This is a genomic window from Thermoanaerobacter sp. RKWS2 (assembly GCF_026240795.1).
GTDB classification, from domain to species: Bacteria; Bacillota; Thermoanaerobacteria; order Thermoanaerobacterales; family Thermoanaerobacteraceae; genus Thermoanaerobacter; species Thermoanaerobacter ethanolicus.
Window position 1 is genome coordinate 2,073,015 of the sequence record NZ_CP110888.1, and the last position, 57,671, is coordinate 2,130,685.

At 33.8% G+C, this 57,671-nt stretch carries 38 protein-coding genes and 10 pseudogenes (2 of these 48 cut by a window edge); 4 read left to right on the top strand and 44 right to left on the bottom strand.

From position 1 onward, the window contains the following. The 9 genes and pseudogenes from OEI98_RS11025 to OEI98_RS11080 form a co-directional block, all read right to left on the bottom strand. Positions 1 to 252, bottom strand: the beginning of a protein-coding gene (locus tag OEI98_RS11025) for an ABC transporter permease (protein ID WP_266037912.1). The gene continues 873 nt to the left of window position 1, outside the view; only the first 252 of its 1,125 coding nucleotides appear in the window; it begins with the start codon at positions 250 to 252; its stop codon lies beyond the left edge, outside the window. Beyond that, complete coding sequence (locus tag OEI98_RS11030; RefSeq protein ID WP_004403492.1) at positions 245 to 979, bottom strand: ABC transporter ATP-binding protein; 735 nt, start codon at positions 977 to 979, stop codon at positions 245 to 247. The genes OEI98_RS11025 and OEI98_RS11030 overlap by 8 nt, the downstream gene beginning before the upstream one ends. An 11-nt stretch (positions 980 to 990) precedes the next feature. Next, positions 991 to 1,740, bottom strand: coding sequence for an HlyD family secretion protein (locus tag OEI98_RS11035; protein ID WP_266037916.1), 750 nt, complete (start codon positions 1,738 to 1,740; stop codon positions 991 to 993). Positions 1,741 to 1,900: 160 nt separating this feature from the next. Then, a pseudogene (locus tag OEI98_RS11040) lies at positions 1,901 to 4,132 on the bottom strand (glycoside hydrolase family 2 TIM barrel-domain containing protein). Further along, positions 4,125 to 6,326 carry an alpha-galactosidase gene (locus OEI98_RS11055; protein ID WP_266037920.1) on the bottom strand — a complete coding sequence of 734 codons (2,202 nt, stop codon included), beginning with the start codon at positions 6,324 to 6,326 and terminating at the stop codon, positions 4,125 to 4,127. The pseudogene OEI98_RS11040 and the gene OEI98_RS11055 overlap by 8 nt, the downstream one beginning before the upstream one ends. A gap of 457 nt (positions 6,327 to 6,783) precedes the next feature. Continuing rightward, positions 6,784 to 7,778, bottom strand: a pseudogene (gene mglC / locus OEI98_RS15370) (galactose/methyl galactoside ABC transporter permease MglC). A 13-nt stretch (positions 7,779 to 7,791) separates the two neighbouring features. Beyond that, positions 7,792 to 9,309: a sugar ABC transporter ATP-binding protein gene (locus OEI98_RS11070; protein WP_074592586.1), complete on the bottom strand. Its 1,518-nt coding sequence runs from the start codon at positions 9,307 to 9,309 to the stop codon at positions 7,792 to 7,794. 84 nt (positions 9,310 to 9,393) lie between these two features. Beyond that, entirely contained in the window at positions 9,394 to 10,464 is a 1,071-nt protein-coding gene (locus OEI98_RS11075) for a galactose ABC transporter substrate-binding protein (RefSeq protein WP_074592585.1), read from the bottom strand. 794 nt (positions 10,465 to 11,258) lie between these two features. Then, positions 11,259 to 17,300, bottom strand: a complete 6,042-nt coding sequence (locus OEI98_RS11080) for a glycoside hydrolase family 2 TIM barrel-domain containing protein (protein WP_266037929.1) — start codon at positions 17,298 to 17,300, stop codon at positions 11,259 to 11,261. Between the two features lie 313 nt (positions 17,301 to 17,613). On the opposite strand from OEI98_RS11080, the gene OEI98_RS11085 reads away from it, so the two are divergent. Further along, the gene (locus OEI98_RS11085; RefSeq protein ID WP_266037931.1) at positions 17,614 to 18,819 is read left to right on the top strand and encodes a transposase; all 1,206 of its coding nucleotides are present in this window, start codon (positions 17,614 to 17,616) and stop codon (positions 18,817 to 18,819) included. An 815-nt stretch (positions 18,820 to 19,634) separates the two neighbouring features. On the opposite strand, the gene OEI98_RS11090 is transcribed toward OEI98_RS11085, so the two are convergent. The 5 genes from OEI98_RS11090 to OEI98_RS11110 form a co-directional block, all read right to left on the bottom strand. Further along, positions 19,635 to 20,540 (bottom strand): hypothetical protein, encoded by a 906-nt coding sequence (locus tag OEI98_RS11090; protein WP_266040672.1) that lies wholly within the window; start codon positions 20,538 to 20,540, stop codon positions 19,635 to 19,637. A 91-nt stretch (positions 20,541 to 20,631) separates the two neighbouring features. Then, on the bottom strand, positions 20,632 to 21,822 hold the full coding sequence (locus tag OEI98_RS11095) for an ROK family transcriptional regulator (protein WP_004405731.1): 1,191 nt from the start codon (positions 21,820 to 21,822) through the stop codon (positions 20,632 to 20,634). 14 nt (positions 21,823 to 21,836) lie between these two features. Beyond that, positions 21,837 to 22,826: a UDP-glucose 4-epimerase GalE gene (gene galE, locus OEI98_RS11100; protein ID WP_004405732.1), complete on the bottom strand. Its 990-nt coding sequence runs from the start codon at positions 22,824 to 22,826 to the stop codon at positions 21,837 to 21,839. 13 nt (positions 22,827 to 22,839) lie between these two features. Next, the gene (locus OEI98_RS11105) at positions 22,840 to 24,003 is read right to left on the bottom strand and encodes a galactokinase (protein WP_004405734.1); all 1,164 of its coding nucleotides are present in this window, start codon (positions 24,001 to 24,003) and stop codon (positions 22,840 to 22,842) included. After that, entirely contained in the window at positions 24,000 to 25,577 is a 1,578-nt protein-coding gene (locus OEI98_RS11110) for a UDP-glucose--hexose-1-phosphate uridylyltransferase (RefSeq protein WP_266037938.1), read from the bottom strand. Before OEI98_RS11110 ends, OEI98_RS11105 begins: the two co-directional genes overlap by 4 nt. Positions 25,578 to 25,887: 310 nt before the next feature. Here OEI98_RS11110 and OEI98_RS11115 point away from each other — a divergent pair, with 310 nt between their 5' ends. Next, complete coding sequence (locus OEI98_RS11115; RefSeq protein ID WP_003866643.1) at positions 25,888 to 26,445, top strand: Uma2 family endonuclease; 558 nt, start codon at positions 25,888 to 25,890, stop codon at positions 26,443 to 26,445. A gap of 234 nt (positions 26,446 to 26,679) precedes the next feature. On the opposite strand, the gene OEI98_RS11120 is transcribed toward OEI98_RS11115, so the two are convergent. From OEI98_RS11120 to OEI98_RS11165, 10 genes and pseudogenes are all read right to left on the bottom strand, one after another. Beyond that, complete coding sequence (locus OEI98_RS11120; RefSeq protein WP_266037941.1) at positions 26,680 to 27,312, bottom strand: bifunctional 4-hydroxy-2-oxoglutarate aldolase/2-dehydro-3-deoxy-phosphogluconate aldolase; 633 nt, start codon at positions 27,310 to 27,312, stop codon at positions 26,680 to 26,682. Positions 27,313 to 27,333: 21 nt separating this feature from the next. After that, complete coding sequence (locus tag OEI98_RS11125) at positions 27,334 to 28,290, bottom strand: phosphoglycerate dehydrogenase (RefSeq protein ID WP_266037943.1); 957 nt, start codon at positions 28,288 to 28,290, stop codon at positions 27,334 to 27,336. Positions 28,291 to 28,450: 160 nt separating this feature from the next. After that, positions 28,451 to 29,500 (bottom strand): Ldh family oxidoreductase, encoded by a 1,050-nt coding sequence (locus OEI98_RS11130; RefSeq protein WP_004405742.1) that lies wholly within the window; start codon positions 29,498 to 29,500, stop codon positions 28,451 to 28,453. A 32-nt stretch (positions 29,501 to 29,532) separates the two neighbouring features. Further along, positions 29,533 to 30,036, bottom strand: a complete 504-nt coding sequence (locus OEI98_RS11135; protein WP_003866639.1) for a PTS system mannose/fructose/N-acetylgalactosamine-transporter subunit IIB — start codon at positions 30,034 to 30,036, stop codon at positions 29,533 to 29,535. Between the two features lie 2 nt (positions 30,037 to 30,038). After that, entirely contained in the window at positions 30,039 to 30,461 is a 423-nt protein-coding gene (locus tag OEI98_RS11140; protein WP_004405746.1) for a PTS sugar transporter subunit IIA, read from the bottom strand. A 315-nt stretch (positions 30,462 to 30,776) separates the two neighbouring features. Continuing rightward, positions 30,777 to 31,661 carry a PTS system mannose/fructose/sorbose family transporter subunit IID gene (locus OEI98_RS11145; RefSeq protein WP_003866637.1) on the bottom strand — a complete coding sequence of 295 codons (885 nt, stop codon included), beginning with the start codon at positions 31,659 to 31,661 and terminating at the stop codon, positions 30,777 to 30,779. Positions 31,662 to 31,686: 25 nt separating this feature from the next. Then, complete coding sequence (locus OEI98_RS11150) at positions 31,687 to 32,466, bottom strand: PTS mannose/fructose/sorbose/N-acetylgalactosamine transporter subunit IIC (RefSeq protein ID WP_003869391.1); 780 nt, start codon at positions 32,464 to 32,466, stop codon at positions 31,687 to 31,689. A gap of 248 nt (positions 32,467 to 32,714) precedes the next feature. Further along, complete coding sequence (locus tag OEI98_RS11155) at positions 32,715 to 33,191, bottom strand: PTS system mannose/fructose/N-acetylgalactosamine-transporter subunit IIB (RefSeq protein WP_003866635.1); 477 nt, start codon at positions 33,189 to 33,191, stop codon at positions 32,715 to 32,717. Positions 33,192 to 33,223: 32 nt separating this feature from the next. After that, positions 33,224 to 33,631 carry a PTS sugar transporter subunit IIA gene (locus OEI98_RS11160; protein WP_003866634.1) on the bottom strand — a complete coding sequence of 136 codons (408 nt, stop codon included), beginning with the start codon at positions 33,629 to 33,631 and terminating at the stop codon, positions 33,224 to 33,226. A gap of 240 nt (positions 33,632 to 33,871) precedes the next feature. Continuing rightward, a pseudogene (locus tag OEI98_RS11165) lies at positions 33,872 to 35,538 on the bottom strand (PRD domain-containing protein); the annotation flags it as partial. Positions 35,539 to 35,667: 129 nt separating this feature from the next. On the opposite strand from OEI98_RS11165, the gene OEI98_RS11175 reads away from it, so the two are divergent. After that, positions 35,668 to 37,086 (top strand): transposase, encoded by a 1,419-nt coding sequence (locus tag OEI98_RS11175; RefSeq protein WP_266037959.1) that lies wholly within the window; start codon positions 35,668 to 35,670, stop codon positions 37,084 to 37,086. 200 nt (positions 37,087 to 37,286) lie between these two features. Here OEI98_RS11175 and OEI98_RS11180 read toward each other — a convergent pair. From OEI98_RS11180 to OEI98_RS11250, 14 genes and pseudogenes are all read right to left on the bottom strand, one after another. Then, positions 37,287 to 38,270: pseudogene (locus tag OEI98_RS11180) on the bottom strand (sigma 54-interacting transcriptional regulator); the annotation flags it as partial. An 810-nt stretch (positions 38,271 to 39,080) separates the two neighbouring features. Then, positions 39,081 to 40,487 (bottom strand): NADP-dependent phosphogluconate dehydrogenase, encoded by a 1,407-nt coding sequence (gene gndA, locus OEI98_RS11185; RefSeq protein WP_004404778.1) that lies wholly within the window; start codon positions 40,485 to 40,487, stop codon positions 39,081 to 39,083. 18 nt (positions 40,488 to 40,505) lie between these two features. Further along, positions 40,506 to 41,308 (bottom strand): annotated as a pseudogene (locus OEI98_RS15375) (FGGY-family carbohydrate kinase). Beyond that, positions 41,296 to 42,302: pseudogene (locus OEI98_RS11200) on the bottom strand (D-isomer specific 2-hydroxyacid dehydrogenase family protein). The pseudogenes OEI98_RS15375 and OEI98_RS11200 overlap by 13 nt, the downstream one beginning before the upstream one ends. Positions 42,303 to 42,427: 125 nt before the next feature. Then, on the bottom strand, positions 42,428 to 43,183 hold the full coding sequence (locus OEI98_RS11205) for a DeoR/GlpR family DNA-binding transcription regulator (RefSeq protein ID WP_004404792.1): 756 nt from the start codon (positions 43,181 to 43,183) through the stop codon (positions 42,428 to 42,430). 248 nt (positions 43,184 to 43,431) lie between these two features. Beyond that, on the bottom strand, positions 43,432 to 44,403 hold the full coding sequence (gyaR, locus tag OEI98_RS11210) for a glyoxylate reductase (protein ID WP_019907902.1): 972 nt from the start codon (positions 44,401 to 44,403) through the stop codon (positions 43,432 to 43,434). A 17-nt stretch (positions 44,404 to 44,420) separates the two neighbouring features. Beyond that, positions 44,421 to 45,341 carry an AEC family transporter gene (locus tag OEI98_RS11215; protein WP_019907903.1) on the bottom strand — a complete coding sequence of 307 codons (921 nt, stop codon included), beginning with the start codon at positions 45,339 to 45,341 and terminating at the stop codon, positions 44,421 to 44,423. Positions 45,342 to 45,596: 255 nt separating this feature from the next. Beyond that, a complete protein-coding gene (locus tag OEI98_RS11220; RefSeq protein WP_003869399.1) occupies positions 45,597 to 46,526 on the bottom strand; it encodes a sugar phosphate isomerase/epimerase family protein in 930 nt (309 codons plus the stop codon). Between the two features lie 14 nt (positions 46,527 to 46,540). After that, positions 46,541 to 47,275: a sugar phosphate isomerase/epimerase family protein gene (locus tag OEI98_RS11225; RefSeq protein WP_266037966.1), complete on the bottom strand. Its 735-nt coding sequence runs from the start codon at positions 47,273 to 47,275 to the stop codon at positions 46,541 to 46,543. 17 nt (positions 47,276 to 47,292) lie between these two features. Continuing rightward, positions 47,293 to 48,342 carry a Gfo/Idh/MocA family protein gene (locus OEI98_RS11230; RefSeq protein WP_003869401.1) on the bottom strand — a complete coding sequence of 350 codons (1,050 nt, stop codon included), beginning with the start codon at positions 48,340 to 48,342 and terminating at the stop codon, positions 47,293 to 47,295. A 14-nt stretch (positions 48,343 to 48,356) separates the two neighbouring features. Beyond that, positions 48,357 to 49,445, bottom strand: a complete 1,089-nt coding sequence (locus OEI98_RS11235) for a Gfo/Idh/MocA family protein (protein WP_003869402.1) — start codon at positions 49,443 to 49,445, stop codon at positions 48,357 to 48,359. 57 nt (positions 49,446 to 49,502) lie between these two features. Then, positions 49,503 to 50,495 (bottom strand): LacI family DNA-binding transcriptional regulator, encoded by a 993-nt coding sequence (locus OEI98_RS11240; protein ID WP_003869403.1) that lies wholly within the window; start codon positions 50,493 to 50,495, stop codon positions 49,503 to 49,505. A 232-nt stretch (positions 50,496 to 50,727) separates the two neighbouring features. Continuing rightward, complete coding sequence (locus OEI98_RS11245) at positions 50,728 to 50,946, bottom strand: type II toxin-antitoxin system HicA family toxin (protein ID WP_003869404.1); 219 nt, start codon at positions 50,944 to 50,946, stop codon at positions 50,728 to 50,730. Continuing rightward, a complete protein-coding gene (locus OEI98_RS11250) occupies positions 50,925 to 51,350 on the bottom strand; it encodes a hypothetical protein (protein WP_003869405.1) in 426 nt (141 codons plus the stop codon). The genes OEI98_RS11245 and OEI98_RS11250 overlap by 22 nt, the downstream gene beginning before the upstream one ends. 207 nt (positions 51,351 to 51,557) lie before the next feature. Here OEI98_RS11250 and OEI98_RS11255 point away from each other — a divergent pair, with 207 nt between their 5' ends. After that, entirely contained in the window at positions 51,558 to 52,835 is a 1,278-nt protein-coding gene (locus OEI98_RS11255) for a transposase (protein WP_266037972.1), read from the top strand. A 423-nt stretch (positions 52,836 to 53,258) separates the two neighbouring features. Here the strand turns inward: OEI98_RS11255 and OEI98_RS11260 are convergent, their stop codons facing one another. The 6 genes and pseudogenes from OEI98_RS11260 to amrA form a co-directional block, all read right to left on the bottom strand. Then, a complete protein-coding gene (locus OEI98_RS11260; RefSeq protein ID WP_003869406.1) occupies positions 53,259 to 53,597 on the bottom strand; it encodes a hypothetical protein in 339 nt (112 codons plus the stop codon). Between the two features lie 68 nt (positions 53,598 to 53,665). Beyond that, positions 53,666 to 53,891: pseudogene (locus tag OEI98_RS11265) on the bottom strand (hypothetical protein). 149 nt (positions 53,892 to 54,040) lie between these two features. Next, positions 54,041 to 55,477 carry an IS200/IS605 family accessory protein TnpB-related protein gene (locus OEI98_RS11270; protein ID WP_266037976.1) on the bottom strand — a complete coding sequence of 479 codons (1,437 nt, stop codon included), beginning with the start codon at positions 55,475 to 55,477 and terminating at the stop codon, positions 54,041 to 54,043. Further along, positions 55,458 to 55,844, bottom strand: a pseudogene (locus OEI98_RS11275) (recombinase family protein). Before OEI98_RS11275 ends, OEI98_RS11270 begins: the two are co-directional and overlap by 20 nt. Positions 55,845 to 56,059: 215 nt before the next feature. Next, a pseudogene (amrS, locus tag OEI98_RS11280) lies at positions 56,060 to 57,060 on the bottom strand (AmmeMemoRadiSam system radical SAM enzyme). Positions 57,061 to 57,110: 50 nt separating this feature from the next. After that, a pseudogene (amrA, locus tag OEI98_RS11285) lies at positions 57,111 to 57,671 on the bottom strand (AmmeMemoRadiSam system protein A) (it continues 843 nt past the right edge of the window).

Genomic DNA, 57,671 nt, shown 5'->3' on the forward strand with positions numbered 1-57,671 from the left:
TATACTGCTTACATAAAAATCCGGATTAAAATACAGTGAATTTTTGTATGCTTCAATATAGCTTCTGCTTTCATAGGTCTTGCTTTGGTCAAAAACTGCCATTGGTATATGGTCAACTTCTGTTGCAACAGCATAGCCAAAGAGCAAAAGCATTGTAATAGGCATAATAAATGAAATAACTAAACTTATCCTGTCTCTTTTTATATGTATAATTTCTTTTTTAATGATTGCAAAAAGCCTCGTCTTATTCATTATTCATCATCCTTACGTATTTAATAAAGACATCTTCAAGCGAATCAAGATTATTTTCTCTTTTTATCTCATAGGGGGTACCAAAAGCCATCAACTTTCCATTAAACATAAAAGCTGTGAGGTCACATATTTCTGCTTCTTCCATATAATGAGTAGTCAATAAAATTGACATACCATCATTAGCAAGACTTTTTATGATATCCCAAAACATTCTTCTTGATAAAGGGTCTACTCCTGATGTAGGTTCATCAAGTATAAGCAATTTAGGATTATGTAATATGGCACAGCCTAAAGCAAGCCTCTGCTTCAATCCTCCTGATAATGTACCAGCAATTTGCTTTCCTCTCTCCCCTAATCCAACAATATCAAGAACTTCTTTGATTCTTAGTTTCATCTCTTTTTTACTTATCCCATACACACTCGCATAAAAATTTAAATTTTCTCTCACAGTTAAATCTTCGTAAAGGCTAAACTTTTGAGACATATACCCTATAGATTTTTTTATCTTTTCACTTTCTTTTTCTATATCATAGCCTAGAACAGTTCCCTCTCCTGATGTGGGTTTTAAAATGCCACAAATCATCCGTATAGTGGTGGATTTTCCTGAACCGTTAGGCCCTAATAGGCCGAATATTTTATGAGTCGGAACTTGTAACGTAAGCTTGTCTACAGCAGTTATATTGCCAAATCGTTTTGTCAATTCTCTTAAATTTATAACATATTCCATAGCTCCACCTTCTATTCATTGATAATCACATCTGCTAACATTCCAGGTTTTAAATTTTTTATGTGATCAAGGATTTGAACTTTTACTTGGTATACTACATCTTCTTTTGATGACTTTGTCACAGTGTTTTTGGGAGTGAATTCGCCGTTTGGTGAAATATAAGTAATCTTTCCTTTAATTGAATCTTTTATAGAATCTACTTTTATACTTACTTCTTGGTTTAAAGAAACTTTATGCAAATTCTTTTCTGGTATGTATATTTTTATAAAAAGATTCTTTAAATCAGATATTTGAGCAATATTTCCTCCCGCCATAGCTATTTCGCCAGCATTAATGTAAATATTAGTTATAGTACCATCAATCGGAGAATTTATTGTTCCCTTTTTAATCATAAGGTTAGTTAAATCATAATTTGCTTGCGCTTGGTCTACGTTTAATCTCGCCATATCAGCCTGATTCTTAGGTCCATTTTTAACTTGGTCATACTTTAACTTCGCTATTTCCAAATTGGCTTTAGCTATTTTTGCTTGTTCTTCATATTGACTTACATCAAGCAAAGCTATCTTATCTCCTTTTCTAATTTCATCTCCTTCTTTTACATATAAATCAGTGATACGACCAGATATCTCTGATTGTACATACAAAGTTTCGGCTTCTATTGTTCCCGTATAAAGATTTTCTTGTGAATTTGAATTAGAACAACCTGAAGAAATGATGCTAAATGCAATTAACATAATAAATGCCAAATATAGTCTCTTCATACTTAATGCTCCTCTCCTATATCTTCTATATCTCTTAACAGTCTTTTCATTATTTTGTTTTCATTATAGTTTATTTAAGAAAAATCTGTCAATATTATAATCTCTCAGATTATATTTGCATGATAGCACAAAACAAAACCCACCCCAAAGGGTGGGTTTATTAATATCCTATTGACTTAGTTTTTATAGACACATTGCTTTCTTCTAATACATAATGAGATTTAGCTTTTAAAATTATTTCTCCCGGTTTTCGTGTTGATTTTATATAAACTGCTCCTCTGCCAGCCTCTAATACCAATGGATTTTCTCCAATCAGTTTTCCTTCTCCTTCTATTTCAAATGATACAGGTATATTAGCATATGGGAGAATAGAGCCGTTTTCATCCACAACACTTATAACAACCCTTGTACAATCGGAGCCATCTGCCATAATCTCTTCATCGTCACAAGAAAGAACTAATTTATGTGGTTTCCCATATGGCCTTAATGTATGTCTTGCTACTTCCTTACCGTCTATCAAACCTACTGCAGTAATAGAAGCATTATTAACTCTTACCTCCATATAGTTGATTCCGCATTCCTTCATTGAAAATTCAAAAGGCGGATGTGGTAAACTAGGAAAATCAACTCTATTGGGCATTTGTCTTTTCACAAATTTATCATTTATATAAAGTTCTACTTCTTCGCAATTGCTAAATACAAGCAATTTATCGCCGTTCTCTTCCTCAAATGATGGTATTAAGTACGAAGCTATAAACACATAGGGTCCATATAAGTGCGGGTCAGCTTGGCTCCTGTAAAAATGAGCTGCAAACTTTGGAAGTCTAAATATATCACAGACTCCATGATAGCATATATTATCTCCTGAACCAAAAGCACTTGTGGTATTATAATCAAATGCACACCAGCCTGATGCACCAGCCATGTTTGGCATCCCATATTGTTTATCTTGGATAAGAGCATGCAACCTTGCATGAGTAATAAGACGATTGAGATTATCATATGATTTTGTTGGATACATGTGTCCCATATATTCTGTTACCATATACTTTCTGTGATTTGGAAGTTGTATTTTGCCTTCTAAATTGTATATAAAGTCGTTATATGTAAATACATCCTCAAGTTTTTCACTATCTCTTAAATATCTAACACCACCTGTTGGTCTACTCCTGTCTAATTTATGAGCTATTTCATTCATTTCTTTATAAAAATCGTGGTCATCTAAAGACTCATTTATTCGCACACCCCACATAAATATACAAGGATGATTTCTATCTCTTAAAATCATTTCTTTTAAATTCTCTTTTGCAATGTTCTTCCAATTTTCATCGCCTATATGCTGCCATCCAGGTATTTCTTCAAAAACTAACAAGCCTATTTCATCACATCTATCCAAAAATGAAACAGCCTGTGGATAATGTGACGTTCTAACATAATTTAATCCCAATTCATACTTTAATATATCTGCATCTTTTCTTTGTACCCTATCCGGCATAGCACCGCCAACATAAGGAAAAGTCTGATGCCTGTTTAACCCTCTTAATTTTAAAGGTTCACCATTAATATAAAATTTGCCATCATCTCCAAAATGCACAGTCCTTATTCCTGTTCTAAAAGTATAATTATCTAAAATTTCATTCTCTGCAATAAGTTTTACAGACACATTATATAAATACGGATGATCTGGATGCCAAGTTAATGGATTCTCCATCTTTATTCGCTGTACAATCTCCTTTTGCATGTCTTTAACATCAGTAACAGAAGATGAACACACAGCACCTTCTTTATTTATAACCTCTGTCAATATTTTTGCATTTCTTACCTCTTTACCTTCGATGGTTGTAGTAATTGAAATTTCCGCAACAGAATCTTGCAATTTATCAACAACAAAATAAACATCTTGTATATAAGTTTCATTTAAAATTTTCAACCATACATTTCTGTATATTCCACCAAACAACATATAATCTACAAGAAAACCTTCTGGGGGAATATCTTTATGTTCTCTTGAATCCACTTGTACAGCAATTAAATTTTCAAAAACGCCATATTTGACATATTCTGTAATGTTAAATTCAAAAGGGGTATATCCTCCTTTATGCTCACCTACGAATTCGCCATTTACATAAACCTTCGCAACAGTCATAACACCTTCAAAATGAATATAAACCTTTTTACCCTCATATTTGCTATCTAGTTTAAAGTGCTTTCTATACCACTAAACAAACCTATAATCTTCCTCTTTAAAATAGTGATGAGGAAATATCTTGTTTGCATGAGGAAGACTAACAAATTCAAAATTGCTTTCATCAAAATCAAGTTTATATGCATCATTTAAGTCTTCAGGAATATATAACCAATCTACATTAAAATTCAATACTTCTCTACCCATTCTTAATACTCTCCTCCTTAAAATGCATCATAATACTCTGAAAGTCCCCTTTAAGTTCTGGAATTACTATCCCTGCATACATAAGTTCTTCACCACAATATACACTATCATCATCTTCTAAAACATAATTGAAAACTGGATTTATTCCCTTTAGACGAAGTCTTTTAATAGGTTCATTTGCTCCTCCCAAAATTCTAAAATAATAGAGCAAAAATTCTCTTTTATCCTCAGAAACAATCAACCAAGCAGTTTCATTCCCTTCAAAAGGACTTAGCAATCTATAAAAGTCTCCAAACTGTACAAGTTTCCTAATTTCTTTATATTTCACCACATATTTTTTAATTTCCTCTTTTTCTTCACTGCTCAATTTTGTTAAATCAAGTTCAAAGCCAAAATTGGCTGACATTGCCACATGTGCACGCATCTTTAACGGTGTAACCCTATGAACTTGGTGATTTGGTACAGCAGATATATGACTTCCCATTGAAATAAGAGGATAAACTATACTTGTACCATGCTGTATTTTAAGTCTTTCCACAGCATCTGTATCATCACTAGTCCAAGTCTGGGACATGTAATAAAGCATTCCAGGGTCAAAACGACCGCCACCACCAGCACAACTTTCAAACAAAACATCAGGAAACCTTGTCGTTATTTCTTCTAATATTCTGTAAAGTCCAAGAACATATCTGTGAGCAGTCTCTCTTTGCCTCTCTGGCGGCAAAAGTGCAGACCCTATCTCTGTCATATTTCTGTTCATATCCCATTTTACATAACTTATGTCGGCGCTTTCCAAAATATCTGACACTACTTTTATAATATAATCTTGTACATCTTTTCGCGACAAGTCTAACACAAGTTGATTTCTGCTTTCACTTCTCGGCCTATCAGGTACATGTATACACCAATCAGGATGCTTTCTATATAGATCACTATCAGGAGACACCTTTTCTGGTTCCATCCATAATCCAAATTTTAAACCTAAAGAATTTATGTCTTTTGCAAGGCCATCCAAACCACTTGGAATCTTTTCTTTATTTACAAACCAATCTCCCAGTGAAGAATTGTCAGAATTTCTTTTTCCAAACCATCCATCGTCAAGAACAAACAATTCAATCTCCAAATCTTTAGCTTCTTTAGCAAGTTCTTTAAGTTTTTCTTCTGTAAAATCAAAATAAGTAGCTTCCCAGTTGTTTATAAGAATTGGTCTTTCTCTGTCCTTAAATTTACTTCTCATAAGTCTATTTCTGTACAGTTTGTGATAGGTATTTGACATTTTATTTAAGCCACCATCCGAATAAACCATAACGACTTCTGGTGTTTGAAATGTTTCACCTGGCTTTAAAAGCCATGAATAATCAAATGGATTGATTCCCATAGAAACTCTTGCCATATTATATTGATCCACTTCTACTTGTGCCAAGAAATTGCCACTGTAAACAAGGCTAAATCCATAAACATCTCCATGCCATTCGTCAGCGTCTTTCCTTAAAAGTGCTATAAAAGGATTTTGCTGATGGCTGCTTGCACCTCTTCTGCTTTCAATAGACTGAACTCCAAGAGTAAGTGGTTTTCTTATGACATGTCTTTCTCTCGCCCAAGCCCCTGACAATTGAAGCATGTCAAACTTATCATCACTAAAATCAACATTCATAGACAAAGCTCTTAACAATTTTATGTCTTCTTTTCCCATGTTTTCAAATCTCACTGACCTTGTGATAACATCATAATCTCTAAATGCCGTGTAAATTAAAGTTACTTTTAAATTCGCTACTTTATCATATAACTCTATTTCAAGAGTATCAGCTTCATCTTTACTTTCAACAAAAGTAGCTGGAAGCCCTTCTAATTTAGGTTTACCTTTATAGATTTTGTGAGAGAGGTATCTTAAATCAGAAATAGTAGAACCATTTTCAAGCTGAATTTGATACGCAGGACTTCTAAAATCAGTATTGCCATACGCAGGATACTCTTGTGGCAAAAAATCTAACATTAGATAATTTCCAAAGTTAATATTATCAGTATCTATACTTACATGAGGCAATTTTAACAAGTGATATATATTTGCGTTCTTTATCTTTTTACCAAAATATGCATGCAAAACAGCGTCGTTTTTTAAAACATGAATTATATAACTTGTATCTTTTGCTGTTAAATGAAAGGTTCTTGTTTTATCATTAAAATGAATAGGCATAGTAAGTCCTCCTATCGAATTAGTTACTAAATTTTTTTACAACTCAAATTTTTTCATAAATTATGGTACTTTTTACTTGGATATTACTTCATTTTATAATTGGGCAATGAGTTCAAGGAAGATAAATTTTTATAATTATTTTATGATTTCTATTTTTATTTTTACATATTAAACAACTCATTCAATTATTTTATTCTTATTATGGATTATTTAGAAAAACTGGTAATAATGAAAAGGTTAAAAGATTTGATATTTACTCAATAGAATTAAAAACCCCACCGCAGGGTGGGATTAAAATGTCTCTATTAATTTCTCCGCATTCATTTTCTGTCTTATACTACATTTTGTTAAATTAACTCTAAAAAAGTTGATATTAATTGTGTCATATAATGCACATACAATCCCCCTCTAAACTATCCTGATTAAATTAAAGAACTTATTATAGTATACCAAAACCTTATTTTTTAGCTAAATATTTCCTAATATCTACAGCAACTGCAGATACAATAATTATACCTTTAATTATCAATTGCCAATATGGATCAATACCAATAAATGTTAATCCATAGTTAATTACACTAAATATCAGCACACCTACTACAACCCCAGGTACAGTACCTACACCACCAGAAACAGACCATCCACCAACTACACACGCAGCTATCGCGTCAAGTTCATACATATTACCATAGTTATTTGTAGCACCTCCTGTCCTTGCTGCTTCCAAGATACCAGCAATGGTATATAAAGTTCCAGCTAGAGCAAATAACCATAAAATATGACGTTTTACATCAACACCTGATACAACTGCCGCTTCCCTATTTCCACCAATTGCATACAAATTTTTGCCAAAACTTGTTTTGTTTAAAACTATCCACATGATTATAGTAATAATAACTGCAATAATTATAACATAAGGAATCCCAAAAATCCCCCTGTACCAAGTTCAGAAAAATCTTTCCTTAGTCCTGCAATAGGTTGAGAATTGTTAGGAGGTAAATTAAAATAAATAGAATTTGCCCCATAAACAATGACCATTGTACCCAAAGTAGCAATAAATGGAGGTACACTAAATCTAGAAACTACAAATCCATTTAAAAGTCCAAAACCAAATCCTATAAGAATGGTTATTAAAATGGGGATCCATAAAGGAAGTTGTGGTAAATCAGGGAAAAATCTCCTTGGATAATCGGGCATTTGAAGTAGCGAAGCAGACACCACAGCAGCCAACCCTACTAATCGCCCTGCTGAAAGGTCTGCACCTCCTATTAAAATAACAAGTGCAGCCCCTAAAGCAATAATAATTCTTGTAGAACTTTGAACTAGGATATCTCTAAAAACTCTTAGTGATATAAAAGTAGGATCTTTTATGGCAATTCCTATAATTAGTAATATTAATACAACATATATGGCATATTGTGTCAAATAATTTTTAATTCTGTTGTTCATCATTATCTCCTCCGTATTAATTTGTATATTTACTAGCAAGGCGCATTATTTTTTCTTCCGTTGCTTCTTCTTTATCAAGGATTCCAGATAAATAACCTTCACACATCACCATAATTCTATCTGCCATCCCTAAAAGTTCGGGCATTTCAGATGATATCATTATAATACTTTTCCCTTGCATTGTAAGTTCATTCATAATTGTATATATCTCATACTTTGCACCAACATCAATACCTCGTGTTGGCTCATCAAGTATTAATATTTCAGGAGAAGTAAGAAGCCATCTAGCCAAAAGCACCTTTTGTTGATTTCCACCAGACAAATCTTTAATTAAAGTTTTTAATGAGGGAGTTTTGACTTTTAACGCGTTTACCATCTGTTTAGTATCATCTTTTCGTTCCCTGTCATTAAGCAATAAAAAGTGGTTTACATATTTTTTTATATTGGCAATTGTAGTATTTTCTAGTATATTTAGGTCTGGAAAAATTCCTGTCGAACGTCTTTCTTCAGTAAGTAAAGCCATCCCATGTTTTTTAGCATCAATAGGGGATCTAATGATAACCTCTTTTCCTTTTATAAAAATTCTCCCTGATGCTATCGATCTTAATCCAAACAAAGCTTCCACAAGTTCAGTACGTTGAGAACCTACTAACCCACCTATACCCAATATTTCGCCTTTTCTAAGTTCAAAAGAAACATTTTTAAACGATTTTGGCAAGGGTGATGTTAAATTTTCAACTTTGAGTATAACTTCACCTGGCTTACTATTCCTTATTGGAAATCTGTTAGTCATTTCACGTCCAACCATTTTTGATATTATCTTATCTTCAGTTAATTCTTTAGTATCCCATGTTCCAACCACTTTTCCATCACGCATAATAGTTACTTCATCCGCAATTTCAAAAATTTCATCTATCTTATGAGATATATAAATTATTGACACACCTTCTTTTTTTAAAGTTCGAATAAGATCAAACAAATGAGTAACTTCATTCTCTGTCAAAGAAGATGTTGGTTCATCCATAATTATAATTTTTGCATTATATGAAATTGCTTTAGCTATTTCTATATATTGAATTTTTGATGCTGATAAATTTTTTACCAATTCAGTTGGTTTAATATCTATTTTCAACCCTGCTAAAAGTTCTTCAGTATCTTGATACATTTTCTTTTCGTCAACTAATTTAAATAAACTATACTTTTTCATAGGAAAACGTCCAAGCCATATGTTTTCCATCACATTGCGATACCTTACAGGATGTAATTCCTGATGTATCATAGAAATTCCATAATCTAACGCCTCTTTTGAATTTTTTATACTAATTTTTTTACCATTTAGTATAATTTCACCTGAATCAGGTTCATAAATTCCAAACAGGCACTTCATTAAAGTTGACTTTCCTGCTCCATTTTCACCCATAATCGCGTGCACAGTACCCGCACGCACTTTTAAAGTTACGTTATCAAGTGCTTTTACTCCTGGGAACTCTTTTGAAATGTTGTTCATTTCCAGTATAAATTCATTATTCGTCATCTTAATGCCTCCTGATTCTGCCTTTAAAAAATTTATTATAAAGCAAGGAAAAATCCTTGCTTTATAATCTTTTACAATACATTTCTATTGAGTAGCATCGTTAATATTATCTAACGTAATTTTTACATATGGAATCCACACATATTTACCATCTGTTATATCATAGCCAATATTTTCTTTAGTTGGTGTCTGACCTTGCGCAAGAACATAAGCCAACATAAATGCTGCTTTACCTTGATTTTTAGCATCGTTTAAAACAGTGCCAAGAAGAGTTCCCTCTTTGAGAGCTTGAACACCTGGAACAGTTGCATCGACCCCCACAACAGGAATATATTTATTATTTTTGAAATAGCCTGCTGCCTTTAGTGCTTCAATTGCGCCCAAAGCCATATCGTCATTATTAGCAAATACTGCTTCAATTTTATCACCATAAGCTGCTAAAAAAGCTGCCATTTTATCTTGAGCTTTTACACGGTCCCACATTGCGGTATCTTTAGCAAGTTCTTGCACTTTAATTCCAGCTTCTTTAACAGCTTCAATAGAATATTTGGTACGAAGTTCAGCATCTTGGTGGCCTGGTTCTCCCATTAACATAACATATTGCATAACACCATCATGATTTTTATCAGCTTCAGGATGTGATTTCCAATAATCTACCATTATTTCACCTTGCAATGTGCCAGATTGTTCTGCTTTTGCTCCTACATAATAAACTTTGTCCCATTTTTTCATATCATCTGGTAGCGGTTCTCTATTAATAAATACAACAGGAATATTTGCTTGTTTTACTTTATCAATAATTGTACCTGCAGCAGTGCGATCCACTGGATTAATTATAAGGGCGTCTACCTTCTTTGTTATAAAAAGATCCACTTTATCATTTTGTACTGGTTGTGAATTTTGGCTATCTACAATATCAACTTTAGCTTTGCCTTCTGCCGCTTTAGCAATATTATCACGCACGCTTGTCATAAAAGTATCATCAAATTTGTAAATCGCCACGCCTATAAAAGGCAATTTTTCATTACTGGTATTGGCAGCCGCATTTTGTTGAGAATTACTAGTTGATGTTGTATTACTGGAACTGCCACATCCAGTAAATAGTACTGAAAAAACAAACATGAGTAAGACAACATAAGTCAATAATTTTTTCATAAATTAGCTCCTCCTTTTTTTAATAATTGAATACTTTCATTAAGGTTTCTCATGATTTTTAAATTTTTTAATTATCGAGTCGCAGCATATCACCTTCTTTCACAATAAATTTTTTCTGTGCAAAAGAAATTAATTTCCGTGAACGTTATCATTTAACTTAAACCGTATCTTTTATGTAAATATTTCTCAAATATTTTATACTTTATTTTTTATTTTAACTAACTCCTATATTATATATTCGACATGAATTTAAAAATTCCTTCTTCTAAACCGTAATTTATTAAAAATTTTTATAAACTTTTTTTGTAATCCAAAGTTTCCCCCAACTATTAAATAGCTGAATTTGATAAACCTCATCTTTTATCTCTATATTATAACAAAACATTTTCACTTTTCTTATAGATATACCCCGTGTTCATTAGATTTTTGTCCTTAATTTTTTCGTTTTACCTCCCATAAGGTAAATGTCATCTACACCCTTATACAAGATTTTTTTAAAAGTCATTTAAATGTATAAGAATCTATTGCGTATATCTTAAAATTTCTTATTTCTTTATTTAAATTGTTTGAGAAGTAATGCTTTACTGCTTTCGCTCTAACTTTTAAACCATTCCAGAATTAACAAAAGTTAGTCTCTTATATTTTCTAAATTGCGGTTGACAATTATTATAATTTAATACTATTTTGCATGTTTTAACTAGCTTTTTCTGGTATAGGGGATGCTTTTCTGTAATTTAAAAGCATCCCCTTTCAAATTTTTATATTGTTCACCAGTTAGATCAATATCTCCATCATTATATATTTCCCGTTTTCTCCAAGATTCTGTAAAGCATAGCCGCTGCCTCTGCTCTTGTAGCGTTGTCTTTTGGCTTGAAAGTGTTATCTTCATATCCTCTTACTATCCCAAGTTTCACTGCATTGGCTACTACATTCCTTGCCCATTCGCTTATCTTGTCGTTATCACTGAAAGTGGTATCCCCTATGTTGTCTTCTTTGTAATCTGTCAATTTTCCGTATACCCTCATTATTACTGCCGTCATCTCTTCTCTTGTTATTGGGTCATCTGGCCTCATATTCTTGCCGTCTCCTAACATTATCCCTGCTTTGTATGCTGCTTCTATCGCGTTTGCATACCATGCTCCTTCTTTTACGTCATTGAATTCTCCTTGGTACGGCTCTTCTTCTATTCCTAATGCCCTTATCATTAATGCTGCAAATTCTGCTCTTGTTATTTTTTCGTTTGGTAAAAAGGTGTTTTCATCTATCCCTTTTATTATGTGTCTTGATGCAAGTACACTTACTACGTCATATGCCCAGAAGTCTTTTGATACGTCTTTGAATTCTTTGTTGTATTCAAAGGCTGCATAGGTTGAGAAGTGTTTTGCTTCGAAGGTTATTGTGTTTTCTACTTTGTCAACTTTTCCTCCTACATATTCCCATTGATTTGTTGTCTCATTGTAATAATATACTGCCACCTTCCTTATGTCTTTTGCGCCTTTTATGTTAAATGTCATTTTTACTGGTGACCCTATTTTTACGTCTTTATCTCCTGCTTTTATTGTTATGTCATAAGCGCTTGTTATGGGCTCGAAAGATGCTCCTGTTACTTTACCTTTATTGTGTATGATAACTCTTACTGTTCCTGCTTTGTTTATGAGGTCAATTGCTTCTTGTGATACTGCTAAAGTTTTTGCATCAAATTGGAGAGCTACTTCGTCTGATTTTACTACTACGTTTTTGTTGTTCTCTGCTATTAAATTAAGTACAATTACAGGTATTTCTAAAGCTTTTTGAGGTGTAGTTCCTATATTCGTTAAGTCAAATTGTATTTCTTTCTTTGAAGTGTCTTTTATGTCCTTTGCCACTTTGTTTTCGTCTACTGTAAGGGTTGTTATGTTATTTTCTACAACTACTTTCCCTTGTGATACTTCTGTTGCCTGTTTTGTTGTCTTTGTAGGTGTTGGTGCTGGTTGCGGCTGTGGTGTTGGTCCTTCTTCCTCGGGTTTCCCTTCTTCACCTGATGCGGGAGTACCCTGCAAAACTACGCCATTTGATACATTCCATGAGGTATCAACACTTTTTATTGTTATTGTATAATTTACTCCAGGTGTCAATCCATCAATTACTACTGATGTATCATATGCCGATGCATATACAGATTTCGCAAAGTCTTGCCCATCGGTTACTTTAATCCATATCATGTTCAAATCGATATCCTGCGGACTTACCCATGATACTGTCAGCTTACCATTCCCCTCTTCAACTGTTGCATTGCTTACATCATTTGGTGGTGTTATGTCATCAGCGAGTAAGAACTTCGCATCTGCCCAGTCTGCATGATCCCAACTGTTGCCATCACCGGCATCAGTAACTACTAGTTTTAATTGGCTAACACCTGTTAAATCAATATTCACAAATTGTGCTTGCGTGCTACCCGTCATAGTGCCACTGTCAAAGACCTTGTTACCATCAGTGTATACCTGGAATACTACACTTCCATTGCTGCCAACTTCCCTATCAACTCCTACGTATGCCTGGAATGCTACATAACCTTTATTCGAAACATCATATACTATCTCTGAATTTGCATGTGTTCCAATACCTTTACTAAACGTTACATTACCAGATGGTCCTAATAAGGTTAGGGTGTTGCCATCAATACTTTTATCTTTCTTTATAGTGCTCCAACCAACTGTTCCACTTACCCAGTCAATATCACTTGCATAAATTACCGGTGATAAGTCAAAGTTTATTGTATATACTGTTGTTTCACCAAACATATTAGTAGCTGTTATTTTAGCACTACCAGGTAATACCTCTGCTTGTTCTACTTTCACCACAACTGCATCGCTTGTCGGTATTGCCTCAACTTTTGGTAGTTCGGTAACCATTCCCTTTGGATATGTTATTCGATAATCGTAAACATCTATGCTGAATGTGTCCAATGGTTTTCCATTTATCTTTATCCCACTCAATGCAGCAGATGTTGTTGTAAACTTACTAATTGCCATCGGTTGTGCTTCCTTTGTATCTATTGGCTTTAACAGATAGCTGTATGAATAAGTCTTGTTAGCATATAGTGTAAACTCAGGGTGTGGTCTTGCTCCCCAACTGTTGTCTCCTCCAACACCCATCTGATGATAATTTAACCTCAACGTTATGTCCTCATTTCTTTTAAGCTTGTATGGATGGTCTACACTGTCAAGATCCCACGGTGTATAGTGTAGTGCATTTACTTCAAGTACCGGCATACCAATTGCCATAAGCCCTATCCCATCATTGTCTGTCAATGTAACCCATCTTACATCTGTCTTGTTACCTGTCTCCTGTGGCTCTATATACGGGAAGAATTGCTCATCTACTGTGCTCTTATATACTCCAACATGCGCACCTGTGTTCCTGTCCCAGTAGTTCTCTTGTGGCCCTCGACCATACCACGTTATGTTCTCATAACCACCCGGTATCGTAAGTATTGTACCTACCTCAGGTATCTCAGGTAAATTGCTTGCACCAGGAATTAAAGTGCTATCTACGATGACACTCCCATCACCTAATATCGTATAATTCATCTTGTACTGGGATGGAGTTGTTGTAGGCAACGTGCCACTTACCTCTATTCTTAATACATTATCTTTGAGCTTATTGATAGTTACATTGCTTACCTGTCTATTTTGCCCTGCTAATCTCCATGTTGCACATCTTCCTGGCATGCCATTACCCTTGTCGTTGTCATTCGGTGCCCTCCAATAATTCGGTATCGGCCCTTCTTTTATCAATTGCTTACCTTTATATGTGTACGATGTTATCGTCCCTCTCTGCTTGTCAAATGTTATACTGAAATCTTGCCCGCTTATATTAATTTGATATACATCCTCTGTAACATCTAAATTCGGTAAATTGCTAATATTAATCGCCGGTGCCCTCGGTGTCGCAAATGGTACATTGAATTGCTCCTTCGCAACTTCATACCCAGCTTCCGCCCATGACTTGTCTTTCTTCAGTGTAAAGCTTAAATCTAACCAATACTCCGCTCCTGCCTTTAAACTGCTCGGCTTATTAAACGGTATTGTTACCTGCTTGCTGCTCTGCGGCGCTATGTCAAGGTCACTATCGCTTAAACTGCCTTGATCTATTATCTTATCATCTTCCTTTAATACCCAGCTGCAGTTGTACTCATCCTTTAAGTTTGTAAATAAATGCTCATTTATTATGTTCACTACTCCATTCACTACATCAACAGGTTTGACTAATATGTTCTGGTATACCTTCTTAACCTCATATATCTCAGGCTGTAATGTCCTATCAGCTGAAACTAACCCATTTGCACAGAAATTGCCATCGTTCGGTCTATCTCCCCAATCTCCACCATATGCATAATATGTGTCAGCTTCATATACCTTCTCTTCCTTCATGTTCTCAAAATCAAACCATGCAACAACTCCTTGGTCATTCGGTGTCCTTCCTTCTGAATTTAATTCATCTAACGTCAATGCCCTATTGTATATCCTTACCTTGTCTATAAGACCATTGAAATACCTTCCCTTTTCCTTATCTACTCCTATCCCTACTTGGTAACTATTACCCGGCGTTATGCTATTTGCTGATACATCTCTGGTATTAGCAATATTACCATCTATATATATTTGTAAGTTGTTACCATCAAATATGCCTGCTACATGATGCCAATTGTTTACCCAGTTACTAGGTAAAGGAGTATTTACTCCAACCCATTGCGTCCATTGCCCTTCAACATTACCATCATAGATAAAGAACTCAAGTCTTCCACCACTACCGTCTGTTTTTAATGCATATTGAGTATCACCTTTTGCAATTATAACCTGATGTGCCGTAGTTGATGTCGGATATACCCATGCTTCAAGTGTAAATGGTTGTTTATCTTTGAAATTTAACTTCTCATCCTGTGGTAATAATGCAGAACCCTGTAATGCCTTACCATATACTGCGTCACCTGTATCATATACACTACCCGTTACCTCAGCTACAAATTGATTTGCACTTGAGTCGCTAACTTTCTTCACCAGTGGTACCGGCCATAAAAGGGCTTGGTCTACAAAGTCCCATATAAATCCGCCATGTAGTATCGGATATGTTCTGTATACATCCCAATATTGATATAAATTCCCTACACTGTTGCCCATCGCATGTGCATATTCACATTGTAAATACGGTTTCGTGTTCGCAGGATTCTTTGCATAACTTTCAACAGTTTCAACAGAAGCGTACATGTTACTATAAATATCAGCTACCGAATTCATTCCCTCATAATGCACAGGTCTTTTTTGCATATCATTCTGATGTATCCAATCTGCTGCAACCTGGAAATTAGATCCACTTCCTGCTTCATTGCCAAGACTCCATATAATAACAGAGGGGTGATTTTTGTCTCTTTCTACCATGCTTTGTGCTCTGTCTATAGATGCGGCTGTCCAATTTGGATCACTTGCAGGAACCTTATCCCGTACACCATGTGTCTCAAGGTTTGCTTCGTCCATAACATACAAACCATACTCATCGCATAAGTCATACCACAACGGGTCATTTGGATAGTGACTTGTCCTTACTGCATTTATGTTAAACTTCTTCATTATAAGTATGTCCTGTATCATCCTCTCCTTCGTCATCGTCTTCCCAAGTACTGGATCTATCTCATGTCGATTTACACCCTTTATCATTATCTTCTTCCCGTTTATAAGTATCTGGCTGTTCTTTATCTCTACTTCCCTAAATCCTATTCTGTTGCTTGCTACCTCAATTACATTCCCATTCGGATCCTTTAACGTTAATACCAATGTGTAAAGATTTGGATACTCTGCCGACCACTTCTTCGGATTCTCTACTACCTTATCCGTATTAACTACTACCTCATCCTTACCACTTACATCTACATCCATCACTACCGGCTCTGTAAATACCGCCTGCTGCCCATCATATAACTGCGCTTCTACTTTATAGGTCCCCGTCGCTGAAGCTAAATTCCTTACCTTCACTTTCAAACTTAATGTAGCATTTACATATTGGTCGTCTAAATCTGTTGCTACTCCAAAATCCCATATGTTTACCTTCGGCTTGGAATAAAGAAATACATCCCTCATTATACCGCTTAACCTTATCATATCTTGGTCCTCTAAATAATACCCGTCAGACCATCGATATACCTCTACCGCTAATACATTCTCTCCCAGCTGAATATATGGTGTAATATCAAAGTCCTTCGGTGTCATACTGTCCTCACTATACCCAACCTGATGCCCGTTTACCCATACATAAAACGCCGACTGCACTCCCTGAAATGATAAGTATATCTCCCTACCGTTCCACTCCTGCGGTACCGTAAATGTGGTTCGATACGAACCTACCGGATTGTATACCGTAGGTGCATTCGGTGGATTTACCGATTCGTATCCAGCCCACGGATAGGTAATATTAGTATATATCGGATAATCATAACCTTGTGTCTCCCAGTTTCCTGGTACCTTTATCTCTCCCCAACCGCTTACATCATAATCTGGTTTGTAAAAATCAACTGGTCTTGAGGCAGGATTCTCTGACCATTTAAACTTCCATGTCCCATTTAATGATTTTACATACGGTGAGCTAAAAATGTCGTGCGATGTCGCATATTGCAATGCTTGTTCTGTAGTATCAAAAGGAACAAAATGTGCATGTGCCGGTTCTACGTTAATCTTGAATACCGTCGGTTGGTTGTACCATTCATTACCAGTCCATGTTGCATCAGCAAATGCACTCATCCCTCCATTCACCAGAATAAAAATCACTAATACAAGTAATGCAATAAGCTTCCTTTTGTTCTTCATTTTCTCATCCTCCTTCACACTCAACTTATTTTTTAGGTTTTTGCAGGACCTCAAAATCTTCTTCATAAATTAAGGGGTTCGCTATATATTTCCCAAGTAATCCTTTAGCTGTGCTTTTCATAGGATTCCCTCCGTTTTTGTGTATATTTAGACTTGTGCAAAATTCAAAAGCCTTCATTTAAGCCATTCCACAGACATGCTTTTTTTCTATCACTCTTGAATTTTTTATCTTTTATGTAGGATTTCCCTTCCCATTTGTCGAATTATTATATATACCGCATGAAAATATTTTTTAAGGAGGGGGAAATCCTACATGTACCAGCTTCAATTACTTTTAAATATACCTAAACTCTTTACTTCTCTGTCTAAAATTGATTTCTATTCTTCTATGTTTAAAAATCTAGACTTGTCTTCAATACCTGAATTCCCTTCTTCTAGTCCTGGCCGTAAGGGTTATTCTCATCATGCAATGTTTAGAGCTTTTATTGTTATGAAAGCTGAAAGATTCGGTACAATTTCTGACCTTTTAGATTATCTCCGCAATAATCTTATCATTGCTCATCTTTGTGGCTTTAACATCCTTAAACCTCTTCCTTCTTATTGGACTTTCCGCCGTTTTATTAATGAGTTCTCTCATGATTATTTGACCTCTATCTTTCAAAATCAAGTCAATATCCTCAAAAATATGGGCATTATCTCTGGTGAGTTTATTTCCATGGACTCTACCCCTATTAAAGCTAACACTAAGTTAAATAACCCTAAGTCTTTTTCTAAAAATAAATTCTCTAAAGATAATCAGCCTAAGTCTGATAAGGATTGTAAATTAGGCGTTTATTCTGCTTCTAATGATTCTTCTAATAAACGTTATAAGTTTTATTGGGGCTATAAAAATCATATTATTGTTGATGCTATCTCTGGATTGCCTATCGCTGAAACTACTACTCCCGCTGATGTCCCCGATTTTGAAGTTGCTTTGTCTTTACTTGAAAAGACTAATAAGTGGTTTAACCTTAAGTATGTTAATTTTATTGCCGATAAGGGGTATGATGTTAAGAGAGTTTATAATTTTGTTAGAGATACTCTCCATGGTCATTGTTTTATTCCTCTTAACAAGCGTAATTCTAAAAATCCCCCACTGACTGATGATGGTTATATGGTTTGTGAAGCAGGTATTAAAATGCTTGACTCTGCCTGCCCTATAAAGCATCCTAAATATTTTAATGGCAAAAAGCATAGAGGCTGTACTAAGTATGCTATTATATCTTCTGATTATAGGTCTTCTATTAATAGAGACTCCCTATATTTTAAGGCTGTCTATAGACTAAGAGTAGAATCAGAAAGATATAATTCTCGATTTAAAGCTCTAGATTTTGAAAAAGCTTATGTTAGAAATATTAATTCTGTCAGCAACCTTAATACTTTTGGCCATATTACTTTGCTTACTGTCGCTATTGTAGCTATTAAACTGGGTAAATTTGATGAGTTTAAGTCTCTTAGTGCTCTGATGCAATCGGCTTAACTTTTGCTGAATTTAGTTCATGCCATTTTTTAACATTTGACTTCTACAGGATATTTATGCCCTTTTTTAGCTCCTCTTTTTGTCTTTTCTTTTCCCTTACCACTTCCTTTATGTTTGATTGTCAGTGTTGATTACTATATATTGTATGTCATACATATTTTGGTTTTTGATTATGATTATTTTAATTAATTTTGCACATCCCTAGTGTATATTTGGTAAGTTGTTATTTATTAAGGATTTTGAGCATGAGTATTTTGCCTCTTATATTGCGATTTGATATTAAAAGCGTCTCTAATTTTGTGAAAGATATTCTAAAGAGTCATTGTTCTATTTGTCTTTATAAGAAAGGCTTTAATGAAAGGCTCTGTTGTTAGTAAGACCGTACTAAAAAGTTTAAATTATTTTGATAAATTTGTTAAGTAAAAATTATTTGTAAATTAAAGATTGCAATTATAAAACTTTTTTGCTTTAACGCAAAACTCGGCAACGTTATCATTTTTTATAATAAACATCTTTAAATATTCTAATTAAATATTGTATCTTGCACCTCCTTTAATTTTTAAATTATTCTTCTCTCAGCTTCTAACAGTTGATACTTTATTAAAATATTTTCCTTACATTAAACTATCTACTATTATCTTAAACATGATTTATTTTAAGTAAACGCTTAATTTATATGTCTAGATATAACTTTTTCATACTTTATTTTTTATTTTAACTAACTCCTATATTAGATATTCGACATGAATTCAAAAATTCCTTCTTCGAAAGCGTAATTTATTAAAAATTTTTATAAACTTTTTGTAACCAAAAATTTACTTCCTGCAATATTTTTCTACAACCTCATCAAATGCACCTTCATCTATATCTTTTATATTTACATTATTGTAAAGCTCCCATTCTTCAACATGCTCAACAGTTTCACCGGGTTGTAATTTTGTAAATGGACTTAATGTTTCTATTTCAAGCATCCAATCATTTGTATAGGTTTCAAAAGATACTCCAAAGTCAGGATATGTTGCATCTTGTTGTGGATAATATCTTTTTACAAAGAGATGTCCTCCTCTTGCGTAAGCAGCCCAACCTTCTTGGTTATTAATTCCTAACTTAAAAGGTTCTCTGTTATTAGGATCTTGTTTCAGTGCAATATATTTTTCTCCCCAATACACCCTTTTATCATTCATTTTAGAATAAGGCCAGAGTACAATTTGCCTATTTGGAAGTAAATCTGTGTCTTTATTTGGTTGAGGAATTATTTCTATACCTTCTGTGTTTAATACTGTTATTGTCCATGCTGAAAGCTCAATAGGCCATGCTCCAAGATTAGTTATCCTGTGTACAAGCCTTACTCTACTCTCATCAGGACTTAAGATTATATCGATTTGCTTTTGTGTGTTAACCCATTTTTCTGGCTTTTGAATAAGTCTCACACCGTTTTCTATTTCATGCCAATCAACTTCATCATTGTCTGGTACATATGTCCTCTTTCTGTCTTCAGGGCTATGCCACAGTCTATGGCCGCCATAATATCTGTATTCGTCACCTCCTTTTAAGCCAATAGTTTTAGGGTCCAAATTAAATTCGTTTACATCATTTTCAAATCCAAACTTCACAATTCTTGGGCCTATATCAGTTGTAACCACAACATCAATAATGCCATTAGACAGTTTTATACTATTTTCCCATCCTAAAAAGCTTATTTTGTCAATTTTTATCGCCATACTATTCTCATTCCTTTCTGCATAATTTTTTATTTTTTTCATTACCTCAGTAGGTAAGATTCTTCGCTGCGCTCAGAATGACAGAGAGGTGTTACAATACTTCATCCATGACCATATTGGCAGCACCGATGAGTGTAGCATCATCACCTAATTCAGCAAAAGCTATTCTGCAGGAAGAAAATGAATTCTCAAAAGTGCGCTTTTTAGCAGTTTCTATGATGATATCTTCAATAAGCTCACGTGCCTGCACAATCCCTCCCCCTATCAAAATGAGCTCTGGATTAAATGTATTTATTGTATTGGCTATACCTATTCCTAAATATCTTCCTATAGTTTTTAAAGCATTGACTGCTAATTTATCGTTTAGTTTTGCTGCCTCGTATATCATCTCAGGAGTAACACTGTCTAACATCCCTTCTGCCATTTGATACACAATAGAATCCATACCCTCTTTAATAGATTTAACAACTAAATTCACTAAGGCTTTTTCTGAAGCCAACGCTTCAAAGCAACCGTAATTGCCGCAACTACATTGTGGCCCTGCTACATCAATAGTTGTATGCCCTATTTCACCCGCACCGTCACTGGCTCCAGTATATATCCTGCCATTTATAAGTATTGCTGAACCTATCCCATAGCCAACCTTTAAAAATATCATATTTTCCACATCTTTTGCTTTGCCCATATGAAATTCTCCTAAAGCCATAGCTCGCACGTCATTTATAACATAGGTAGATACACCAAATTTTTCTTCTACAATTGATTTTAAAGGCACATTTCTCCACCCTATATTGGGAGCAAATACAGATATACCTTCTTTCATTTTTACAGGTCCTCTAACCACAATTCCTATCCCCGATACATTTTGTGGAGATTCTTTTATTGCTTTATCAAGAACAGATGTCAACAACTCTAAAACTTCTTCTTGCTTTAAACCTCTAATAGAATTTTTCTCTTTCTTTTTTGTTTTAAGTTCTGCATCAAGAGTATATTGATGTAAGTTGTAGGTGCTTATATGAATGACAATAATACTCATAAAATCAGGATTTAATTTGATAAGTACAGGAGGCCTTCCACCATTTGATTCGCCAACTTTGTACTCCATCACAATATTTTCAGCAATGAGTTTGTTTACAATGTTAGTCACCGTCGGCGGCGTTAAATTTGTCTCTTTGGCAATATCCGCTCTTGAAATAGGTCCCATTTTTCTTATGATATTTAATATAACTGATTCGTTCATTCCTTTTAACAATTTGTAGCTGACTGGTATTAAGTTTTCCATTTATACCCCTTCCTTTACCCTCTCTTAAAGCCATTTGGATGATTTTTGTGCCACATCCAAGCACTTTCAATTATTTTTTCTAAAGATGGATGTTTTGGCACCCAACCTAACTCTTCTATTGCCTTTTTGGAAGATGCCACAAGTACTGCAGGGTCTCCCGGACGGCGCCCAGCAACTTCTGCTGGAATAGGATGTCCTGTCACTTTTCTTGCAACTTCTATCACTTCCTTTACACTAAAACCTTCTCCATTTCCCAGGTTATAAACTGCACTTTCATTGTCTTTTCTCAATTTGTCTAACGCCAGAAGGTGTGCATCAGCTAAGTCCATCACGTGAATATAATCTCTTATACATGTCCCATCTTTAGTAGGATAATCATCACCATAAATCATTATCTTTTCTCTTTTCCCAAGTGCAACCTGAAGTATAATCGGTATAAGGTGCGTCTCAGGCGAATGGTCCTCTCCAATCTCGCCTGTTTCAATAGCCCCTGCAACGTTAAAATATCGCAAAGCGACGTATTTGATTCCATAAGCATTGTCTGCCCATTTTAACATCTTTTCAACGGCAAGCTTTGTCTCACCATAAGGGCTTGTGGGATTAGTTCTATCTTCCTCTTTTATTGGAATTCTCTCTGGTTCTCCATATGTTGCAGCTGTTGAAGAAAACACGATTTTGTTGACATTGTGTTTCTTCATCGCTTTTAAAAGGCTCAATGTCCCGCATACGTTGTTTTCATAATATTTAAATGGCTCCTCTACACTTTCTCCCACAAGTGAAAAAGCTGCAAAATCAATTACCGCTTCAATTTCATTTTCTGTAAATACCCTCTCTAAAAAAGCTTCATCCCTTAAATCGCCTATATACAGTTTTCCTCCCAAAACAGATTCCTTATGTCCTGTGACAAGGTTATCTACAACGACAACTTCTTCATTTCTCCTTAAAAGTGCTGCAACTGTGTGGCTTCCAATATAACCTGCACCACCGCATACTAAAACCGCCATATTTTTACCTCCTTCAGTATTTAATTTCTCCTGCTCCTTCACCTATTCCCGTTATATAGACTGTTGGCCTGTAGCCTATTTTTTGAGTGTAATTGTGAGTAACCACTTCTATAAATTCCTCTACTGCATCTTCTTTTACAATGCTTACAGTGCAGCCACCAAAGCCTGCTCCAGTCATACGGGAACCTATTACTCCCTTTAATTTTAACGCTTCTTCTACCAAAGTGTCCAGTTCTTTCCCTGTAACTTCATAATCATCTCTCAAAGAATTATGAGATTCAATCATTAATTCTCCAAATCGGATTAAGTTTTTATCATTAAGTGCTTTTACTGCATCTAAAACTCTTTTATTTTCTGTTATAACATGTCTTGCCCTTTTTACAAGCACTTCCTCCGGTATTAAATGTTTATATTCTTCAAACTGTTCAATTGAAACCTCCGAAAGATTGTGTATTGGTAAAGCCCTCTGAAGATATGAAAGGGCCTTTTCACATTCACTTCTTCTTTCATTATATTTCGAATCCAAGAGCCCTCTCCTTTTATTTGTATTTGTTATCAAAATTTTATAACCTTCTAACTTCAAAGGCACGTATGAATACTCTAATGTATCGCTTTTTAATAAAATTGCATGGTCTTTTTTACCCATTCCAACAGCAAATTGGTCCATTATGCCACAATTTACCCCAACAAAAGTATTTTCTGCTTTTTGACACAATTTCACCAATTTTATTCTGTCAATATTTAAATTGAAAACTTCATTCACTGCAACAGCAGTAACCAGCTCTATTGAAGCAGATGAGGAAAGTCCAGCACCATTTGGAATGTTCCCTTCAAACACAATTTCAAATCCAGAAAAGTCATACCCCTCATCCTGTAGTACTTTTAAAACCCCTTTCGGGTAGTTGGCCCAATCATGGCTTTTATCATAAATAAATGCATCAAGGTCTACTTCCACCTTTAAATCGAAATTTAAAGAAGCCATGAAGACTTTTTTGTCATTTCTTTTTCTAATCGCAGCATATGTTCCAAAGTCAAGGGCACAAGGAAATACATAACCTCCATTGTAATCTGTATGCTCCCCTATTAGATTTACTCGTCCCGGAGAATAGAAAAGCCTTATTTCAGCATCATTTTTACCGTAGAATTTTTCAAGTGCCTCAATTACAGCCGTTTTCATTTAAGGTCTCCTTTCATATCTATTTTTTCAAAACCTACTGTTTTCATAAATCTTTCAAAGCCTTTTTTCCCTTTTTCATCTCTTTTAAAAACTCCTGCATCTAAAAGAACCTTCAAAAATTTGTTTCCAACCTCCTGTTTTATATAATTTTCGGCTTCTTCTCGAGTGCAGTTAGTACCATATTTTAAAAGTAATTCTTCAATCCATTGAATATGTTTGTATAAAGGACTGCTTTCACCATACAAGTATGGGCTAAATTTTTCTTCCCCTATTAAAAACTTAATAATTTCCTCCAACTCAAATTTCAGCCTTCCTGGCAAAACTGCTAATCCCATAACTTCTATAAGTCCAATGTTTTCTTTTTTTATATGGTGAAGTTCTTCATGAGGATGAAAAATTCCATAGGGGTTTTCATCTGTTGTCCTGTTATTCCGAAGAACAAGGTCAATTTCAAATTCCCCATCTTTATTAATCCTCGCAATTGGTGTGATAGTATTGTGAGGGATGAGTTCCCCATTCTTTTTAGTATATGCCAATATGTTACAGGATTCATCACTGTAGTCCTTCCAGGTATTCAATATATGTGAAGAAAGCTCTGTTAATTTATCCCTGTCTTTACTTGAAAGGCGAATGGCAGACATAGGCCATTTGACTATTCCTGCTTTAATGTTACGATATTGAGGATATATAAAGTATTCTTCTATAGGAGCCTCTTCCATTGGAAAAACGTGCCTTCCCCCTTGAAAATGTTCATGGGATAAAATCGAGCCTCCCACAATTGGCAAATCCCCATTGGAGCCCATAAAATAATGGGGGAATTGCTCAATAAAATCAAAAAGCCTCACAAAAGTTTTTTCTGATATTTTCATTGGAATATGGGATTCATGGAGCAAAATGCAGTGCTCATTGTAATATACATAAGGTGAATACTGGAAATACCATTGCTCTCCCGCAACTTTTACTGGGATTATTCTTAAGTTTTGCCTTGCTGGATGATTTAAATTTCCCGCAAAACCTACATTTTCAATGCATAAAAGGCACTTTGGATATCCTGGCTGAGGAATTTTCTTTGCCGCCTCAATTTCTTTTGGATCTTTTTCTGGCTTAGAAAGATTTATAGTGATTTCTAAAGAACCGTATTCTGTGGGAGTACGCCAATATAAATTTTGCGAAGTTCTATCCATCCTGATGTAATTGGAGGCTTGAGATAATTTGTAAAAATACTCTGTGGCTTTTTTAATCCCCTTTCCAGAGGCAATGGTATTAAACTTTTTTACAACTTCTGATTCTCTTGGCATTAAAAGCCCCATAATTCTTGCATCCATTAAATCTCTATAGGTAATAGTATTCTCAATAAGGCCTATCTGCACCGCATAGTCCAATAATTTGTTTAAAATAGGAGAAGGGCTTTCTAATTCTTCCTCAGGAACCTCACCTTCATAAGGTTTTTCTATTTTAAATAAATCCATAAGTGCATTGCGGCTTGGAATCACATCTAATTCCTCTATCAAGTCTTTTTGAAGTGCAAACTTTATAAGTCGCTCAATGTGTAATGCTACCTCTCTGGAATCCATAATATATCCTCCAGTGACTTTATTATATTTTTTAATTAAGTCTGTAATAAAAAAGAAATCTACAGTATACAATGGCTTTGTTAAAACAAGAGATTATTAAAACATGACATTCACATGCAATGAAAAACATTTAAAAGAGTTTGTTTATTATTTTAATTAACCTCTTTTTATTTTATATTCGACACATATTTAAAAATTCCTTCTAGTTTATAAAAAGTTTTTTAGATATTTTTATAAAGGTAATGAATAATTGTTAATATTGAAAAATGTGCTAAAATATATTTAGAACGTAGTAAATGGGGATGATATAATGGAAAATATAATACCTAAAAACAAAAAAATTACTTATGAAGAATTCGAAGAAATAGACTCTAAAACTGATGAAATGCTCGAATTCATAAACGGCGAAATATATTTGTTATCCGCCCCTTCAGTGGCACACCAAAGAATTTTAACGAACTTATCGACAGAATTTGGAATATATTTTAGAGATAAAAAGTGCAAACATTTTGTTGCCCCTTTAGATGTTATACTACAAAATGACCAAGAAAAGCACAAAGTACAGCCAGATATAACTGTTATTTGTGATGAAAAAGGACTCACTGAAAATAACTATACTGGAGTACCTGAACTTGTAGTGGAGATACTATCTCCTTCCACAGCATCAAAAGATTATATCATAAAAATGGATTTATATATGAGGTTTGGAATAAAAGAATACTGGATAGTATCACCAAAAAACCAAGAAATTCAGATATTTAGTTTGCAAGACGGCGTATACGGTGAACCAATTAATTTTTCAAAAGATGAGGTATTAAAATCGGTGATATTCGATGACTTAAAAATTGATTTGAAAAATATATTTTAAAAGTGCAGAGGAAATTCTCTGCACTTCAGTTTTAAGACAAACTCCATTTTTAACTCATACAAAAAGTGGGGTCTTCGTTGTTTTTGAATAAATTTGATAAATATTGGATAAAATCTTGCAAATGCTCTTTCTATCGTTTCTTTCCCCTCTCCATTTTAAATCCCCCATTTATTAAATTAAATATGGTAAGTAAAATTAAGCATTGTATACCTAATTTTATTTACCAACGTAAATTTAAACTTGATTTACTAAATTTACAAACTCCATGGCTCTTTCGGTTATTTTGTCAAACATGCCTTTTGCTATAAGATCTTTATCTACTAATGCTCCACCTAATGATACACCTGTTGCACCTGCTAAAATGAAATCTTTAATATTATTTTTATTAATTCCTCCCGTTACAAAAATAGGTATATGTTTAAGTGGCCCTAAAATTTCTTTTAAATATTGAGGTCCAAATACACCCGCAGGGAAAACTTTAATGAAATCTGCTCCTGCCTCATAACCTGTTAAAATTTCTGTGGGTGTTGTAGCACCGGGAATTACAGGTATACCATACCTATTGCACAATTTTATTACATCAAGTCTCATAACTGGTGTAAATATAAACTTCGCACCAGCTATAATAGCAGCCCTCGCTGTTTCTGCATCTAATACTGTTCCAGCTCCCACAAAATATTTATTTTCTTTATTTAATTCTTTAATTACATCTAAAGCACCAGGAGTTTCAACAGTTATTTCTAATGCTTCAATACCACCTTTTTTTAAGGCATCAGCTAAAGAAAACATTGTGTTTATATCGCTATTTCTAATTACAGCTGTTATTTTAAGTTGTTTAAGTTTTTCAATTATTTCCTGCTTTTTCATTTCGCATCCTCCTCTTAATTTTTATTTCTTATAAAGATATTTAGGTTCCATACCTTCTAACACACTGATAAGCCCTTCTACCGCCATAATTCCCATCCTGTCTGTAGCTTCTTTAGTAGACGCTCCACAATGAGGTGATAAAATTACATTATCTAATTCAAACAATTTGCTATTTAGTGGTGGCTCTTCTTCAAAAGCATCTAATGCTGCCCCTGCTATTTTTTTGTCTTTTAAAGCGTTATATAATGCATTCTCGTTTATAATTCCACCCCGAGAAGTATTAATTATATATGCCGTATTTTTCATAATATTAAATTCTTCTTCATCTATAAAGTGATATGTTTCATCACTTAACGGTATATGCAATGTTATAAAATCTGATTCTTCCAATAACGTTTTTTTATCAACATATTTCATACCTATTTTATCTGCAAAATCATAATCAGGGTATTTATCATAAGCTAATATTTTCATGTCAAAACCTGTAGCTCTTTTGGCAACGCCCTTGCCAATACTTCCCGTACCAACGATTCCTAAAGTTTTACCATACACCTCATAACCAACTATCTTTTCCCATTTATTGCTCCTCACTATATTATCTAACTTAATAATATTCCTGCTTAAGCACAGCATCAGAGAAAAGGCTAAATCTGCTACAGATTCTTTGTTCGCACCAGGAGTAAAAGTGATTTTTATTCCTAACTTCTCAGCTTCTTCAATATCTATATTATCCATTCCAACTCCATACTTTGTTATAACTTTTAGCTTTTTTGCGTTTTTTAATACATTACTTGTAATTTTGTCTAAACCTACAATAATACCATCTATATCTTTTATAATATTAATCAATTCAGATTCTTCATATGGTTTCCCTGATTCATTTCTTATAATTTCATAATCGTATTTTTTTAGCATTTCAAATGGAACATTACTTGTCTTGCCAAAAGATCTTGGTGTTATTAATATCTTTTTTCTCATCTCGAACCACCCATGTTATAGTTTTTTTATAATACCAAGACACATAATTTACGTTAAAAATATAACATATTTTGTTTTATTTTAATTGTAATTCCTATAAGATTGCCCTTTGTTAACCCACCATGATTTAGTCAACTTTACATTTGCTACTCACGTTACCTTACACTTCAAAATTTATATTATACTCTTTTGCCAACTCTATTACTTCTTCATACGTTTTGTCGTTTATCGGAATTCCGTTTTTCAAACGCTCTTCCATCTTTCTTAGTTCTGGTTCACCTGGAAACATAATTTCAACATTATCATCTGACCTTGGAACAGATTTCATTTTTTCAATATAACAATTAATTTTCTCATTATATTCTTTTATTGGCATTAGATCAGTAATATTAATTGTTATAAATACTATTCCTACATCCTGACCACGATCTAATGTGTTATGAAGTGATCCTACCTCCGGTCCCCATGACGAACCTGTTAGTAAACCGGATATAATATCAATCAACATTGCTAGTCCAAATCCTTTATATCCCCCTAACGGATATAGTGTTCCTTTTAAAGCTTCTTGAGGGTCAGTTGTGGGCTTCCCATTTGCATCAAAAGCCCAATTATCTGGTATTTTGTCACCTTTAGACAATGCAACATAAATTTTTCCTTTTGCTACAGTAGAAGTTGCCATATCTAAATTTATTACTTGGCCGTTATACGGAATTGTAATACATAAAGGATTTGTCCCAACAAATTTGACTTTCCCACCCCATGGTGCCATTGATGCAGGAGCATTTGTCATACCTATAAAGATGCAGTCATTATTTGCTATCATATTTCCATAATACCCTAATGAACCACAATGGTTTGTATTCCCTATAAATGCTGCTGCAATCCCACTTTTCTTTGCTTTATTTACTAAAGGTTCCACCGCTTTATATGCAGCAACCTGTCCCATGTTATTTTTACCATCTATCAATAATAATGGTATATCTTTATCTAAATTCAAGATATCTATATCACCTGATAAATTATACAAGCCTAATTTTGCTCTTTTTACATAAATAGGTAAGTTAGATATTCCATGAGATTCTATTCCTCTTAAATCTGAATATATAAGGTTCTCCGCTATTATTTTGGCATCTGACTCTTTAAAACCCGTTTTTTTAAAAATTTCTACTTCTAATTCTTTTAGTTTTTTTGCATCTATAATCTTTGGCATTAACATCACCCTTTCTATCACTGTATCTAAACTTACATATTTATTCCAAATAGCTTTAGAGCAGCGTCTAAGTTAACTCTTTTGCTCTCTGGAAGTGTTTGAAAAAATACCTCGACATCAAAATTATTTGCCAATTCCCACAGCATCTCCGCTTCTTCCTTTTTTAAACTAACACTCGGAATCACAAATTTTTTCTCTGGACTTTTAGCAAGTCCTCCTACATTCAACTTTTTTATAGGCAAGCCTTTAGTAATAGATTCTTTCACTGTAGCAATATCTTTGTAAAGCAAAATAACTCTGTAATTCCCAAACTTATCATTATTCCATAACGAGATTGCTTCGTCCACGCCAAGTATTTTTACCGCTAAATTAGATGTCGCAGCTGACATTAAATAAATACTTTTCATATATTCATCCTTCGCAAGATTATTATCAATTACAAAAACAGCATTACAACCAAATCCTTTTGACCATTTAGTCATAACCTGGCCATGAATTAATCTATCATCCACTCTAGCAAAAAGTATTTCTCCCATTTCTAGTTATTTTCCTCCTTTTTACTAATTTTGTATCCTAATTTTTTAATTCCATCAACACTTGATTTATAGCTTATTTCAACCAAATCTTCTGTATCATAATTATCCCTAGATGATAACATTTCTATCAACATTGGCAAATTAACCCCTGTCAAAATTTTTACATCATATTGCTTTGAAACAGATAAAGCACTATTTGATGGGCTTCCACCAAACAGATCTACAAGAATAATTGTTTCTTTATTCGCTTTTTGGTTGTCTTTAACAATTTTTTCGACGTCCATCCGTAATGATTCAACATCATCCCCTAAATTAAGTCCAAGTGCAACTACATCTTTTTGGTCTCCCATAATCAATTCAGCGCTCTTTAATAACTCTTTACCAAAATTTCCGTGCGTAATAATCAAAATAGCCTTCTCTTTCATTGTTCCCCCTCTTTCTATTTTTAATGGCGTTAAATGTTAAAATGTTTCATTCATACATAGCATATTCACTCTTTAATTAAATAGCTTGTCTTTCATTCAAGTTTTTTAGTATATATGTTTATCCCTAAACAAGGTAAGAGGGAGAAACAAAGCATCCCTCCTCCCTTATAATTTCAGAGAATTACAAGTTTATCAATTTGCGATTTTATCATAGTCAACTTTTAAAATTTTATCTTTCATTATTCTACTAATGTATTACAAAATATATCAATTAAGTCTATATTTTTAACTCTTAAAAACCATTAATATTTAATATTAGAGTATACCTATAAACCCTAACACAGCAAAGATAACTATTAACCACATAAGCACTTGTATAATTTTCAATCCTTTTCTAGAGAAATATAAATAAACTGACATTACCACAAGTAAAGGTAGCATACCAGGTAATATTTTATCCAGTATCTGTTGAAGCACAAATTCTTTCCCTGAAATAGTCCACTTAAGTGGAGTACTTACATTCACATATGAAGCTGCTAAAACGCCCATCATAAAGGTACCCAAAACCGATAATCCATCTATGATGCTTCTTATGCGTTTACCACTAACTATCTCCGCCACTGCAGCTCGTCCCAAACTATACCCTGCCCTAACAAAGTAAAATCCGTAAAGATATGTTATTGTAACGAATGCAACCCACGGAATCAAAGCACCCAAAGGATTGCCTGCTTGTGCCCAAGGAAGAGCAAGAGCTATTAAAATATATTGAACAGTCCCAGAATCTATCGCATCTCCTATACCCGCAAGCGGCCCCATCAAACCAACTTTTGTATTATTAATAACTTCAGGAGTGACGGCTTCTTCTTTTCTTCCTTCAGCTATTGCTTTAGCTCTCTCTTCTTCTAAAGAAATCGTAATTCCAAGTATAGTACCTCCTCCCCAGATACATTGGGTATTAAAAAATAGGAGGTGTCTTTTATATGCTTCTTTTAAGTCTTCTGCCTTTTTATATAATTTCTTTAAAATAGGCATCATAGCCCACAAAAATGAAGGAGCTATCATTGTTTCATAATTATGAGGAATCTCATTTACATACCACCATCGAAACCAAGCACGGTGTAAATCTTTCTTAGTAATCTTCTCTGGAAAACCATTAGCCTGGTCAGTACTTAAATCTTTACTCTTTTCGTTTGTCCCCATTTCTCATCTACCTCCTTAATCATTTTTATTCTTCGACTTGTTGCGGGCTAGCTAACATAACATACAAATAAGCTATTATTCCCCCTAAGACTGCATATGTTACAGTATTTACATTAAGAGGTTTCAAAATTACTGTCATAAAATAAGCCAGAAGGAAAAATACAACGAATTTTCTTTTCCCTATAACAGTTAATGTCAAAGCAATTCCTAACGCAGGCAACCCTCCTCCTATAACCGACAACATATGAAAAACTTTGCCAGCAGAAACTGTTTTCACTAATGCAGCTATTAAAGGTGTCCCTTTATAAAGTGCAATGAAAATTGTTGGAAAAAAGATAACTAAACTCACAATGATGGGGAGAACGACAATAGAGAAAGTTATACCTCTCTCATTTAGCTGATCTGCAAATTTATTAGCTAAACGAACGACAAAGGTATTAATAAAAAACCTAAAAGTATAAAGATAACTACCTAAAAGCCCTATAGGAACAGCTACAGCAATTGCTGCTTCTGGACTTAGCTTTGCCAAAATCGCGACCGGTACTGCTATAGCAGTTGCCACAGCCGGTTCGCTTGGCATTGTACCACCTGGAGCAATTAAACCCATGTAAATTAGTTGAATAGCAGCAGTAACAGTCATAGCAGTAGGAATATTATGCAGAACTATGCCAACTATCAAACCTGTCATCATAGGAGTAAAGCGAAGCATTAACGTAGAGTATCCAAGAGCACGTGCTTCTACTATTGCTACCCATAGAGCTATTAAAGCTGCCTGTCCAGCACTAAGAGTAATTTGTTGATCCATCTTTACATCCTCCTTCATTTTAATTATTTTTTAGGCTTTTGCAGTTCCTATTGTGAACAAAAACCCCCGCCACCTCCTTCAGTTTTAAATTATTTTTAAACTTTTGCAAATCCCCAAAATCCTTAAATTAAGGGGTTCAGTTATATACTTTCAAAGGAATTCCCCCTCTTTTGTTAAATATTATATAAACACAACTTACAAAAAGAGGGAATACCTTATTCTGCTTTTAATCACTAATATTGCAAATATCATAGATATTTGTCTATCTTAAGCTTAGGGTCATCAGGCAAAGTCTGTAAATAAACAGGTATACCTTTTGTTAAGATATTTTTTAATATTTCTTTTTCTTCAAGTGAGACAAAAATATTTTTAACTAATATTTTCTTTCCTGGTCCTGCACTCATACCACCTATATTTATTTCTTTTAATTTAACTCCTCCTTCTATCAGAGAATACATTGTAGAAGGGCTCTTCACTAATAATATTACTTTCTCCTTATCAACAAACTTCTCTTTTAAGACATGAATCGCCCCTTTAATGCTATAAATCTCTACTTTTATACCTGGAGGAGCTGCCATTTTTATTACTTTGCTAAGAAACACATCATTGGAAACTTCATCATCAACAATAATAATTTTTTGAGCTTGGGTATGCAGTACCCAAGAAGCCATGATTTGCCCATGGATTAATCTATCATCAATTCTTGCCAAAACAATATCTACCATAACATCAGCTTCCTTCACAAACTATTTTGTGGTTAGAAATACAACTTTCGCAAATCTTTTATTCCGCAGACTCCTCTCTCAATACAATGTTCTTTTAAACTACTTAAATTATAAATTTTTCGCATTGTCAATGCTTCTATAATCATAGGCATATTAACACCCGTTATATATTCGACTTTTACATTTTCCCCTAGATCTTTACTACTAATAATAGTAGCATTTGCTGGACTCCCACCATAAAAATCTATAAATATTAAAACCCCATCACCTTCATCGAGTATTTCAATTGTTTTTAATATATTGTCTTTTAATTCCTCAATATTATCACCTGGAAAAAGTCCTAAAGCCATTGTTCGTTCTTGCTTTCCCACAATAAGTTCTGCGCTTTTTAAAAGTTCCTTGCCCAAATTTCCATGTGTAACTACTAAAATTCCTATCATGAAATTACCCCTTTATTATGATAATTGTTGGTTCTTTAAAATCTCTATTAATTTTTTTTAGCAAATTTCATGCCAAGTATTTTGTCATATGAATGCTAATTAAAAATTCCTCAAGAAAGTCTTTGCTTAGTATATACAATAGAAAAAAATTAGTGCTATTATTTTAAAGCATTAGCACTAATGTATGTTAAAAAACTTTATTTGTGTAGCTGTCTTTAAATATTTATCTCAATATGTGTGTCAGTTCTTAGTCAAAAGCGTGCCATAATATGTGCTGATCATTTCTACTATATACGCAATTTCTGTGTCAGGAATTAAAATTCCAAAAACTTCTTCTACTATTTCAAAATGTTTTTTTATAAGTTCAAACATAACACTTTGATTATTTTTAATAAAATTCAAATTATTATAAGGCAAACTATCACCTTTTATAATTCTTTCTACCATACATGAACAATGAAATAAGAACTTTATCAATATTTCTTCGTCCACATCAGAACCAATATCCGATAATATATTTTTTAATACATTCTCTAGAATGTTATATGCCTTATTGGGATTTAAGAAAGTTAACGTTTTATCAAGTATATTAATCAAGTTTTTCTTTAAAAAAGGTATATTATTTTCAAAATCTATTTGCGTATATTCTATTACTTTATTATTACAACTACTATATATGGCAGAACCCAAACTTATAACTTCTTGCACCAGTTCGTCAAGAGTCATATCAGGCATTAAAGCTTTTCTCGTAGCTTCAATAACAATGGGCGTGCTTACCATTTCTATCGTTTTTGTTATAATCCCCGTTCTTTCTGAAATTATATCAGAAAAAGTTGTAAGTGATCCCATATCTACCAATATAAGTACGCCTTTCCCTCTATCTATTTGCCTAACAATGTTAATAGCTTTATTTAAGGTAACTTCAACTTTTTCATTAAGAGGCATGTCCAAAGCCTTTGCATGATCTACCCCAAGAAGGGCATTTGCCACACTCGCCATTGTGCTTGCCGCATAATCTCCATGCATTATGACTAATACACCAATGCTTTCATCTCTTCTACCTATTCTTAACGCATGCAAAAACATAGCTATAAACGCTATTTCATCTTCTGGTATTTTTATATATAGCTTCTCTTCTAATTTCGCCTTTATTTCTTCTGCAGCAGTATATTCAAATTGGTAATCTTTTGCTATATTTTCTCTATCCGGATGAGATATTACTGTACCCATTTTTAATCTTTCTAAAAGTGTTGCAATATGAAGTGCAATAGTATAGGTTACTCGTTGATCAATAAGCCCTTTAAATTTATCTTTTACACTATTTAAAGCAAATTCAACAGCTTCTAGTATATTGGGACTTACAAATTTTAATACTACATCTCGATTAATAATGTTAAGTTCTGACTCACTGGGAAATAAATACTTATCAAAATATTCTTTAATCTGGTTTTCTATTTTTTTCTAATTTCCCCAGAAGATAATCCCTCTTCATTATATTTTTTCCAATTATTTATTATTATCTCATAAAAATTATCTTCTGTTTTATAATCACCTATAAAAAGTTTATCATTAAATTCATTCATAAGTTCCGTATTATATCCATCAAATACTATATCTTTATCTTTATAATTATTAATTTCTGCTATTATTCTTTCGTTTCTTTTATTATCTCTTATTTTAAATAACCCTTCTTGAATATGACGCGAAAGTATTGAAAGTTTCACCTCAACTACTGTATTTGGAGACATCATATATTCAAGAAAGGCTCTTGCACATATAAGCCGAATATCATTCTTTAATTGACCTATATTCCCTGGACAATCGTATAATAGTAAGGCTTTTATAACTTCTTTGGATACTTTTATAGGCACTTTAATACGACGAGATTCCTCCCAAAAAAATTGATATTAGGTCTTTGCAGAATCCCAAAATCCTTATGGATTAAGGGATTCTGCTATATATTTTCAAAGGAATTCCTCCACTTTCGTCGAATTTATATAAAAGACCAAATCACGAAAAGAAAGGGAGGAAATCCTATGAAAATCAAAGCTAAACAACTTTCTCTCTCCGATATTTACGATGATGTTCAATCCTTCTTTGAAGAAGATAAACCCAAGTTTATTAAACTCTTTGATTCCTTTATTGATTTATCTGAACTTATTCCACCTTCTTTTTACGCCCATTATTATTCTCACTTCGGGCGTCATAGGGATTTTTCTCTTGAATCTATGCTCACTGCTTTGATTATCCAAAAAATTCTCTCTATCCCTACTGTTCAACTCCTTGTCCATGTTCTTAAGCTATCTAAAGAATTAAGAGAGCTTTGTGGCTTTAAAAGAGTCCCTCATCCTTCTCAATTCTCTAGATTTAAATCCATTTTCCTCAAAGATTTGGAGAATTTCTTCAATAATCTTGTTAATTTAACTGAGCCTATTTGTCAGGCTATTAATCCTTCCATTTCTAATATCCTCATCGCTGATACTACTGGCTTTGAACCTTATGTCAGAGAAAATAATCCTAAGTTCTTTGATTCCCTTTATAGAAATATTAAAAAGTTCTCAAAATCTAATCCTGATTTTGATGCCCACTCTTATGCTTGTTCTAAAATGCCTAAGTTCGCTCACTCTAATCCTGATGCTAAATTCTCTTATATTAATGGCCATTATTGTTACTCTATCAAAGCTACCATCCTCACTAATGGCTTAGGCATTATTCAGCATATTAGTTTCTATGACGATGATTCTTTAGATGTCAATACTGCTAAATCTGCTGCCGAGTCTAAAGATTTGTACGATTCTAAAACTTTAATCCCTTCTCTTAAGGAATTCTTTAATTTACATCCTAATTTCTCTTATAGATACTTCTTAGGTGACGCTGGGTTTGATTCTTTTGATAATTACAAATACTTGTTCTCAGAGCATGGCATAATCCCTATTATCCCTATTAACCCTCGAAATTCTAAAAACTTACCTCAGCCTACTTTTAACTCTGATGGTATCCCTACCTGCCCCCGTGACCCTTCTCTTAAAATGTCCTATGATGGCATCGTCCGGGAAAAAGGTAGAACTACCAGAATTAAATGGCTTTGCCCTATGTCCAAAAAAGTTAGACTAAACGGTAAAACTACTTATATCCTTCAATGTGATAACCCCTGTACCTCTTCTAAATGCGGCAGAATATTCTATACTACCCTTGATATTGATTTTAGAAAAAACACTGTTGTCCCTCGTAACTCTAAAAAGTGGTCCAAACTTTATGAAAAACGCCCTATTATTGAAAAATCTATTTCTCTTTTAAAAAGTTCTATCGCTGTTGATAGCTTTAAACTCATAAATACCAGGTCAATCAAAGCTGATGTTTTTCTTGGGGCTATCACTCAACATATTGGTTTAATTATTACTGCAAAACTTGGTACTTTTGAACATCCTTTATCTTTGAAAAAACTTTTGGCTTGATAACTTGTTCTTATGGTTTGATTCGTTTGTCACCTTTTTACATTAAAAAGGTGTGTTAGGTATTGTCTTTTTTGAATTTGTATCTTTATTCCATTTCTCTTTTCCCCTCTTGAGCGTACCTTTAAAATGTAATTTCTTTATTTTGTTCCTTGTAATGTAACTTTTTTACTCTAATATTTATCTCATTTTGCAATCACCTAAAATTGATATATAAACATCAGTCGTTCTTTCAATGTTCGCATTTCCAAACTTGGAAGTTGAATTATAACAGGAACCCTTCTTAAAAAAGTATGCAATAAGACTGATTGCGGTTCTTCGGTTGTAGCTGCAATTATCCTTACCTTTGCTTTTCTTGTATTTTCTGACTCACCCATTCTTCTGTACATTCCTTTATCCATTAATGTGAAAAGCATTTCTTGACCTTCTGGAGGTAAACGATGTACTTCATCTAAAAATAAAATTCCTCCATCAGCTTCATCAACAAGACCTCTTTTTTCTTTATCTGCACCAGTAAAAGCTCCTTTTACATATCCAAACAGCTGAGACAATAATAATTGAGGGTTTTCAGCATAATCCGCACAATTGAAAACAACAAATGGAGACTTCTCATGTAATATCCCTATCTGAACTGCATACTTGTACATTGCTTCCGCAAAGGTAGTTTTACCAACACCTGTTGGTCCAACAATTAATGTATGGAGTCCATCTGGAGGATATAATATTGCAGCTTTAGCTTTTGTTATTTGGTCTTTTAAACTATCTTGAGCTCCTATAAGGTTGTCAAAACTATTTTCTAAAAACTCAAAATTGAGATTAACCTTATTTGTGGTTATATTATTTTTTGCGGTCTCTTTTTTTATGCTTTTTAATACCCCCTTTTCTTTAAGCATCAAAGTAAATTCTTCTTGACTTTCTATAACTGGATTAGCAAAGCTTATATTCCACTTTTCTTGTAAGTACATTCTATCTAAGTATAAAACAGGTTTACCTTTAATTTTTAGAACTTTCCCTTCTTTTAATAAATTATTAAGTTCTCTGCTTGTATTAGCCCGATCGATTCCAATTAATTCGCCTATGTAACCAGCTTCAAATCCTAATTTGCTATTGTCAACACTTAGTGGTAATGAAGCAGTAAGTTCTCTTAATTTTCTGTAAATCTTATCTTTCCTTTTTAAAATTGACATGCTATTCGGCCCCCATTTCATCAGTCAGTTTCTAAGTTGTTGTGAAACTCTATTTCTAAAATTAATTTAGCTCAAAGCCTATAGAATTTCTCAAATTAAACAATTAACTATAGATGAGAAGATTTGATAACATAAATTTCCATAATAAATTTATATGCAATAAATTTATAAAAAAGTAGAGACAAATGCCCGTTTCCATTGTATAAATATTGCTATACATTGTTAGACATTACCATAACAATATTTATGTCGGGAGTGGAGCAAATGTCTCATAATAAAAGAATAGCAGAAAATTCATCAATAATCCAGTACCTTTTTAAATTAACTTCAAGAGGCAAGGTTTTCCCTGTATATTTTTTACTTGACAAATACAGAAGGCGGAATAATTTCAGACAAATTGTTTAGCTTTATTTTTCATAGGTTTTCCTACGTTTTGTGGATTTTGTATTTCTATTTACAAAATTCGACAAAATCAGGGGAATTTCTTTGAAAATATATAGCAGAACCCCTTAATTTATGAGGATTTTGGGGTTCTGCCAAAACCTAAGTAAACTACTTTTAAGTATGAAAACCCTACATGTATAAGCTTCAACAAATTTTAAACGTTTCAGGCAATTTTGATAAGATCAAATCTTTTGATTGTTTAAAGCGTTCAGCTTAATTCTCAGTTATTTACTTTGTGGATTATCTTGTGTTTATCATATATATTCTACACAAATCCAAAAAATTATTCGTGTTCTTTTAGTTTTTTTATTGAATTTTTGTTGAAAGGAAAAGGGAGAGCAAAAATTTCTATTAATTCAATGTTGATTATTCTGCCTCCCATTCAGTGTGGAAAATTCCCTCTTTGTCTATTCTTCTGTAAGTGTGAGCCCCAAAGAAATCTCTTTGAGCTTGGATTAGATTAGCAGGCAAGTTTTCTTCTATCATGCTCAAAAAATAATCTAATGAAGAATTAAGTACAAGCATTGGAAGGTAAAAATCTTTTGCTAAATTAGTGATATATTTTATTGAATCAATTTTATCCATTAGAAAAGATAACGCCTTTTCACTGTTAAGAAGATTTACATTTTCTTTATTTTCTTTAATAATGTCTCTTAAGAAATCTAAAATCTTTGCTCTTATGATGCAGCCACCTTTCCAAATACGCAATACTTCTGAAAGGTCAATATTATACTCAAAAACTTTTGAAGCTTCAGATATAACCCATAATCCCTGAGAAAAAGATGCAAAAACACTAAAAAGTAATGCATTTTCTAAATCCTTTATTATTTTTTCTTTATCTATATCAATTTCAGGATATATTTTTGTAACTCTTTTAGCTAATTGTACTCTTTCCTCTTTAAAGAAAGATAAACTTCTCGCTTCTACTGCAAGATTCAAAGAGGGAGTTGGTATTCCTAAATCCAAAGAAGTTTGGGAAGTCCACTTGCCTGTGCCTTTTTGTTCTGCTTCGTCTAATATGAGGTCAACGAGGTATTTTCCTGTTTCTTTGTCTTTGCACTTCATTATTTTATAAGAAATCTCCATCAGGAAGGAGTTTAACTCCCCATTATTCCATTTTTCAAATATCTCTCCTATCTCTTCGGGAGAAAGTTTTAACACCTTTCGAAGTACATCGTAAACCTCAGTTATTGCTTGCATTATGGCATATTCTATTCCATTGTGGACCATTTTGACAAAATGTCCAGCTGAATCATTTCCAACGTATGTACAGCATGGCCCTGCTTCTGTTTGAGCTGCAATTTTTAAAAGAACGTCTTTAACCATTTCATATGCATCCTGTGTTCCTCCTGGCATTAACGAAGGGCCGTGTAAAGCTCCAGCTTCACCACCTGATACTCCCATTCCCAAATAGAGTATGCCTTTTTCTTCTAGTTCTTTAATTCTCCTTGAAGTATCTTTAAAATAAGAATTTCCTCCATCAATGATTAGGTCTCCCTTGTCAAGATAAGGCAAAAACTCTTGAATTACATCATCTACGGGTTTTCCTGCTTTAACCATGAGAATGATTTTTCTAGGCCTCTTTAAAGACTCTACAAAAGATTTGATGTCATAATAAGGCTTAATTTGTTCATCTTTTACTTTGTTTTGCATGAATTCTTGTGTTTTTTCAGATGTTCTATTAAATACAGATACGCTATAGCCCTTTCTAGCAATGTTTAAAGCCAAATTTTGTCCCATTACTGCTAAGCCGATTAAACCTATTTCATTCATTTACTTTACCTCCTGTTTTTATAATTTGCTGTGAAGTTCAAAAAGTTCTTTGAGATTTTTAGTTAAAACTCTAAAAAATTGAAATTTCTTTTCGTGATACTCTATTTTTTTTGGAAGGCACATAAGTATTTTCTATTTTTACCATTTCTCTTGTGGCCTCAATCAAAGTTTTGTACCTTCCCATTGCATAATAGCCTAAAAGTGCAGAGCCTACAAGAGCAGGTTCTTCTAAATTAGACACCTTAATTGGCAAACCTAAAGTAGAAGCGAAAATCTCCATCCATATGGGCGATTTTGTGCCTCCTCCTCCCGCTCTAATTTCTTTTATTTTTACATTGTTATCCTTTAAAGCTTCATAAAGCATCCTTAGGGAAAATGCAACTCCTTCCATGCGGCTCTTATCATGTGGCCTTTATTGTGAGTGTTTTTCAATCCAAAAAACACTCCAGAAGCAATATTGCCTATCGCTTTAACCTTTTCTCCAGTTATGTAGGAAAGAAAAAAGAGATTCTTGCCCTTAAGTCCAAAAGAGTCATCATACCCATCAGGGGATTTAAATTTTCATCCACAGGTATTAGCCCAAACATGTAGGAAGAAGGCACAATTAAAGAAATTTTATCTTCAAATCCTTTTGCCGCCTCTTTAACTGCTTCTACAAAAGCACCAAAAAGGACTTATGGATTATGCTCCGCTTTTCCTTCATTGTCTCTTTCTATAGGCGTTTCTTTTCTATATAAACTTAAAATATTTCCTTTTTCGTCCACTACACCTGCTTTTAAATTTGTAGTACCTATGTCAACAGAAAGAATTAAATTTTCCATGACTCCCTCTCCAAGACTTCTTTATTTATAACGCCATCAGGAATTTCTCCCCTTAAGACTTTTTCTACATCTGAAACAACCTTGTCACCCATACCTCTTAAACATTCGTAAGTGTAAGCGGATGTGTGGGGTGTGATTATAACATTGTCAAAGGCTAAAAGGGGATGATTCTCATCAATGGGTTCACCTTCTACTACGTCCAATCCTGCTCCTGCAACTTTTCCCTCTTTGAGTGCTTTTATCAAAGCTTCTGTATCTATAAGTTCTCCTCTTGCAGTGTTAACAATAAAACATTTTTCTTCATCATAGAAAACTCTTTATGAGACAGCATGTGATAATTTTTTTCATTGAGTGAGGCATTTAATGAAATAATGTCAGAAGTTTGTAAAAGTTCTTCTAAAGAAACAGGCTGTGCTCCTCTTTTTTGTATCTCCTCTTCTGAAAGATTAGGGTCATATGCTATAACTTTTGCCCCAAAGCCATATTTTAATATTTCTGCAACTCTACTTCCAATATTCCCAATACCGATTATTCCTGCAACTTTATCTTTTATCTCATACCCCATGAAACTCGCTCTTTCCTGCCATTTGCCTTCTTTTACCCTTAAAGATGCTTCTCTTACTCTCCTCATTACATCCATAAGAAGGGCAATTGCATTTTCTGCCACTGCTTCTCTTTCTACAATTCCAGCAACTTTTGTGACAAGAGTACCTTTTTCTGTGGCGCTTTTTATGTCTATAGCATCATATCCTATACCGTGGCGTGTTATTAAAAGTGTCTTATCTTTGTATTCAAAAAATTCTCTGTCGTAATAAGGTTTTACACTAGCAATAATCACAGAATAGCCCATTAATTTTTCTGCTAAAGCCTTCCCCCTCATGTCATGAGGAAGTTCAAATCTTTCCACTTCCCCCAATGCTTTTAACTTCTCAATATGGTCAGGGAAATGCTTGCCAAAACTGCTAGAGTTGACAATCGCAATTTTTACACTCATTTTTATCTTCCTTTCTTTATATGTTAAATATTTCTTTCAAGTGATTTTCAATGTTTTTTGCAACCAAATCATAGTGCTCGTGTTCGTATTTATTTAAAATTCAGTTTACTACTCCTTTTCTATTTTCACACGACTTCAATCTTCACATAATTTTTTAATTCCTCTATTATCTCTTTGTTTTCCTCTCCAGAAGTTATTATTTTCTCCACATCTTCAAAAGTAGCAAAAGATACCATTGCGACTTTCCCAAATTTGCTGCTATCTGCTACTACAATTACTCTGCTGGCTGACTTTATCATGGCTTTTTTCGCTTCCGCTTCAAAAATATCAGAGGTGGTAAGCCCTTTTTCTAATGAAATGCCACCTGTCCCCAAAAACAATATGTCTATATTGTACTTTCCTATACAGTTTAAGGTTTCAAATCCTACCATCGAATGATTATCAGGCTTTAATTTGCCTCCGGTAATAAAAAGATTGATGTCAGGATTGTTGGCGAATTCTGTAGCAATGTTTAATGCATTCGTCACTACCGTTATGCCTTTGAAATTTCTGATGGCCCGGGCTATGTGATATGTGGTAGAACCGGCATCTAAAAATATGACATGGCCTTCTTCTATTTCTGACACAGCCCTTGCTGCTATTTTTTGTTTTTCTTCTATATGCTCTTTAAATCTTTTGACAAGGGGAGGAATAATGATATTTTCTTTCAATACTGCTCCTCCATAGTTCCTCTCCACCAGTCCTTGTTTTTCCAACTCTTCCAAGTCTCTTCTTATTGTCTCATCAGAAACATTAAACATCTCGCAGAGTTCAGATACTTTAACGACTTTCTTTTTTAAAATAATCTCTTTAATCTTATCTCTTCTCGTTGAAACAAGCATTTACTTCCTCTCCTACACTTATTAGTCATTTTTATTCTTTCCATAAAGAACGTAATCCAACACCTCTCCGGGGCACAAATTAAAAACACACATTTTGTTTGTGGATTCTATTGCTTTTAGTATACTAATTCTACATAAATCCAAAAAATCCTTCTTTGTTTTAAAATTTTTTTCTTGGTTTTTATGGAATTTATGGAATTGAAAAAAAAAAAAAAAAAAGGAATCCATAAAAGGATTCCTTTTAAATATTATTTATTCAATACATCTTTATTTACTAAAGTGCGAGGCACTCTTCCTTCTATTACATCAATTATGTTTTGAGCCACAAGTATTGACATGTCCCTTCGCGCTTCTTCTGTTGCACTTCCTATATGAGGAAGCATTACGACATTGTCAAGCTGTGCGAGTTCTTCTTCAAACAGAGGCTCTCTTTCATATACATCTAAGCCCGCTGCATATATGTCCTTGTTTTTTAGCGCTTTTACAAGGGCTTTTTCGTCTACAACAGGACCTCTTCCTGTATTTATTAATATGGCAGACTTTTTCATCAATTTTAATTCTTTTTCTCCAATCAAATGTCTTGTTTCAGGAGTTAATGGCACGTGTATGGAAACAAAATCAGATTCTTTTAACAAAGTATCCAAGTCTACATATTGAGCTCCTGTCTCTTCTTCAAACTCTTTCTTAGGACTTCGTGCAGTGTACAAAATCTTCATGTCGAAGCCTTTTGCCATTTTAGCAAAAGCTTGTCCTATGCGGCCTGCACCTATTATTCCTAATGTCTTGCCTGTTACGCCTTTTCCTAAGAAAAGCATTGGCGCCCAACCTTGGAATTTTCCTGCTCTCATAAATTTATCAGATTCTACCACTCTTCTTGCAGTTGCAAAAAGAAGAGCCCAAGCCAGTTCCGCAGTTGCATTTGTCAAAACATCAGGAGTATTTGTTATGTAAACTCCTCTTCTTGTAGCTTCTTCTAAATCTATATTGTCAAATCCTACAGCATAATTTGCAACAATTTTTACTTCTTTTGCAGCTTCAAAAAACTCTTTGTCTACTTTGTCTGTAAGCTGTGTGATTACAGCATTTTTGCCCTGTACTTTTTCAAGTAACTCTTCTTTTGTAAGCATTCTGTCGTAAGGGCTTACTTCTACCTCGCAATACTCTCTCAAAAGATTAACTCCTTCTTCAGGAATAGCCCTTGTCACAAAGACTTTAAACATTGGTATCACTCCTCCAATTAAAATATGTTAATCAATACCAAAAATATTGGTATTGTCAAAAACGAAACCAAGTTTGTAACAAACACCCCTGCAGAAGCAAAACTATTTTTTTCGCTCATTTGCCTCGCAACAATGGCTACTGTCATCATCGTTGGCATTGCTGCCTCTAAAGCTGCAACCTTTTTGGCATCAAGGGGTAAATTTAAAAAGTACACAATCCCAAAAGCTATTAAAGGAGACAAAATGAGTTTTATTATTGCTGCAAGATAAACAAAATAGTCTATATTGCTTTTTTTGATTATATACATGTTCATCCCTATAAACATTATAGCCAGAGGAATAGTTACACTACCTATCATTTGTGCACTTTTCAGTATTACATCTGGTATTTTGATTCTTGATATCACTATTAAAAAACTCAAAGCAAGAGAAGCAAAAGAAGGATTTAGAAGTTTTTTGAAACCATTTATATCAAAAGATTTTTCTTCAGACAAAATCCAAACTCCTAAAGTCCAAAATAAAGCTGTGTGCCCTAAATCGTAAAGGATAACATAAGGTATACTTTTATCTCCAAATAAGGCAATGTTTATGGGAAGCCCTAAAAATAAAGTATTGCTAAAAGAGGAGAGGGCATATAATGCATTTTTCTTTTCTTCTGGAGCTTTAAGCAATTTAAAAAGAGCCATTGAAACTAATAATGTCAAAACTAACGTGGAGGCACTTACAAAAGGCAGTATGTAAGCAGTTCTAAGTAGTGCTGGCGTATAATTAGAATACATGTTGTGAAAGATAAGTAAAGGTGTTGTAACTAAAATGATTAAATCCGCCAGCATTTTAAAATGTTCTTCTTTAACTAATTTTATATAGGTGATATAATACCCTACTGCCATTACAATAAAAAGCTCTACAAGTATTTCTGCCATTTTTGATATGACCATTTTGTTCCACCTCAATTGCCCTTACTTTTGATTATACCATAAATTTTAACTTTATATAATTAAAAGCAAAAGCTCAACCGCTGTGGTTGAGCTCAGTTTGTTGACAAAGTTAAAAAATATTCAAAGGAGATATTTTGCATCGTCACTCCGATGTTCCAAAGCGACAAAACTAAACTCGACCTTATGCAAAATATCTCCTTTACGAAAGTTTGTCTACAGTCTGAGCCCAACCGCTGTGGTTGAGCTCTTTTGTTTCTACTTTACAAATTGGCTTAAGTGTTTTAATCCTAAAAGAAGCCCTTCTTTTACTTTTTCTTCACTGCCTTCATATAGAGGGTCTTCATGTTCTATGCTTATTACCCCATTATATCCATTGTCTTTTAGCGCCTTTATAAACTTGCCCCAATCTACATTTCCCATACCTGGCATTCGGTATCTCCAGTATCCAAATTCGCCATGCGTTCCTGTGTAAAGCTGTCTGTTGAAAACTCCATATCGCTTAAATTTATCCTCAAACACTTCTGTGTCTTTTGCGTGTACATGAAATATTCTATCTTTAAACTCTGGTATCACATCTATATAGTCTATAAACTGCCAAACAAGATGGGAAGGGTCAAGATTTAAACCAAAGTTTTTAGAAGGTATCCTTCTAAACATCTCCTCCCAAAGCTCTGGTGTAAAAGATATGGTTCCTGGAAGGCCAGGTACCTGCCATCCTTCCATAGGGCAATTTTCGATTATAATTTTTATTCCTTTGTCTTCCGCATAGCTTATTATATCAGTAAAAACTCTTTCAAATTCATCAAAATTGTCTTTTATGCTCTTTTCAATGTTTCTCCCTACAAAAGTCCCCACCATGTCAGTCCCAAGCATTTTAGCTACATCAATGCACTTTTTTAAGTGATTGTTTATAAACTTTCTCTTTTCTGGGTCTCTGTCAAGGTTGTTGTCATAATATGCAAGAGATGAAATTGTGAGCCCGTACTCCTTAAAATATTTTTTTATTTCTTCCGCCTCTTCAGGTGTGAGATTTTCTACATCTATGTCACTGGCAGAATAATCCCTCGTATTGTCTTTAGGCCAGCAGGCAATTTCCAGTGATTTAAACCCATTTTCACTTGCCCACTTAGCTTTTTCTTTAAGAGGCATATTCCCAAGACATACTGTTAAAAATCCTAAATACATCTACATTTCCTCCTCTAAAATCTTTTTAAATTTTCAAAACTAATTTTCACACTTTCAATTGGAGGTCTTTTACACACATCCTGTTCAACAATTAGCCATTTAACTCCATTTTCTTTTGCAATTTTTATTACTTCTTTAAAATTGATAATTCCATTTCCTATTTCAGTAAAAGACCTGTCCTTTTTATCCATGTCTTTTAAGTGAATTAAAGGTAGTCTATTGGAGAATTTTTTAAGATATTCTAACGGGTCAACTCCCGCATATGTAACCCAATACGCATCGATTTCAGCTTTTACAAGGTCTTTATCTGTATTTTTGTAAAGTATATCAAGTCCATATTCTCCATCGTATATTTCAAATTCGTGATTGTGGTTGTGATAGCAAAACTTAAGTCCCTTTTCCCTACACTTTTCACCTATTTTATTAAACAACTTTGCTGTTTCAATATAATCCTCTCTTGACTTGTACTCATTCCACGGACAGACGATGTATTTATTGCCTATTTCAAGGTTATAATCTATCACTTCCTCAAGATTGTTTTTCAATAAATCTATTCCTACATGACTACCAGCAGCTTTTAATCCTAATTTATCAAGCGTTTTTCTTAATTCTGATGCTTTTAAACCGCCATATCCTGCAAATTCCACTCCTTCGTATCCTATTTCCGCAACCTTTTCAAGAGTACCTGTAAAATCTTTTTGTGTCTCCTCTCTCAAAGTGTAAAGTTGAAGTGCTATAGGTATACTCATTTTAATTTTTTCCCCCTTTAACCTAAAACTATTTCCTTACCTTTTTCAGCTGATTCATAGGCACCGTCTATTATTCTCATGAGAATTGCCCCTTCTTCAGCAGAAGCCAGAGGCTCTTTGTCATTTTTTATGCAGTCAACAAAATGTTCAAATTCATTTAAAGGCGACTTTGGATAATTGGTGTCGGGAACTATTTCAATCAATGTCTCAACAATTTCCGAAAATACTTTAAGCTGTCCGTTTTTAAACCATATGCCACCTTTATCACCTAAAATTTCATAGTAATTGTAATCTCCCTCAATGTTGGAAGCCCAGCTGAATTCAAAGTCAATTGTGGCACCATTTTTAAGCCTTACAAAGCCTACTGCCATATCCTCCACATCGTAAATTCCATCCCCGCTTTTTGCATAATTCCAGCTGTTTAAACTGTTGCTATTTGAAAACTTAGAATAAGTAGCTGCTGACACAGATTGCACCTCTGGGTATCCCATGAAATACAAGACTAAGTCTAAAAAATGTACACCTAAATCAATTAATGGACCTCCTCCAGACAATTTCTTATTTGTAAACCATCCGCCCTTTCCAGGAATGCCTCTCCTTCTCCTCCAGCCAGTCTTTACATGGTATATTTCGCCTATATACCCTTCCTCTATATATCTTTTTACAAAGAAAGATTCATTTGTAAACCTATTATTTAATCCTATCATAAACTTCCTTTTGTATTTATTTTTTGATTCAATGACCTCATAAGCTTCCTTTGCATTTAGAGTTATAGGTTTTTCACAATGCACATGAATTCCCTTTTCCATCGCTTTTATAGAAATAGGCGCATGTAAATAATTTGGGGTACACACGCTTATAAGGTCTAGTTTTTCTCTTGCAAACATTTCTTCATAATCTGTATAAACGTGAGGTATATTGTACTTTTCCGCTAATCTTTTTGCAGCCTCTATATCCGGATCAGATATGGCTACAATTTCAACATCTTCTACTTTTGAATAACCATTTAAGTGTTTGTAATCAGCAACTGACCCTGCACCAACACATGCATATTTAAGTTTTCCCATACAAAAGCCTCCATTTACCTGTTAAAATATACTGGTTCTCCTGTTTTCGCAGATGTATAAATAGCCTCTAGTATCTCAGTTACTACAAGAGCTTCTTCTGGTTTTACAACAGGCTCTGTATCGTTTATGATGCAATCAATCCAAGCTTTTGCTTCTAAAAATCCTGGGTCATCTGATTTACCTTCATAGAAATCTACTCCACCTACATCAGTAGAAACTTTAGTTGTATAAAGCCTTCCAAATTTCTCTCCATTTATGCGAAGTCCATCTCTCATGTCAGCTCCGCCTTCTGTTCCACACAAAGTGGTCATAGCCTCGCCAACCTCTAAAGTATTTAAAGCCCAACTGGACTCTAATATAATGGTAGCCCCATTCTCCATTACTATAAATCCAAAAGCTGAATCTTCAACTGTGAACTTTTCAGGGTCCCATGGTCCCCAAGCATTCGCAGCATTTGCCTTTTTGCCTAATTTATAGTAGGCGCTTCCCATTACAACTTTAGGCTTATAGTTATTCATCATCCACAATGTCAAATCAAGGGCATGTGTTCCTATATCGATTAAAGGCCCACCGCCTTGCTCTTCTTCATTCAAGAAAACACCCCATGTAGGTACCGCGCGGCGACGTATAGCATGAGCCTTAGCAAAATATATTTCTCCTAGTTCACCATTTTGACAAACTTTATGTAAATATTGTGAATCTGGTCTAAAGCGATTTTGATACCCTATAGTCAATTTTTTATCTGTTTTCTTATATGCTTCCACCATTCTTCTGGCATCTGCAGCAGTCTTAGCCATAGGTTTCTCACACATTACATGTTTCCCTGCATAAAGAGCATCAACAGTTATGTCTGCATGAGACTTGTTGGGAGTGCAAACATGAACCACATCTATCGTTTTATCTTCAAGAAGTTTTTTGTAATCCGTATATACTTTCGCGTCTTTTGTACCATATTCCTTTGCCGCTTTCTGAGCCCTCTCTTCTATGATGTCACAAAAAGCCACCATTTCAACATTGCCTAGTTTTGCCAAAGAGGGCATGTGTTTGCCAAAAGCAATTCCTCCACAACCTATAATTCCTACTCTAAGTTTTTCTTTTACCATAAAAATTCCTCCCATGATTATATTTAAATTTGTATTTTTAAGACAAAACTTTATTCTTTATTTTACTGTCGACTCTCTTATTATTAACTCATGTTCTAAAAAAATCCTCTGTGGTTCTTCTAATTTGCCACTCATGTGTTTTATCAGTAGTTCCATAGCAACACACCCTAAATCGTATTTTGGCTGTGAAATAGTTGTAAGCATAGGGTCATACATAGAAGCAAAGCTTATATCATCAAAGCCTACAACCGCTATATCCTCAGGGACTTTAAGCCCCTCTTCCTTTATCGCTCTTATAGCTCCAATAGCCATGATGTCAGAAATTGCAAATATAGCAGTAGGCCTTTCTTCCATCACCAAAAGCTGTTTCGCTGCTCTTACTCCGCTTTTAAAGCTGTAATCTCCGTATTTTATAAGCTTTTCGTCAAATTCTATTCCTAAATCTTCAAGAGCTTTTTTATAACCCGCTTCCCTCTGCTTCGTAGATACAAAGTTATTTTCACAGCTTATCATTCCTATTTTTTTATGTCCTAAACTTACCAAGTGCTTCACCGCTTTATAAGCTGCAGAAAAATTGTCTATAGATACATATGAAACGCCAGCTCCTTCTATGTATTCACAGCACTGAACGACAGGATAATTTTGGCCTATCAATGTCAATTCTTCTTTTCCCATCACAGGCGCCATAAAAATAACGCCATCTGCTAATCTGTTTTTTAAAATTTCAAGATATACTTTTTCTCTGTTAATATCAGAATCAGTATTGCAAAGCATTACATTGTAACCATTTTTATGGGCTACATCTTCTATTCCTTTTACAACCCTTGCATAAAAAGGATTTGAGACATTAGGCATCAAAGCCAATATCATTTTCGTTTCAGAACGTCTTAAATTTCTTCCAAGGAGATTTGGATGATAATTTAATTCTTTTATCGCTTTTAATACTCTTTCCTTTGTTTCTTCAGACACCGAGTCACTGCCATTTAAAACTCTTGATACTGTTGCAACAGAGACTCCCGCTCTTTTAGCAACTTCTCTAATATTAGCCATTGTAACCTCCTGTGTAACAGATTACATAATATTTTTCATTGATTTTCAGAGACATAGCTAATAAAATGTGTAACGCATTACATTTACTATTATACCTCTAAATTAAAAAAATCAATAGCAACAAATAAATTTTCATACTTTTATTTTAAATTTTGTTTTTTTATTTAAAAAAGACTGCCGAAGCAGTCTAACAAAATAAAAAGCATCGAAGTAAAAATACTGTACCTCGATACTATATTTTGCTGTTAAAATATTCTTCTGAAACTTGAAGCTGATTTTTTAAAATCTCTTTCCATAAATATTTTGGAATTTCACCACTTCCCATTGAAACTTTTGTCCGTCTAACATTGCCATTTTTATCACGTTTAACGTAGAAATAATGATCCGTTTGTTTATATAACTCCCAACCGTCTCTTTCACAAAAACGCTTTAATTCTCTCCACGTTGGCATTTTATTAGTTTTTTTACTCCTTCATGACTATCTTGTAATAAGACATTTAAAATATATGGTAAATGTTTTTTACGGTTAGGAGCTGAATACCAATATTGAAAGTCGTTATAAAAATCTTCTGCATATTCAATTAAATCATTTACTAAACGATTTAAAGCTTCTTCTTCGTTTTTTCCATTAGCAACAATATCAATTTCGTTTAATGAAATTGTTACACTCCCATCCTCTTCTTTAAAAATATTTGCTGTAAATGTATATACTTTTAACATTTCTTTTGCCATTTCTAAGTTTGAAACAAAAATATAATCTTTTGTGCGCTTAATAATTTTTGGCTTTTCACGAATGACCGAATTGATAAAATCACTCCATTCATTTCGAGCATCTGTTGCATTCACTGTAAACATTTCATTCATTCCCCCTTTTTCACCTCCATTATATCATATTATGTAGACTTGTGCAAAATTCAGAAGCCTTCATTTAAGCCATTCTACAGACATACTTTTTCCTATCACTCTTGAATTTTTTATCTTTTATGTAGGATTTCCCCTCCCATTTGTCGAATTATTATATATACCGCATAAAAATATTTTTTAAGGAGGGGGAAATCCTACATGTACCAGCTTCAATTACTTTTAAATATACCTGAACTCTTTACTTCTCTGTCTAAAATTGATTTCTATTCTTCTATGTTTAAAAATCTAGACTTGTCTTCAATACCTGAATTCCCTTCCTCTAGTCCTGGCCGTAAGGGTTATTCTCATCATGCAATGTTTAGAGCTTTTATTGTTATGAAAGCTGAAAGATTCGGTACAATTTCTGACCTTTTAGATTATCTCCGCAATAATCTTATCATTGCTCATCTTTGTGGCTTTAACATCCTTAAACCTCTTCCTTCTTATTGGACTTTCCGCCGTTTTATTAATGAGTTCTCTCATGATTATTTGACCTCTATCTTTCAAAATCAAGTCAATATCCTCAAAAATATGGGCATTATCTCTGGTGAGTTTATTTCCATGGACTCTACCCCTATTAAAGCTAACACTAAGTTAAATAACCCTAAGTCTTTTTCTAAAAATAAATTCTCTAAAGATAATCAGCCTAAGTCTGATAAGGATTGTAAATTAGGCGTTTATTCTGCTTCTAATGATTCTTCTAATAAACGTTATAAGTTTTATTGGGGCTATAAAAATCATATTATTGTTGATGCTATCTCTGGATTGCCTATCGCTGAAACTACTACTCCCGCTGATGTCCCCGATTTTGAAGTTGCTTTGTCTTTACTTGAAAAGACTAATAAGTGGTTTAACCTTAAGTATGTTAATTTTATTGCCGATAAGGGGTATGATGTTAAGAGAGTTTATAATTTTGTTAGAGATACTCTCCATGGTCATTGTTTTATTCCTCTTAACAAGCGTAATTCTAAAAATCCCCCACTGACTGATGATGGTTATATCGTTTGTGAAGCAGGTATTAAAATGCTCAAAGACGGCAAGCAGTATTTTGATGGTTTTATTAAGCAAAAATTTGTTTGCAAGTTCTGTAATTCTAAAGATGACTCTGCCTGCCCTATAAAGCATCCTAAATATTTTAATGGCAAAAAGCATAGAGGCTGTACTAAGTATGCTATTATATCTTCTGATTATAGGTCTTCTATTAATAGAGACTCCCTATATTTTAAGGCTGTCTATAGACTAAGAGTAGAATCAGAAAGATATAATTCTCGATTTAAAGCTCTGGATTTTGAAAAGGCTTATGTTAGAAATATTAATTCTGTCAGCAACCTTAATACTTTTGGCCATATTACTTTGCTTACTGTCGCTATTGTAGCTATTAAACTGGGTAAATTTGATGAGTTTAAGTCCCTTATTGGTCTGATGCAATCGGCTTAACTTTTACTGAATTTAGTTCATGCCATTTTTTAACATTTGACTTCTACAGGATATTTATGCCCTTTTTTAGCTCCTCTTTTTGTCTTTTCTTTTCCCTTACCACTTTCTTTATGTTTTATTGTCAGTTTTGATTACTATATATTGTATATCATACATATTCTGGTTTTTGATCGTGATTATTTTTATTAATTTTGCACATCCCTATCATATTATGTGCAATATGTACAGTATGTACATATTGCTAAGTTTTTATACAAAACAAATTTATTCCGCCTCTTTGTGAACCGAATTTTCTTTTTCTGTAATGACATATAACCTACCTTGTAAACAATGCTTGACTATGAAATTTACCGCTTGATTCAAAAAGTTGTTGAGGTAATTTCCTCTTACAAAAAGCTCAACCACAGCGGTTGAGCAAAACTATCATTCTAATGTTTTTATCTGCTCTTCAAGAGCTTGTATCTTATTTTTAAGGTATTCTAATTGCTGTAGTGCTTGTTGTTTTTGTTGCATCATCTCTTCTTTTTCACTGCCTTGCTGTCTTAATTCTTCCATCTTATTTTTAACTGTTTCAACTATTTTTTGTTTGCTATTGTCAAAAAACTCCATAGCTTTATTAACAGCATCTTGCATCTCTTCTATGCTCTTTTCTATTGAGGGTTTCATATTTTCTTTTGCTTTTGGGTAGAGCATTAAACTTAAAGCTGCTGCTCCAATCCCCCAGTAAAGCTTTCTGGAGGAAAGAAATTTTAAAATACCCATTTTCTTCTCTCCTCCTCTCTTTTGTTCCATTAATATTTTGCCCTCAATTTTTTATATAATTTAATGTGTTATTTACCAAAAATTATAACTTTTGTTATCGCTTTATATAAATCCTTTGCATTATATTTTTCACTAATTTTAGAAAAATATTGTAAAAATTCTCCTATTGTCTCTTGCCATAAATTTACTATTTCATTCTTTTTAGAGGGGTCTTTTTTATATTCCTTAAAAGACAATTCCATCGCATATTTTAAGGCATCAACTGCCTTTTGAAATTCTTTTTATGTCATCCATTATTATTTACCTGGTTACCCAAACTATACAAAACTGTACAGTTCAGATAGCTGGGGTATTTGTAGTCCGCCTTTCAGGCTTTCCCTGCCCCAGCAGGCGGTATTTGGGAAAACCATAGCCCCTGCCCCAAGAAGCAGGAACTCACGCCCTTATGGGTCTCCCCACTTACCCTGAATTAGTAATTCCTTCAGGGTAGAGAAGTCTCTTGGCACTTTCTCAGGGGAGAGTGGTGTTACCACCGCTACCTTGAGAACTTGCCAGAAATTATAGGCACTAAAACTTGTTCCATCCAGAGGTTCTAGCACCCTTCCTGGCTTACTCTCAAGGCTTTGTAAAAATTTTATTGCCTTATCTATTTCCTTTAAATGCTTTTTATTTATATGCTTGTTTCTCACTGTTTTCTTTACATGCTCTTTTAATTCTTCTAATTCATCTACAGTCAATGCATTGAGAAACTTTATATAATTATCTGGTATCTTTTCTTGCAGTCCCAACCCTCTTCTTGCTATTACATAGGCCGCTGCTATATCTTTTGTTATCATATACTGCGGTGCATATTTCAACATCCCTATTATTGAGGTGTAATAAGGATTGACTTCTATTACTTCTATCCCTTCTCTTTTTGCTAGTGTTTTTATTTTTGAAAGAAGTGATTTATAGCTGAAACTATGTTTTATCCTTCTTGATTTTCTCCCTGAAAAGTCTCCTCTTTTGCCTTTTTCTTTTATTTCTAATTCTTCAATTACTAGTGCTTTTCTTTTCTCTGTTGCTATTTTTACTATCTCATGAGCATATTGCCATCTGAAATATTCTCTTTTGTCTTTACTGCCACTTGCAAGCTCTGTCATTGGTATTTTATTATAGCTTATTAGATTGCCTTTTTCATTTGTCTCTGCCCATGATATGTTGTCTGGATATGCGTTTATATCTATTCCTATGACTCCTTTTTCTTTTGTTATTTTTATTTCTGGATATTCTTCTTCAATAGCAAAATAGGCGTATATATTGCCATTCTTGAGTTTTAATTCTACAGAGTAAGGTATGCTTGATTGGGCAATTTCCTGAAGGAGTTCTTCTCTTTTTTTATTCTTTTTGTAGCCTGCTTCTATTCTGGCATAGACATATTTTCTTTCTCCTACATTTATCCTTAAGAAAGTACCATTTTCTTTTGCTTCTATCCTTGTGTTGAGATTTCCTTTTTTGCTTTTATCTCCTCTTGAATAGAGATTTCCTTTTCTTTTTTCTTGCCACTTTGTTTTTAGCTTTTGATATTCTTTGCCGTTTATATGGCGTTTTTTTAATTTCCGAAATAAATCTCTTCCTCCAAAGATGACTTTCTTTGGATTATTTCCTGATTCTCTAGCAGATTCCAGTGTGCTTTTTGCTTTCATTATTGCATCATCTACGTATCTTGAGTTTAAGTTAAAAATCCCTTGAAGCTCTCTTTTTAGTGTGTTTCTATCATAACCTTCTAAGAGTCTCTTGTATGCAAATCTCATACAGGAAGACCATCTTCTCATTAAATCCAGCACTATTTGTTTGTCATCTTGACTTAAAAAAATAAGTTTAGCCTGTATTACTATCATGTTTTTTACCACCTCTTTTGTCCATAAATTCTTGCTGCAAATGAGGTGACTATTGCTATTAAGTCTTCTGCTAGTTCTTTATTTCATTTACTTCACTTGCTATTTCGGATATGACTTCATACTGACATCCTTGGGAATTAGCATACTCTTCAAGCCTTCTAATTTGATTCTTAAGATATTCTTCTTGTTTCTTTGTGGACACTCTTGCATACAAAACTACTTTAGGTTTTGGTGTTTCTTCCAGCATACCTAATAACTTCTCTATATCTTCTTTTTTGTACCTTCCTCTTCCTTTTGCTGTTCTAACTGGGGTTATTAATCCTTCCTTTTCCCAGTTTATTAATGTAATTCTGCTTATATCATACAGCTATTTAACCTTTTTTATAGTTAATAACATTCATCATCACCCAATTAAAATTATATCATTTTTTACTACTAATTCCAACTGTTTTGACCTTCAAAAAAGTATAATCTAAAGATAATATATGAAAATTATCACGATAGTGTCACAAAAAATAAAAGGCTTTGTAGCCTTTTTACAGACTGTAGACAAACTTTCGTAAAAGGAGATATTTTGTATCTTTAATTAACTATATTTATACTGTTACCACATTTCCTACACTTATTGCCTTCCAATCCTTTTACATTAACATACCAGTTTTGCCTCTCTACAAGCAAATTACCGCAATAAGGACAATGGGTATTATTATCAAATCCCATTACATTCCCTACATAGACAAAATCTAGATACTTTTTCCCAATTTGATAGGCTTTTTCAAGAATAGAAATAGGAGTAGGAGGATTATTTAGTTTGTAGCGTGGAAAATACCTTGAAAAATGTAAAGGTATATTTTTGTCAATTTGAGAAAGCCATTTTACTAAGTTTTCTATTTCTTCTTCTTTGTCATTTAAATCAGTAACAACTAAATTAGTAACCTCTACATGACAATATTTCGAAACTTCTTCGACGGTCTTTAAAACGGGTTCTAATCTTCCGCCGACAATCTTTTTATAAAAATCTTCTGTAAAGGCTTTTACATCTATGTTCATGGCATCTACATAAGGAAGTATCTTTTTTAATGGTTCTAAATTTATATATCCGTTTGTCACAAGTACAGTTTTTAACCCCTCTTTTTTAGCCTCAATCAATCCATCGTGTACATATTCATACCATATTAAAGGCTCGTTGTAAGTAAAAGCAATCCCTATATTGTCTCTTTGTCTTTTTGCTGCAGCAATCAATTGTTGAGGAGAGATGTAATCTCCCTCCCATTTTTGATGTGCTATTTCCCAATTTTGACAAAACTTACACTTTAAATTGCAGCCATAAGTCCCCACAGAAAATATATATCTGCCTGGATAAAAGTGATAAAGAGGTTTTTCTCAATTGGGTCCATTGCTACAGAGGTTATAATTCCGTAATTTTCAGTCACTAATGTTCCGTTTATATTTTTTCTCACATTACAGACTCCGTACTTTCCTTCATTTATACGGCAATTGTGAGGACATAATAAACATTCTACAACATTATTCTCTAGTTTTTTATAGAACATAGCCTCTTTTAACATAGTAAAAGATACCATTTCTCCATCAACTTAAATGGAGAAATGGCTTCTCCCTCCTTTTTACCTTACTATTTATGTCTTTCAACTTCAAATTTTTCTATTGTGTAATCCTCATCTGGACTAATTCCAGCTTTTCTCAAGGCAATAGAAATTTGTTCTTCAACGCTGTCTACTCCTTCTAAGTCAGGTAAAAGCAATCCTGAACGATAGCCTTTTCTCACTATTACTCCGTACTTTTTGGGGTTAAGTTCTTGTTTTGATTTAACAGGTTGAGGAGGTGTCAAAACATCCACTGAATACTCAATATCCTTCAGTTCATACTCCTCTACAGGTTCAAAGCGAGGATCTTCAAAACCTGCACTTATGGCATTTTTTATTATTTCTTCTGCTATATTCTTTCTCTGTGGAACTACTGTACCTATACATCCTCTAAGTTCCCCATCTTTGTGAAGAGAAACAAAAACTCCCGCTCTTCTACTATACATCTCCTCCGGTAAGCCCTGTGGTACTGGCATTAGCTTTTTATTTTTCACATAATATTCAAGGCTTTCTCTGGCAAGTTTGACATATGGGTCTTCTTTTTGCCTTATCTCTTCAATCCTTTGTCTTTTTAACCAGTACAACTTTTC

Excerpts from the sequence above, each read along its gene's own strand:
- OEI98_RS11245 (WP_003869404.1), bottom strand. The coding sequence starts at position 50,946 with ATGCCAACGTGGAGAGAATTAAAGCGTTTTTGTGAAAGAGACGGTTGG.
- OEI98_RS11140 (WP_004405746.1), bottom strand. The coding sequence starts at position 30,461 with ATGAAAGAGAAGGCTATTTTGATTATTACGCACGGAAATTTTGGTAAA.
- OEI98_RS11205 (WP_004404792.1), bottom strand. The coding sequence starts at position 43,183 with ATGCTTGTTTCAACGAGAAGAGATAAGATTAAAGAGATTATTTTAAAA.
- OEI98_RS11240 (WP_003869403.1), bottom strand. The coding sequence starts at position 50,495 with ATGGCTAATATTAGAGAAGTTGCTAAAAGAGCGGGAGTCTCTGTTGCA.
- OEI98_RS11220 (WP_003869399.1), bottom strand. The coding sequence starts at position 46,526 with ATGTATTTAGGATTTTTAACAGTATGTCTTGGGAATATGCCTCTTAAA.
- OEI98_RS11270 (WP_266037976.1), bottom strand. The coding sequence starts at position 55,477 with ATGATAGTAATACAGGCTAAACTTATTTTTTTAAGTCAAGATGACAAA.
- OEI98_RS11095 (WP_004405731.1), bottom strand. The coding sequence starts at position 21,822 with ATGGAAAACTTAATACCAGTCAGCTACAAATTGTTAAAAGGAATGAAC.
- OEI98_RS11250 (WP_003869405.1), bottom strand. The coding sequence starts at position 51,350 with ATGTTTACAGTGAATGCAACAGATGCTCGAAATGAATGGAGTGATTTT.
- OEI98_RS11035 (WP_266037916.1), bottom strand. The coding sequence starts at position 1,740 with ATGAAGAGACTATATTTGGCATTTATTATGTTAATTGCATTTAGCATC.
- OEI98_RS11120 (WP_266037941.1), bottom strand. The coding sequence starts at position 27,312 with ATGAAAAAGCAGGAAATAATTGAAAAACTTAAACAACTTAAAATAACA.
- OEI98_RS11055 (WP_266037920.1), bottom strand. The coding sequence starts at position 6,326 with ATGCCTATTCATTTTAATGATAAAACAAGAACCTTTCATTTAACAGCA.
- OEI98_RS11155 (WP_003866635.1), bottom strand. The coding sequence starts at position 33,191 with ATGGTAGATATTGTTTTGGCAAGAATTGATGATAGATTAATCCATGGG.
- OEI98_RS11135 (WP_003866639.1), bottom strand. The coding sequence starts at position 30,036 with ATGGGAGAAATACTTTTTGCTAGAGTGGATGATAGATTAATTCATGGC.
- OEI98_RS11130 (WP_004405742.1), bottom strand. The coding sequence starts at position 29,500 with ATGCCAAAGATTATAGATGCAAAAAAACTAAAAGAATTAGAAGTAGAA.
- OEI98_RS11260 (WP_003869406.1), bottom strand. The coding sequence starts at position 53,597 with ATGGGTATTTTAAAATTTCTTTCCTCCAGAAAGCTTTACTGGGGGATT.
- galE (WP_004405732.1), bottom strand. The coding sequence starts at position 22,826 with ATGGCGGTTTTAGTATGCGGTGGTGCAGGTTATATTGGAAGCCACACA.
- OEI98_RS11215 (WP_019907903.1), bottom strand. The coding sequence starts at position 45,341 with ATGGTCATATCAAAAATGGCAGAAATACTTGTAGAGCTTTTTATTGTA.
- OEI98_RS11235 (WP_003869402.1), bottom strand. The coding sequence starts at position 49,445 with ATGGTAAAAGAAAAACTTAGAGTAGGAATTATAGGTTGTGGAGGAATT.
- OEI98_RS11150 (WP_003869391.1), bottom strand. The coding sequence starts at position 32,466 with ATGGATCAACAAATTACTCTTAGTGCTGGACAGGCAGCTTTAATAGCT.
- OEI98_RS11090 (WP_266040672.1), bottom strand. The coding sequence starts at position 20,540 with ATGGCGATAAAAATTGACAAAATAAGCTTTTTAGGATGGGAAAATAGT.
- OEI98_RS11105 (WP_004405734.1), bottom strand. The coding sequence starts at position 24,003 with ATGAAAACGGCTGTAATTGAGGCACTTGAAAAATTCTACGGTAAAAAT.
- gyaR (WP_019907902.1), bottom strand. The coding sequence starts at position 44,403 with ATGTTTAAAGTCTTTGTGACAAGGGCTATTCCTGAAGAAGGAGTTAAT.
- OEI98_RS11110 (WP_266037938.1), bottom strand. The coding sequence starts at position 25,577 with ATGGATTCCAGAGAGGTAGCATTACACATTGAGCGACTTATAAAGTTT.
- OEI98_RS11115 (WP_003866643.1), top strand. The coding sequence starts at position 25,888 with ATGGAAAATATAATACCTAAAAACAAAAAAATTACTTATGAAGAATTC.
- OEI98_RS11030 (WP_004403492.1), bottom strand. The coding sequence starts at position 979 with ATGGAATATGTTATAAATTTAAGAGAATTGACAAAACGATTTGGCAAT.
- OEI98_RS11075 (WP_074592585.1), bottom strand. The coding sequence starts at position 10,464 with ATGAAAAAATTATTGACTTATGTTGTCTTACTCATGTTTGTTTTTTCA.
- OEI98_RS11175 (WP_266037959.1), top strand. The coding sequence starts at position 35,668 with ATGAAAATCAAAGCTAAACAACTTTCTCTCTCCGATATTTACGATGAT.
- OEI98_RS11225 (WP_266037966.1), bottom strand. The coding sequence starts at position 47,275 with ATGAGTATACCTATAGCACTTCAACTTTACACTTTGAGAGAGGAGACA.
- OEI98_RS11070 (WP_074592586.1), bottom strand. The coding sequence starts at position 9,309 with ATGACGAATAATGAATTTATACTGGAAATGAACAACATTTCAAAAGAG.
- OEI98_RS11145 (WP_003866637.1), bottom strand. The coding sequence starts at position 31,661 with ATGGGGACAAACGAAAAGAGTAAAGATTTAAGTACTGACCAGGCTAAT.
- OEI98_RS11125 (WP_266037943.1), bottom strand. The coding sequence starts at position 28,290 with ATGAGAAAAAAGATATTAATAACACCAAGATCTTTTGGCAAGACAAGT.
- OEI98_RS11160 (WP_003866634.1), bottom strand. The coding sequence starts at position 33,631 with ATGATAGGAATTTTAGTAGTTACACATGGAAATTTGGGCAAGGAACTT.
- OEI98_RS11255 (WP_266037972.1), top strand. The coding sequence starts at position 51,558 with ATGTACCAGCTTCAATTACTTTTAAATATACCTGAACTCTTTACTTCT.
- OEI98_RS11085 (WP_266037931.1), top strand. The coding sequence starts at position 17,614 with ATGTACCAGCTTCAATTACTTTTAAATATACCTAAACTCTTTACTTCT.
- gndA (WP_004404778.1), bottom strand. The coding sequence starts at position 40,487 with ATGAATGAAATAGGTTTAATCGGCTTAGCAGTAATGGGACAAAATTTG.
- OEI98_RS11080 (WP_266037929.1), bottom strand. The coding sequence starts at position 17,300 with ATGAAGAACAAAAGGAAGCTTATTGCATTACTTGTATTAGTGATTTTT.
- OEI98_RS11230 (WP_003869401.1), bottom strand. The coding sequence starts at position 48,342 with ATGGGAAAACTTAAATATGCATGTGTTGGTGCAGGGTCAGTTGCTGAT.